Source organism: Dialister succinatiphilus (assembly GCF_928721695.1).
GTDB lineage: Bacteria > Bacillota > Negativicutes > Veillonellales > Dialisteraceae > Dialister > Dialister succinatiphilus.
In genome coordinates, this window is sequence record NZ_OV788641.1 from 120,343 (window position 1) to 177,175 (window position 56,833).

Genomic DNA, 56,833 nt, shown 5'->3' on the forward strand with positions numbered 1-56,833 from the left:
ACCTTTAATCAGATGGCATACTTCTTCCGTAATAGGCATGTCGATATGTTCCCGCAGGGCGATTTCGTGAACCAGACGGGCCGTACGAATTCCTTCTACCACCATGTTGGTGCTTTTGCTGATTTCATCAGCAGTCATTCCTTTGGCCATCATCATGCCAGCCCGGTGATTGCGGCTGTGGATGCTGGTGCAGGTGCATACCAGATCCCCCATGCCGGAGAGGCCGAAGAAAGTGGTCATCTGGGCACCGAAATGAACACCGAACCTGGTCATTTCCACCAGTCCTCTGGTCATAAGGGCAGCCCGGCAGTTGTCGCCAAGGCCGATGCCGTCAAGAACACCGCAGGCCAGCGCCATAATATTCTTCAATGCACCGCCATATTCCACGCCCCGTATATCATCGCTGCGATATACCCGGAAAACAGGGCTCATATACAGGTCCTGCACAATCTGCACCGCTTCCGGCACAGCCGAGGCAGCCACCGTGGCGCAGGGAAGCCCGATTCCCACTTCTTCCGCATGATTGGGTCCGGAAAGGGCCACAATCTTATCGGTAATACCAGCCACTTCCTTCGTAATTCCTTCTGAAAGGCGATGGCCTTCATTGTCTGCCAGTCCCTTGGACGCGCATACCACCACCGCATCTTTCATGAGCCAGGGCTTCAGCCGGGCTGCCATATCCTCTACCACATGAGAAGGAGTGCAGATAATGACACAGCCTGCTCCTTCCACTGCTTCCTCCAGGTCGCTTGTAATGCGGATTTTTTCAGGAATGTGGGCCCCCGGCAGGTATTCTCCATTTTCCCGGGTCTTCCTCATTTCTTCTGCTCTAGCGGGGTTCCTGCAGTACATAATCAGATCATTATTCCGTCCGGCCAGTTCGATCATCATGGCAGTACCCCATCCGCCGGCTCCAATCATTGCAATTTTCAAAGGTATTACCTCTTTTCCCTGGTAATAGGCTTCTCTTCACCTCTCAGAAGCCTTCCAATATTATCTTTATGTTTTCCAATGACAATCACAGCTGCCAGGGCACCGAAAGCCACATATTCCAGTGGTTCTCCTTCTATCAGCATGACAAGGGGCACCACCGGTGCGGCCAGAATAGATCCCAGCGAAACAATATGTTTCCACTTGAAAATAGCAAGCCACACCAGAAAGGCTGCCAGCACGGCAGGAGCGCAGATATAGGTAAAAGCCCCTACGCCGCAGGCCACGCCTTTGCCGCTTTTAAAATGAAGAAATACAGACCAGTCATTGCCGATAATAGCAAATACGGCGCAGAGAAGCACAATCACCGGATCAGGCATCCCCAGATGCACCGCAATGAAACCTTTCATGAAATCACAGATAAAGACGGCCAGTCCTGCCTTCACCCCTAATTCCCTGTAAGCATTGGTGGCACCGATATTTCCGCTCCCCACTTTCTTCAGGTTCACACCGTAAAATACACGGCCAATGATATAGCCGCTGGGGATGGCCCCTATGAAATAAGCCAGCACAATCCACAGGATGGATTCCATCAATCGTCGCCACCGTCCTTTTTGCTCCGTACCACAATGCGAATGGGCGTCCCCTCGAAGCTGAAGGCCTCCCGAAGTTTGTTTTCAATAAAGCGAACATAGGAAAAATGAATCAGGTTAGCATCATTCACGAACATCACAAATGTAGGCGGCCGCACGCCCACCTCTGTCATGTAATAAATCTTCGCTACCCTGCCGGAATGGGCGGGCGGCGGATTGATCATTTTCGCATCTTCCAGAAGGTCATTCAGTACCGAAGTGGATACACGAAGATTCTGCTGCTCTGCTACGTTGTAAATTAGATCCCCAAGACGATGGATTCTCTGTTTGGTCTTAGCCGATCCGAAAAGCATGGGCGCATAGGGAGCAAAAGGAAGACCATTTCTGATTTCCTTTTCAAACTCATTGATTGTATGTTCATCCTTTGCAATGGAATCCCATTTATTGACAAAAAGAATCAGTCCCTTGCCGGCTTCATGGATGTAGCCGATAATTTTCTTGTCCTGCTCCGTCAGCTTGTCTTCCGCATCAATCACAAAAATAGCCACATCGCAGTTATCAATGGCACGAATGGAACGGATGACGCTGTATTTTTCCAGAGGTTCGTCTATTTTGCTCTTCTTCCTCATACCTGCCGTATCCACCAGAATAAAGGTCTTTCCCTTATAGGTCCAGAGAGAGTCCACCGCATCTCTGGTGGTTCCCATTTCATCAGCCACCAGGGATCGTTCATAGCCCAGAAGGGAATTGATAAGGGTGGATTTGCCCACGTTCGGACGGCCTACAATGGCCGTGCGGATAATATCTTCCGATTCCTCTTCCTTCAGGTTGGGGAATCCTTCGGTGATCCGGTCCAGCAGGTCACCGAAATTCAGCCGGTTCACTGCAGAAATACCGATGGGATCCCCAAGCCCCAGCGAATAGAATTCGTACACATCCATTTCCTGGTTATCGCTGTCCACTTTATTCACTGCCAGCACCACAGGCTTGCCGGTCTTTCTGAGAAGTCCCGCAATGGTCTCATCATCGCTGGTCATCCCGGTCCTGGCATCCACCACGAACAGAATAACATCAGCCTCCTCCATGGCCAGCTCCGCCTGCTGACGAATGCCGCTGGAAATCTGGTCCTTCTCATTCCGAAATTCAATGCCGCCGGTATCAATCAGGGTAAATTCCTTATCAAGCCATTTCACATCGCAGTAAATTCTGTCTCGAGTTACACCGGGGATATCCTCCACGATTGATACGCGCCGCTGGGCCAGTCCATTAATCAGCGTGGATTTGCCCACGTTCGGCCTGCCTACAATGGCAACGAGAGGTTTGCTCATAAGTCCCCATCCTTTCTATATGTAAAATCAAATATATTATCATAACCGTCTTGGAGCAACACTTCTCCATTTTTGTTATACTGTATTGAAATTGTATGACGGATGGAGGTTTATGTCAAGGAAAATGGTTTCCTGCCCGCTATGACACATCTGTGATTCATCGCGGCAGGAAACAGTTCCCAAGTAGTTTTCTGTCCGGCCCGGCACCGCTGCTATGCACCACGGCAGAAAACTTTTCACCAATGGTTTCCTGTCCGGACTGGCACCGCTGCTATGCACCGCGGCAGGAAACTTTTCACCAATGGGTTCCTGCCCGGCTTGTCGCTTCTGCTGTTCACCACCACAAGAAACTTTTCGCAAAGGGTTTCTCATCGGACCCATGGTTTCTATCATCCGCCACAGGAGATTTATTCCAGCCAATAAAAAAAGCCGCCCCGAAGGGCAGCTTCTTTATTATTCTTATTCTTCAGCCGGAGCTTCTTTATGGGAAGGAGCTTCTTCCAGTGCGAAGGAGATTCTTCTGCGGCCTTCATCAATGTTGATGATGCGGACTTTGAGTTCGTCTCCTACCTGGCAGATATCGCCCGGTTTCTTGTTGTGGTCATCGGTCATTTCGTTGATGTGGAGAAGACCGGTGAGGCCGTCATCCAGTTCTACAATAACGCCGAATTCAAGAATCTTAACGACCTTGGCATCCACAATATCATCTACTTCATGATCATGGATAGCTGTTTCCCAGGGATTGGGGAGGCAGTCCTTGTGGCTGAAGGAGATTCTCTGTTTTTCACGATCGAAGGATTTGATTTTGACATCAATTTCCTGTTCCGGTTTGAGAACATCTTCGACCTTGGCAATCTTTTTCCAGGAAATATCGGAAATATGGAGAAGGCCTTCTACGCCGTTGATACCAACGAATGCGCCGTAAGGCATAATCTTCTTTACAGTGCCTTTGAGAACGTCGCCGTTTTCATAAGCTTTTTCGATAACATCCATTTCTGCATTTCTTTCATCTTCCAGAACGGCTTTGCGGGAAAGAACCAGTCTGTTCTTAGCGCGGTCCACTTCCAGAATCTTAGCCTGGAAAGTCTTGCCTACCAGGTTCTGCAGGGAATGAACGAAGCGGAGATCGCCCTGGGACAGGGGAATGAATCCGCGGAGAGATTTAATCTGAACAAGCAGACCAACTTTAATGGCTTCAATACCTTCGCATTCAACGGGTTCACCTTTTTCGAATGCTTCTTCGACTACATCCCAGTCAGCGAGACGGTCTACTTTAATCTTAGATACGTAAATTGTGCTATCTTCTTTAACTCCGCTGACGATCTGAACACGGAGAGTGTCACCAATTTTCAGCACATCTTTCAGGGATGCCGGTGCCGGGTAGGAATATTCATGTGCAAGAAGAACAGCTTCTGTCTTATATCCGAAAGAGATATAAGCCTTGTCGTCGGTGAGATCTACAACCTTACCTTCAACGACGCTGCCTTTGTGTACATCCAGGTTCATTTCCTCCTGATCCAGCATTTCCTTCATGTTTTCCATAATACAAACTACCTCCTCTATGATCCAGTCCGGTGTGGATGCACCGGCGGTGATGCCAATCTTGTCCCGACTGTGGAACCAGCTCGGTTTTAGTTCCCCAGCCGTTTCGATATGATACGTCCTGGCTCCCTCTTCCCCGCAGATTTCCGCAAGTCTTGAGGTGTTGGCGCTGTTGCGCCCGCCTATGACAATCATCACATCTACTCTATCCGCCAGCTCACGAGCCGCCTGCTGCCGCTGCATGGTTGCGTCACAAATGGATTTGTTGACGTGAAGGTTTTTCACCTTTTTCCCCAGCGCTTCGACAAGCCGGTCGGCCAAGACAGCTGAAAATGTGGTCTGAGTGACTATATAGGCTTCATCCAGTGGCGGGAGTGCATCTACATCTTCCATGGTTTCTACCTGGTAAGAATGTCCCACCGCCCATTCAGCCACACTCTTCATTTCAGGGTGCCTTTTTTCACCGATGAGTATAACCTGCTTTCCGTCTTCCACCAGTCGATGAGCCATCTCCTGGTTCCTTCTGACGAAAGGACAGGTTGCGTCCATTAGGGCCAGATTTTTGCACTTAAGCATATTATAACACGAAGGCCCCACTCCGTGCGAGCGAATTATTACAGTTTCGTCAGTGAGACCGTCGAAATTGTCCACTGCCGGTATGCCCCGCTGAGCCAGCTTTTCCACTACCTGGGGATTATGAATGATGGGTCCGAAGGTAACGGCTTTGATGCCGGAATCTGCGGCTTTTTCGGCAATTTTCAGCGCTCTTCTCACGCCGTAGCAAAATCCCATCACCTTTGACTTGTAAATTTCCATAGGTTATGTACCTTTTCTTTCGTCTGCTATAATCAGACTTATTGTATTGCTATAAAAAAAATCAATATCTATGAAATTAGCTTTTAAAAGGAATCCTATCCTTTTTTCCTTCCATAGTCCTCTATCATAGCCTGAATCCTCTGCTTCACCAGTTCATCCAAAGCTGCTGTATTTCTATCATCAGGCTTGGCTTTTCTGACCGGTATGGGTTTCCCTATAACTACGGCCAGAGGACCTTTTTTTACAGGCAGAGGCTCGGCACCGATAATGGCTACCGGAAGGATGGGTGTGCCGGTGAGGATGGCCAGAAACGCCATGCCCGGATGAAAGCGGCCCAGTGCCTTTCCATGGACAAAACCGCCTTCCGGAAATATGCAGAGCACCTGTCCCTTCTTCAATTCCGCAAGGCTTCTCCGAATGGCAGTCATGTCAGCACTGTTTCTTTTCACAGGAAAAGCGCCCAGATATCGAATCAGCCGGCCAAAAAGAGGATTTCTGAAGAGCTCCGATTTAGCCATGAAACTGATTCTTCTCTTCTCCATGGCTATTCCCACAAGGGGCGGATCGAAATAGCTCTTGTGATTGGCTGCTGCAATCACCGCCCCCTTGTCCGGTATATTTTCCCTGCCTTCCACATGAAGGCCATACAGGCTGAAGAAGAAATAGAGCAGGGCCCTGATGATCTGATATCCCATAGTACCTCTTGCCGCTGGACTTTCGTGTTCAGGAAACTTTCTTCATATAGTCATCCATAAGTTTCTGGATGCGTCCTTTGATTTCATCATTTATCTCTGCCACCAGCTTATCATCGGGCCGCTGCTTCCTGACAGGCACCGGTTTTCCGATAAGCACGGCCAGAGGCCCTTTCCTGTGAGGCAGAAACCGGGAACCCACCACTGCCACCGGGATGATCGGAGTGCCCGTCATCAGTGCCAGAGAGGCCATGCCCGAGTGGAACCGTCCCAAACCATCCTTTTTAATCCGGGTGCCTTCCGGAAATATGCCCAGCGGATTGCCGGCCTTGATTTCCCGGATGGCCTGCCTTATGGCCGTGCGGTCCACAGTCCCCCTTTTCACGGGGAACGTGCCGAACTGACGAATGAGCCAGCCGAAAAGGGGGTTCTTAAAGAGTTCTTCTTTAGCCATATAATGGATAATTCTTGTATTAAAGGCCACGCCGATGAGAGGCGGATCCCAGTCGCTTTTGTGATTAGGCGCCACAATGACGGCACCGGTAGAGGGCACGTTTTCCCTGCCTTCCACATGAAGGCCGAAGAGACCGAAAAAAATAAAATTAAGAAGAGCCCTTACAATTTTATATCCCATAGGACCTCCTAAGCATCAAAGCCGGGGAATCTGCTGCGGCAGATATGAATAATGGCTTCTGCCGTACCTTCCAGGGTAAGATCGCCATTATCCAGAAGCACCGCATCTTCTGCCTGTTTCAGCGGAGAAATATCCCGATGGCTGTCCAGGTAATCCCGGCGGCTGATTTCCTTTTCCACATCTTCCATGGTCATTTCCGGATGGCCTTCAGTAAGTTCCTTGAACCGGCGCACCGCCCTGGTATGAACAGAGGCGGTGAGGAAAATCTTCACATCTGCCTTTGGCAGAACTGTCGTACCGATATCTCTGCCGTCCAGCACGATGCCGCCTTTTTCCGCCTGTTTCCGCTGGATAGCCACCATGGCTGTCCTCACGCCGCCAATGGCGGATACTTCTGATACATGGCCCGACACTTCCGGCGTGCGGATATAGGGAGTTACGTCCTTTCCATCCACAATGACATGCATCACATCCTTATCGGGCTTGACTTCCATATCCAGTTTTTCCGTCATGGACACGATATCTTCCGGTCTTTCCAGTTTCCTTTCCAGAGCCTCATAGGTTACGGCCCGGTACATGGCACCGGTATCCAGATAGGCATATCCCAGCCTGGCAGCCAGAATTTTGGAAACGCTGCTCTTCCCTGCACCAGCAGGGCCGTCAATAGCAATAGATAATTTTTTCATGATAACTCCTTTACCGCAGACAGAGCGGCCAGATGGCCCGTGGAAAAGGCAGCCTGCAGATTATATCCGCCGGTGAAAGCATGGATATCAAGCACCTCTCCTGCCATATATACATGTTTACAGATTTTGGATTCCATGGTGGATGGATTGATTTCTTTCACTGATACGCCGCCGGCCGTGACAATGGCTTCTGAAAGGGGCCTTGTGCCTGTAATCGTTAAGGGCAGATGCTTCAATACCCCCGCCAGTTTCAGCCGGTCCCCTTTTTTCAGATCGCTTACCGGAAGATCCCGGGGAATGCCGGAAAGTCTGAGTACCACATCAATCATCCTGTGGGGCATGAGGTCTACCAGGGCAGAGGTCATCTGCTTCAAATGATATTTTTCAAAATCCCGGAGAAGCCTTTTATCCAGGACCTCCAGAGACAGTGCCGGTTTCAGGTCGATGGCTCCCTTTACGTCATGGCCCTGGGAAAGCCACAGGGACACTTTGTCTGAAAGGGAGAGCACAATGGGGCCGGAAACGCCGAAATGGGTAAAAAGCATTTCACCGAATTCTTCCGCTTTGCGCCTTCCTCCGCCATCTACGGAAAAAGTCACATTCTTTAAGGAAATCCCCTGCAGCTCCTTCGGCCACGCCTCACTGCATACAAGGGGGATCAGCGCCGGCCGGATAGCAGTCACCTTATGGCCGATTTCCCGGGCCATGGCATAGCCGTCACCGGTAGAGCCGGTGCGGGGGTAGGAAGCGCCGCCGGTGGTTAAAATCACGGCATCCGCCTCATAGGTTCCCTTATCAGTGGAAAGGCCTGTGACCTTTCCTTCTTTCTGCAGGATATGGCGCACCGGTTCCTCCAGATGGAGATCCACCTTTTCCTGATGGAGAAGCTTCATAAATAAATGGCGCACTTCCTGGGCATCATCGCTCTTTGGAAATACACGGCCTCCCCTTTCCACCTTGGTGGCAAGGCCCCATGAATGAAAGAGGGAAAGCAGGTCTTCGTTATTGAATTTTTCATAGGCACTGTAAAGGAATTTGCCATTCCCCGGGGTTTTGGCAATGAAATCCATAATGGGCGCACTATTGGTCAAATTGCAGCGTCCCTTTCCCGTAATGCCCATCTTCAGTCCCACCTTGGGCATTTTTTCAAACAGGGATACCGACGCTCCCTCATGGGCAGCAGTCACCGCCGCCATGAGACCTGCCACCCCGCCGCCGATGACGGCCACTTTTCTACCGGTAGAGCTCATATAATTTTCTGACCTCCTCGCTGGTAAGCCTGCGGCTCATGCCTCTGGAAAGGCCCTCCGGCGTCAGGAAGGCATAGCCCGTCCTCACCAGACCGAAAACAGGGTAATGATAAGCCGCCATCATTTTTCTGATTTCCCGGTTTTTCCCTTCATGAAGCACCATTTTGACCTTTGTCTTATTCTTTTCCTTATCATAGCCCAGCACTTCGATTTCACAGGGAGCCGTAATCCCGGTGTCAATACGTACGCCCCGGGACATTTTATCCGCCAGCTTCGGAGAATACCGGCCCCGTACAGTTACTTCATAGGTTTTTGTCACTTCGTGGCTCGGATGGGTAAGGATATAGTCCAGATCTCCGTCATTGGTCATGATGAGAAGGCCTTCGGAATGATAATCCAGCCGTCCCACCGGGAAAATCCGCTCCCGCACAGTACGGAAATAGTCCATCACCGTCCGCCGTCCCTGGGGATCGGAAACAGAGGTAATCACATTGTCCGGTTTATAAAAGAGGAAATATTTCTTCTTCTCCGGTTTGACCAGGGTGCCCATGGCTTCAATCCGATCTTTGACCGGATCCGCTTCACTGCCCAGTTCCTTCACTACCTGGCCATTCACCTTCACCTGCCCTGCCAGAATCAGCTCTTCCGCTTTCCTTCTTGAACAGACGCCGGCATGGCTCAATATTTTCTGCAAACGTTCTTTCAAAATAATTCTCCTTCATCCGGTTTTCCGGACCATCGAGTTTTCAGCTCACTTACATCATTCAGGCCTGTAGCCTGCAGGAAACGGCGGGTGGTGCCATACAGAATGGGCCGCCCCGGCACATCCAGCCTGCCCCGTTCCTCCACCAGATCCTTCTCCATGAGGAGGGAAATCACCCGGCCTGCCGATACGCCTCGTATTTTTTCTATTTCCACCCGGGTCACAGGCTCCCTTAAAGCGATGACCGCCAGCGTTTCCAGTGCCGCCGCCGAAAGGGGCGTCTGTTTTCCCAGAAGAGAAGAAAGCCATGAATCATATTCTTTCTTTGTGGCCAGCCCGTATCCTGCCCCTGTGTGGTGCAGGGTAATGCCTGAATCTGCCCGGTCATAGCGGGCTTTCAAATATTCCAGCCCCTTTTCCACGCTCACCGTATCTTCTCCCAGGGCCCGGGCCAGCTCCTTCAGCGTTGCCGGTGTGCCCCGGGCAAAGAGAAAGGCTTCTATCAGGGGCGAGAGCGCCGCCGCACCTTTCATAAACTGCCTCCTTTAATCACAAGTCCCTCCGCTGCCTCTTCCACTCTGGCCTTCCCCAGCCGGATAAGCTCAAGAAGGGCCAGAAAGGCCACTGCCAGACGGAGTCTCGTCTTCATTTTCTTCAGATAACCGGTCATCATGACCCATGGTTTCATCTCAAGCGTCCTTTCCCATCCTTCTATTTCCCTGTCCAGGGAAACTTCCTCTGACGGAAGAATCCGTTCCTCCTCTTCCTCCAGAGAATCATAGAGGGAAAGAAATGCCGCCTGCAGCCGTGAAAGGGAAATTTTCCCTTGAAAGACAGAAGTCCTGAATACTTCCGGTTCCCTTCCCCGATAAGGGCTCTCCTCTTCCATGAGCGCCTCGATGCGGGCTTTCACTTCCTTCATCCGCTTAAACTCTTCCAGGGACCGGGAAAGTTCCTGCCGGGGATCCTCGGATTCATCCATTTCCTCCCGCCTTTTTTCGGGAAGGAGCATGCGGGATTTGATAAGAATGAGGGTGGACGCCATGGCAAAGAAGCTGCTTCCCAGATCCAGGTTGAACTGCCGTGCCGATTCCAGATACGCCAGGTACTGATCCGTAATCAGATGGATAGGAATATCGTGGATATCGATCCTGTTCTTTGTCACCAGATGCAGAAGCAGGTCCAGGGGCCCTTCAAAAAGAGGAATATTCACTTGGTAATTGTCTGCTGCAGCTTCTCCCATATCTTTTCCTTCACATAATATTTGATGAAAGGGCACACTCACCCATCATGCTTTATACATAGTACCACAGATGGGGAGGGAGTCAACCACCCACTTAGAAAAGCGAAGCCCTTCATGATATGCCCTGCGGGCATGAAGGTTGACGAGCCTTCGGTCTGAAGGTTCTTAAGGTTCTTAGGTTTGACATCCCTTCGGGCTGAAGGTTGTTGTATCGCCGCCTTTGGCGGCGATGAGTATAAAGCCTTCGTTACGAGATTTACATTTGTATCACCAGTGCTGCATGACAAAGAGCAAACGCCTCCTTCCTCTGGAAGGCAGAAGTCCTGCAGAGGGCTTCTGAGTCGGGCTATTATTCGAGTATAGCCCGCACACTAAGCGATCACCTTGATGCCCGGCCGTCGGTGGCGCCTAAAGGGTGGCAAAGGAACTGGATTCGTAGGGGAGCATAGGGACCCGAGAATCCAGTGACATGCTTTCCCGTGGAGAAACGACTCACTATGATTTGCGCGTCGCTATCGCTCCTTCATCCTCTGCTGTCACTGACTCACTGGATTTTCAGGTCGTTGGCACTCCCCTACAAATCCAGTTCGCTAGTGCAACTCATGTCCGCTGTGCACGCCATTAGGCGACGGAGGAGGAGCGTGGATTGGACGATAGAAATCAGGCTGCTTGCAAAAGAGCTGTGAAGAAATGAATAACATTTCCTCACAGCTCTTTTTATCTATGCAGCTTACCGTTTTTATTCCATGTTCTCCTTCATCTTTTCCACCGCTTCTACAGAAAGTCCGGTTCCCTTTGCCACGTCATCCACAGAAAGGCCCATGGTGAGTAAGCGAATGGCAGTTCTGCTCAAAGCTCTGTTTTCTCCTTCTTTAAGTCCTTCTTCACGGCCTAAAACACGTCCCTCTTCACGTCCCAAAACGCGCCCTTCATTCATTGCCTCTTCTGAAATATTCAAGCTCAGGTTGCACATGGTAGTCATCTCCTTTTCCATGTCTGGTGTCATATCTATACCATACTCCTGCTCCAGGACTTCTTTTTTGGAATCAAAGGACCTTTTCCGTTCATTAAAAAGAACCTGCAGCAGGTGAATCAGTTTATCCTTATCTGCTTTTTACCAAGACTGATAACAACTATATTGGGTAAATCGTAGTTTTCTGCCGCTTCCTTATACCGGTGGAGCAGGTGTTTTTCTTCCAGCTTGTAATAGTTAATATAGCTGTTTCCACTGGGGGAATCCATGCATATCCAGATGGAATAGACTTTCTTAATACTATTATAGTCCTTCTCTTCAAATTCCCGTTCCTTTTGTGAGGAAATCAGGCGGCAGACGTAGAAGACAGCCCGTTTCATCAAATGATAACCTAAAGTGGATTCCACCTGCGTACGCTGAGCCTCCACGTTGATAATCAGTGTGATGGGCTCCCCTGTTCCCGGTGCGCGGGCATGGAAGAGGATGTCGTAGGTAATATATCCTTCCTTTGGCGCCCCATCTTCATTCCGGTCGCCCTTGATTTGAGACGGTACCGCATTAGTCAATCCCGGGTTTACAGGAATATTTCCTACCTGCGGCGCCCCTTCGATGTATTTTTCTGCAATATCCGCCGTACTGACATCGTGAAATTCCGGGACCACCTTTTTCACGATTTCCGCCAGCAGCTTCCGACTGGCCAGGAGCCGCTTGGCGTGCTGGTCATATTGTGCGTTATTGTAGCCGTATAGGGAATCCATCATACTTTCCGTTATGATAAATCGCTGTTCCTTCATGGATTCGCCCCATTTCCCTACCCTCATTTTACGGAAATTTAGAAGGAGAAGCAAGAAATAATTGCGCCATTACAGACCTTTCGAAATGACGATAAGCGGCCCGCCCCCATTGTCATCTCGAGCGGAGATATATGCCGATATGAACCCCTAAGTTTCATGTCGGCAGTGAAACGGAGCCCCGAGATCTCCTGACACAATACACTGGAACACAGGCCCGGCTGCTTTCTATCCACTATCCTCCACGCCACGAAAAAGGGGCTGTGAAAAAATGTTTAATCATTTCTTCACAGCCCCTCTTTTGCTGGCAGTCATGAGTTCAGTGTCTGCATGGTCTACGGCCGCTGCTGCACCTGGGAAGCAATGATTTCCTTGCAGATTCTGATTTCATACGAATTTTCATGTCATACCGCGTCGTAGAATTCCTTAAATAGTTACTATTTTCGTTATTCTACTCCTTGTCTGCCATAAAAATTCTAGAATGAAATCAGAAAGCAATGAAATCACTGCGCCCCTGCACGACGGCGCGCGCCAGGCAGGATGCTCCCGTCATTTCTGCCGTGATAGATGGCTAGGTCCTGGATTTCTCTGTTATTTTTAGATTTACCTTCCCGGCCTGGTCAGGTAGGGAAGAAAAGCGGTACCATTTTCTACTTTCCTTCACTCCATAGAATCATTTCTTATGCGCGCTTGGAAACATATGGAGTGATTTTCTGTAGAACTGCGGGCTTTTCATGTCCCTCTACTATATACACACCGCGAGAATGAAAAATGAGAAGTAGGAAATGGAAAATTTTGATGAGAACTTTCTTTGTCATGCTAAAAGGGGGTTATGAAAAAAATAGCATCATTTCTTTCATAACCCCTTTAGCATGATATGATTATTCAGCTTAATTCCAATTCACCACGCAAAAAGGCAGAAAAGCCTATCAGGGGAGTCTCCAGGTAAGTTCAACCAATGAATCAGGCGTCCGCGCCTTGGCTCTCCCGCTTACGTGGGTGCTGCTCGGAACATGTCGTCAGAGAGAGGAAAGTCCTGCGAGCGCTCTTCCTTATTGCTTTTCTGTCTTCTGTTTTTTGGGTACTGCATTTTCTTCTGTCTATCATCGGCCGATTGTAGAAGAAGGGAGGATTGAAAAGTGGAATTTCCTGATGATTCTTCATTCCCCTGCCCTTCTCCTTACCGCGGATGTGGAGGATGGCCGTTTGGAAATCGGATTCATCGTCTCATGAGGTCTTTTCATCCCTCTATTATTAATATCGCAGAGGGTTCGATTTCTAGACCCCTTGAAAGAAAAAATTTTGAAAATTTATTTCAGTGTTCCTCAGTGCTTCCCTAGAAATGACAGAATCCTGATGGTGCTATCTGCATATCAAAGTAAAATTTTTAAGGAAGGTTGTGAAAAAGGGGTGCTTATGCAATATAAATGTATGGAGAAGGAAATCCGGAAACTCCATGGAAGGATTCTATTCCCCTCTGTCATGTATATCGCGAATATTCCGGCCGGAATGCAGCTTTGACAGAAAGGACGCCATGAATCCCTGTACAGGCTCCTGATTTTCCTCCCCGATTTTCCCGGGAAAATCGGAACGAATTCTGCAGATTCGTAAAAAGCAAGACAATCAAATAAAAACACGGATACCATCCCTTGCAGCATGAGCCCGCATTCCCGGACGACAAGTTCAAGGCGGCTGCAGGACTTTCCTGTATGCTCAGCGTTGACGCCTGATTCTGAGAGGCCTGCAATACTGTCTGGCAGGGATTTGTATCCGTGTTTTTGTGCTGTCATCTTTCCATACGCAAAAAAGGTATGAAGAAATGGTTGATATTTCTTCATGCCTTTTTTCCACTGTAAAAACTCCTGATTCGTCCCATGCTGATGCGCGGTAGGGCTCAGGCGCTCTGTTTCGATGAATCGGCCAGGAGCAGCCGCCGAAGCGGAATATCTGTGTCGTCAGGGAAAAGCAGGTATAGCCATAGTTGCCACCAGGATTTCTAGCAGGTTTTTCCTCAGGAGTTTTTATGAAGTTTTCGGCGCGCCGGAGAGGTGAAATTCATGAAGGCGTCAGGTCCTTCCTCCCTGCTTCCATGGATTGTGCACCGCGGGGATTGGGAGGGCCTTCGCCAGGCCTTTTCGCCTCTCTGGTCATATAGTCCGGCAGAGAAGACATATGTATCAGGTATAAAAAAGGCACAGCTTCGCCGCAGGTTATGGCCGCCTGTCGGCGGCAGGTTGTGTAGAAGGGTTATGAAGGAAAAGGTACAGAGAGTTGTGGTATCGCCGCCTTTGGCGGCGATGAGTATATAGCCTGCGTTACGGGATTTCCTTCCCGCCTCCCACTCGTCATTCTGAGCCTCAGGCGAAGAATCTTGGTACGTGCCGCTTATGAGACAAATGCTATTAAATACCAGTCGGCGGAAAGGCTGCCGATTGACAGTCAGCCCAAAATCTTTCGATGTTCCTCAGCCCTATCGCCCAGCTCCATTCCCGTCGGGCCAGCAAAAGGAAGGTCTTTTATGGGCAGGCTAAGGGAGGGCTTTGCCCGACTTGGCAATCCTATGCAGGATTACCAGCTAGGGAAGCGCTGATTAAATCATTGTTTTCTTTTATTCTTGAATTTTTATGCAATGTGAGGAATGGGCTGACGCGAATAGCGAGCTATTTAAGGAAGCCCATGACGAAATAGTGCATAAAAATTCTTATAAAAGAAAACTCTATGAATTAATCAGTGCTTCCCTAAGGAAGGAGCCTGACAGTTCGACAGGTGCCGTAGTGCCTCCTTCATAAAAACAGACTCCGCGAATAAATCAGTGCTTCCTTAGCAGCCGGCAAAATTGATATAATATTTCCTGATAAGGAGACTTCATATGAAAAAAGATAAGAATAAAATAAAATCTCTTCCCCCCTTTACTGCCGCCCTCCTGGCAGAGGCAGAAAAAAAGCGCTGGGATTTTGACACCCCCGGACACCACAGCGGAAGCTTTTTCAATCTCACCGACGAAGGAAAAATCTTCACCTCTGCCCTTGGTGAAGGCATGTTCAAAGCGGATATTTCCGATTCCTCTTCTGCCATCGGCGATCCCTCATCCCACGAAGGGGTATCGGGAGAAGCGGAGCGCCTCGCCGCTTCAGTATGGGGAAGTGATGACTGCTTTTTCGTGCTGGGCGGCACGTCCACATCCAACCGTATCTGCGCCAATGCCCTCCTCTCACCGGGGGACCTGGTCCTTTTTGACCGGAACAACCATAAATCCACCTGGCAGGGAGCACTGCTTGAAGCAGGGGCGCTGCCGGTATACCTTTCCTCCTGCCGCAATGACTGCGGCGTCATCGGCCCCATCCTTGCCGCCTCTCTGGAAGAAACACACCTTCGGGAAGAAATCCGGAAAATCAGTCCCCGGCTCGCTGAAAAAAAGCGTCCCTTCCGTCTGGCCTCGCTGCAGATATGCACCTATGACGGTCTTTTTTACAACATCCGGAAAATTCTGGAAAAAATCGGCCCTCTCTGTGAATACATTCTTTTCGACGACGCCTGGGGCGGCTACGAAAATTTCATTCCCCTCCTGAAAGACGCCGCCGTCCTCCGCTTTCCCCTTTCTGAAGAATCACCGGGCATCCTCATTACCCAGTCTGTACATAAACAGCTCTCCGGATTCTCCATGACCTCCCAGATTCACAAGAAGGACAGCCATATCAGGGAAAAATCCTATTACCTTCCCCATGATGTGATGCAGGACACCTTTCTCATGCATATTTCCACATCTCCCTACTACCCCCTTCTGGCAGGACTGGAAATGAATGCGTTCATTCATAAAGAAAAGGGCGCCATCCTTTGGAAGAAAGCCTTCCAATCTGCCACCCGCTTCAAAAAAGCTCTTTTAAAGGATACCACCCTCTTCAGGCCCTTTCTCCCTCCTCTGGTGCACGGCAGGAAATGGGAAGAAGAAAAAACACAGACCCTCATGGAAGATGATGCCTTCTTCACCCTTGGTCCTGATGAAACCTGGCATGGCTTTGACGGTTCTGCAGCCGACTTATGCCTTCTGGATCCCTGCAAAATCCTGCTCACCACCGGCACCTTTTCCGAAAGCAGGAAGCACTCCATCCCGGCCCCCCTTCTTTCCGCCTACCTGGAAAGTAAAGGCATCACCCCGGAAAAGTCCGATTTCTATACCCTTCTCTTTCTGGCAGAACCGGGAGATACAAAAAAGAAATACAAGTACCTCATGCACTGGCTCAAGCAGTTTGAAAAAGCCTATTTCCAGAATTGCCCCATGGATCGATTCATGCCCTCTGTCAAAGCCCTGCCCGGCGAAGGGCTTCAGGATTACTGCCGCCGTTTCCATGATTTTCTTCTCTCTCACCATGCAGGAGAGCTGCAGCAGTGTCTCTTCCGGGAAGAGGATTTCCCGCCCCACCCCCTTTCCCCCAAAAGAGCCCACGAGAATTTCATCAGGGGAAACAGGAAAAAAATCCCCCTGAAAGATGCCAAAGGCCATATTTCACTGGAAAATATCCTTCCCTATCCGCCGGGCATCTGCGCCCTTGCCGCCGGTGAAGAGTGGACGGAAAAGGTACTGTCCTACTTCCTTTTCCTGGAAGAATACGGAAAGGAATTTCCCGATTTCTCGCCGGAAATCCCGGGTATCCATCATGATGAAAAGGGCGAGCCCTCTGTCTGGGTTTCTTATCCTGAGTAAAAATATATTCTTCCCCTTGACAAACAGCATCAAAGGATATAATCTTCTAATCAAGAAACCGTTGATGCGGAGATCAAAGCAGGAAATGCGCCCAAAGAGAGTCCTACCTGGTGAGAATGGATGGAAAGGCAGCCTGCCAAATGGACCGCTGAGGGTGCGGCGAAATGACTCACAGAGTATACCGCAACGCAGGGCAGGCGTTAGCATGCCGGAGATATGATAGTATCTTGCAAAGAGCACGACATCGTGAAACAAGGTGGCACCGCGGAATGTATTCCGTCCTTGGCAGAGTTTTTTCTGCCGGGGACGGATTTTTTGTATTCCGGCAGGTACAGGAAGATCCCTTCGAGGGATTCCTGCTTCCATAAGGAGGTCATTATGTATCCAACATTAGAGGAAGTCAAAGCAATCAATGCATCCGGCGATTACCGAAGGATTCCTGTCTGCCGGGAAATCATGGCAGACAGCTTCACCACCATTGAAGTCATGCGGACACTCCGCGCTGCCAGCCATCACTGCTTTATGCTGGAAAGTGCGGAAAATAACCAGCCCTGGAGCCGCTACTCCTTTCTGGGCTATGATCCTACCCTGGAAATCACCTGCCTGAACGGCCATCTCACCATCACTAAAGGAGTAGATGAGGAACAGCCGGAAATCATCAAGAAGGAAGTCACCCATCCCGGTGAGGAAATCCGCCAGATCCTTTCCCGGTATAAAAGCCCAAAACTCCCTGGCCTTCCCCCTTTTACAGGAGGACTGGTAGGCTATTTTTCCTACGACTATATCAAGTACGCTGAGCCCACGCTTCATCTGTCCCATGAAGACAATGCGGATTTCAATGATGCCGACCTCATGCTCTTCGATAAACTCATTATCTTTGATGCTTACAAACAGAAAATCATTCTGGTCACCGGCGTCTCCACAGAGGACATTCCCTCTTCCTACAGGCAGGCAGAAAAAGTACTGGATGATATGGAAAACCTTTTGAAAAGCGGTGCCAGAGCGGCCTCTAAGCCCCTCCATCTGGAAGAGGACCTCACTCCCGCCCATTCCATGGAAGAATACAGCGCCATGGTGGAAAATGCCAAACACCATATTTACGAAGGCGACATTTTTCAGGTAGTCCTTTCCAATCCTTTGACCGCCAGAGCCAGGGGCTCCCTGTTTGATGTATACCGCCTGCTCCGCATGGAAAACCCCTCTCCCTATATGTTCTATTTCACCAGCGACCAGGTGGAAATCGCCGGTTCCTCTCCGGAAACCCTGGGTAAACTGGAAAACGGCATTCTCCACACCTACCCCCTTGCCGGCACAAGACCGAGAGGCAGAACCGAAGCAGAAGACCAGGCCCTGGAGAAAGAACTTCTTGCCAATGAAAAAGAACTGGCCGAGCATAATATGCTGGTAGACCTGGGGCGGAACGACCTGGGGAAAATCAGCCGCATCGGCTCCGTGAAAGTGGAGAAATATCTGAACATCCTCCGCTTCTCCCACGTCATGCACATCGGCTCCACCGTGGAAGGTACCATTGCCCCCGGCAAGGACGCCGTAGACGTCATCGACGCCGTCCTGCCTGCGGGCACCCTCTCCGGCGCCCCCAAACTCCGGGCCTGTGAAATCATTGAGGAAGAAGAATCAAGAAAACGGGGCATCTACGGCGGTGCCATAGGATACCTCGATTTTTCCGGAAATATGGACACCTGTATCGGCATCCGGCTGGCCTATAAGAAAAAAGGCATCCTCTGTGTCCAGTCCGGCGCCGGTATTGTAGCCGACAGCGTACCGGAAAAGGAATATCAGGAATGTCTCAATAAAGTCAAAGCCGTAGTCAACGCCATTCACCTGGCAGAAGGAGGACTGGACAAATGATTATTCTGATTGATAACTATGACAGCTTTTCCTATAACCTCTATCAGCTGGCAGGAAGCCTCTATCCGGACATCAAAGTCATCCGGAACGATGCATTGAGCCTTTCGGAACTTAAGGAAATGAACCCTAAGGCCCTCCTTATCTCCCCCGGTCCCGGCCGCCCGGAAGACGCAGGCATCTGCGTGGATGCCATCCGTTTCTTCGGCCCCCGCATTCCCATTCTGGGCGTATGCCTGGGCCACCAGGCCATCTGCCAGTGCTACGGCGCCACCGTATCCTACGCCAAAGAACTGGTCCATGGAAAAGCCTATGACGTGGAAGTCGATACCGAGAGTCCCCTCTTTAGAGGCATGAAATCGCCTATCAAAGCAGCCCGCTACCACTCCCTGGCCGCCGTGGAATCCACCATGCCTCCCTGCCTGAAAATCACCGCCCGCACCAGTGACGGGGAAATCATGGCCGTGGAACACAGAGCCTATCCCACCTACGGCCTCCAGTTTCATCCTGAATCCATTATGACCCCGGAAGGCGGAAAAATCTTGAAAAACTTCTTCATCATGGCGGAAAGAAGGGGAAAATAGGTTCAGGGTTCAGAGGGTGGTGGATTGCCCTGCGGGCAATGCTTATGAAATCTGCGTTACGGGATTTGGTTTTGTGTCACCAGTGCTGAAGGACGAAGAGCCAGAGCCCCCTTCCCTAGGAAGCGGGTGGCGCCAGCCACCAAAAGGGGGGCATTTCCTCGCGCCGCAGGCGCGGTTATATGGTTTTTCCTCGCCCGTAAGGGCGGTTGTATGGTTTTTACCAGCTCACTAGTCCACTAAAGCTGTTTTATCCATACTGGCGACTTCAATAAATTAAAAGGCGCCCCACTCCCGACCGCGATCCCGACCGCGCCGTAGGCGCCCCCCATTCCCTACTCTCAAAAATATATTGACATCGCTCCATGAATCCCTTATAATATAAAAGCTGTTCATATTCGATCAGCATAATTTTTAGAGAGGTGATTTACACAATGGCAACAAACAGAAATCTCCGTTTTAAGACAAGCAGACGTTTCGGCGTAAATATTTACGGCCATCCGAAAGCGTTAAAACGGCAGGTCGCTGACGCTCGTCAGAAGAAACAGTCTGAATACGGCGTACAGCTGTCCGAAAAACAGAAAGTTAAAGCGATGTACAACCTGCTTGAAAAGCAGTTCTACCGCTATTATGATAAAGCAAGGAGAATGTCCGGCGTCGTAGGCGAAAACCTGCTGTTCCTGCTGGAAACCAGACTGGACAACCTTGTATACCGTGCAGGCTTTGCACGTTCCATCCGTCAGGCTCGTCAGATGGTTACCCACGGACTCATCGTGGTTGACGGCAAGAGAGTAGACATTCCTTCCTACCCCGTTCGTCCGGGACAGGTTATTTCCCTGAAGGAATCCTACAGAACCAATGAAATGTTCAAACAGTCCTTCCAGGAACTGAAGACCTTCGATCTTCCATACATCGAAAAGTCCTTCGACAACTGGACTGCAACCCTCACCCGTTTCCCCCAGAGAGACGAACTCCCCTACAAGGACGAAGTCAACGAAACCAACATCGTCGAACTGTACTCCAAGTAATTCGTTTTTCAGCGGACTATGGACATACAAAAGAGGAAATGCTTTTCGCGAAGCATTTCCTCTTTTTTTCATGCTTTCCTGACCCCTTTGGATGCAGCCCCATGGGTACCTCTTCGCCTGATGACCATAGCCCGGATAAGCATCTGAGAGGGCAGGGTTATCATAGATTCCTCCAGGTACGTGGTTTCCCGTCTTTGAAGAAATTGATCTGCCCGGGCTCCCCGGGGTTTGGAATCTCCACTTGCAGCCCGGCCCCTCATTCATCCGGTTCCCTTCCAGATTTCTTCGGGAGATCCCCCCTCCATAGATTCAGCCTTCTGCAGCCGGCTTATCATGGCAGTACTTGCCTGTTCGCCGGCCATTTGATGGAGTTCATTTTCCGGCTTCCTTTTTCTCCTGTAAATCTTATCGGTACGGTATATACTGTAATTAGTTGAAGACGTCGTCTGATGACTCGCCCCGGGGGTGCTTGAAACATCCTGCCGGAGGGCCTCGTTAGCGGCGTTTCCTGTATGTTCATACTATTTCTCTGTAAATACATTATGATGATAGTACTTTAACCCTCCATTTTCCCTTCCTTTGTCAGACACGGACGCAGAAGAGTCAGCTGACCATCATATTTCTCTTCCTGGAGGAATGAAGAAAGCATGAAAAAAATCCCACCGGATAACCGATGGGATTTTTGAATTACTGTTTGAACTTGTCTATGATTTTATCGAGGAAGGAGCTCTTTCCTTTATACTGGGAGCAGTCTTCTCCCATTTCATTGGCAAAGTGAAGGAGTGCGTTCTTCTGGTCTTCGTTCAGCCGCTTAGGCACCGTCACATGGACTTCCACATAGAGGTTCCCTTTGCGGGAGGACTGCAGATGAGGCATGCCTTCGCCGGAGATGCGGAACCGGGTGCCTGTCTGGGTACCGGCTGGAACCTTGAGTTCCACTTCCTTGTCCAGGGTCTTCACTTTGATGGTGGAGCCAAGGGCTGCTACAGGATAGGAAATATTGACGGTCTTGTAAAGGTCGTCGCCTTCCCTTTCAAAGTCCGGATCGTCTTCCACGTAAATGTAGACATAGAGGTCGCCTTTCGGACCGCCTCTCCTGCCGGGCTCTCCTTCGCCAGCCACTCTCATGCGGACGCCGCTGTCGGCACCGGCAGGGATATTGACTTCAATGGTCTTGGACGCTCTGACAGTACCACTGCCATGGCATTCCTTGCACTTGTTTTTGATAATCTTCCCTGTGCCGCCGCACTGCTGACAGGTGACGATATTCACCATCTGTCCGAAGGGGCCGTTTCTTACGATACGCTGCTGACCTGTGCCGTGGCAGGCAGGGCAGGTATCTACGGAGGAGCCCGGTTCTGCGCCGCTGCCGTGGCAGTGGCTGCAGGTATCGTTCTTGGTGACGGAGAATTTCTTCTTCACACCGGTAAAGGCTTCCCGAAGGGTAATGGTCATATCGTAGCGGAGGTCCGCCCCCTGCTCGGGGCCATTATTCCTTCTGCGGCTGCCGCCGGTGAACATGTCGAAAATGTCACCCATATCGAAGCCGCCGAAGTCGAAGCCCTGGCCGTTGAATCCGCCCTGGCCGAATCCGCCGAAGCCTCCGGCACCGGCGCCGCCGCGGGAGGCCTGCTGGAAGGCATCATGGCCGAGCTGGTCATACTGGGCTCTCTTGTCGGCATCGGAAAGCACATGGTAGGCTTCATTGACCTCCTTGAATTTTTCCTCTGCCGCTTTGGGATTGTCCTTGTTCAGATCCGGATGGTATTTGCGGGCAAGTCTTCTGTATGCTTTTTTGATTTCATCATCGGTGGCGTTTTTACTTACGCCAAGGATGTCATAATAATCCTTGCTGTCTGCCATAAAGAAATCACACTATTCCTTATTTCTTATCGTCGTCATTGACAACTTTATAGTCTGCGTCTACTACATTGTCCTTGTCTTTTTTGGCTCCGGCCTGTGGTCCCTGCTGGGCTCCGGCATTCTGGGCCTGCTGCTGTGCCTGCTGAGCCTGCTGGTACAGTTTTTCAGTCAGTTCATGGAGCGGTTTGGTGAGAGCTTCTGCATCGGCTTTGATCTTTTCGGTGTCGTTGCCTTTCAGGGTCTCTTTCAGTTTAGCAATGGCATCATTGACTTCTTTCACTTTGCCCTGGTCTGCTTTGTCTCCCAGTTCCTTGATGGTCTTTTCAGCCTGGTAAATGAGGGCTTCTGCATTATTCTTAGCAGTAATGGCTTCTTTGCGTTTCTTATCTTCTGCTTCATGGGCTTTGGCATCATCCTGCATTCTCTTGATTTCTTCATCAGAGAGGCCGGAGGAAGAGGTAATATCAATCTTCTGTTCCTTGCCGGTGCCCAGATCCTTAGCGGAAACATGAACAATGCCGTTGGCATCGATATCGAAGGTAACCTGAATCTGAGGAACTCCCCGTGGAGCCGGCGGAATATCGCTCAGTTCGAAGCGGCCCAGTGTCTTGTTATCGGCAGCCATGGGACGTTCACCCTGGAGGACATGGATATCAACGGAAGGCTGGTTATCGACAGCGGTGGAGAATACCTGGGTCTTGGATGTAGGAATGGTGGTATTTCTCTTAATCATAGTGGTGAATACACCGCCCAGGGTTTCAATGCCCAGGGACAGCGGAGTCACATCGAGAAGCAGTACGTCTTTGACTTCGCCTTTGAGAACACCGGCCTGAATAGCAGCACCGACTGCTACGGATTCATCGGGGTTTACACCCTTGGATGGTTCTTTATGGAATTTGTTGCGAATCAGGGTCTGTACGGCCGGAATACGGGAAGAACCGCCTACCAGAAGGATCTTATCGATGTCGTCAATGGTGAGGTTAGCGTCCTTCATGGCTCTTTCCATAGGTTCTACGGTAGCCTGTACCAGATCTTCCGTAATCTGGTCGAATACGGCACGAGTCAGGGTTGCATCGAAGTGAACCGGCTGTCCGTTGGAATCAATGGTAATGAAGGGCAGGTTGATGTCGGTGGACATAACAGAGGACAGTTCGATCTTTGCCTTTTCAGCAGCTTCCTTCAGTCTCTGGTTAGTCATGGGATCCCGTTTCAGTTCAAAGCCGTTCTGGTTCTTGAAGGTATCTGCAATCCAGTCCATCACGCGGGCATCGAAATCATCGCCGCCCAGATGGCCGTTGCCGCTGGAAGCTTCGACTTCAAATACGCCGTCTGCCAGATCAAGGATGGACACATCGAAGGTGCCGCCGCCCAGATCATAGACCAGGAAGCGATGTTCCTTGCCGTCTTTAATCTTATCAAGGCCGTAAGCCAGGGCAGAGGCTGTCGGTTCGTTGATGATACGCAGAACCTTGAGGCCTGCAATGGCGCCGGCATCCTTGGTAGCCTGGCGCTGGCTGTCGGTGAAGTATGCCGGGCAGGTAATAACAGCTTCTGTGACTTTTTCACCCAGATAAGCTTCTGCATCCACCTTCAGCTTCTGCAGAATCATAGCGGAAATTTCCTGGGGTGTATAGGATTTGCCGTCAATGGTGACTTTGTAGTCGCTGCCCATGTGACGTTTAATGGAAACTACGGTGCGGTCCGGGTTGGACACAGCCTGTCTTTTAGCCAGCTGGCCTACCAGGCGTTCCCCGGTCTTGGAGAAACCTACCACAGAAGGAGTCAGACGAGAGCCTTCAGCGTTAGGAATAACGACAGGCTCGCCGCCTTCCATCACTGCAACAACGGAGTTTGTCGTACCTAAATCAATACCAATTACTTTTGACATTTAAAATGTCTCCTTTCATGCGTGTATTTCTAATTGAAAACAGAAAATTCTATGTAACTGCCAATGTCAGCTGTTTTTCACAACCTGTACCTTGGCAGGCCTTAAAACGGTATCTTTATAGAGATAGCCCTTCTGGAAAACCAGGGCAATGGTTTCATCATCCATTTCATCGGATGCAACCATCATGACGGCCTCATGGAAATGGGGATCAAAAGGTTTTCCCTTGGCTTCAATTTCCTTGACGCCAAAGTCATTCATAATTTTGACCATCTGTTTCTGGAGAAGTTCAAATCCCTTCAGATAAGCCTCTCCGGAACCATCTTTTTTCATATGGGAAAGGGCCAGTTCAAAGTTGTCCAGTACCGGAAGGAAGGATTTCAGCGTTTCCGCCTTGTAGGTATCTGCCGCTTTGGCTTCGTTGTCTTTCGTGCGGCGGCGGAAATTGTCGAAATCCGCCTGCAGCCGTACGTACTGGGACAGGGCGGTCTGCAGTTTTACCTCCTCCGATTTGGCTTTATCTTCGGCCTCTTTGACTTTCTTCTGGGCATCTGCCGCCTGTTTGGTCAGGAAAATCACCTGCTGCTGCAGTTCTTTGGCCGTAAGCTTTTTAGCCTTTTCCGCGTCTTTTCTGTCTGCGCTCTTTTCAGATTTTGGTTCTTCCGCATTCACTTTCACTTTGACTTCTTCATTTTTCATACGGGAGCCTCCTTGTCTCATTCTTTATTCTTCAAAAGCTGATCCAGTCTATCCTGCATAAACCGCATCATACCGATAATCTTGCTGTACTGCATCCGGGTAGGTCCCAGCACTGCCACCGATCCGATGACCCTGCCGCCCGAGGAAAACTGGGCTCTCACAATGGACAGGTCCGAAAGGGATTTCATGGGGTTCTCCGTGCCGATATGGACTGCAATGGGCTGATCCGAACTGGAGAGAAGCATGCTTTCCAGCATGTCCCGCTGTTCCAAAAGGTTCAGGATATCCTGCATTTTCTCCACATTCTTGAATTCCGGCTGCTCAATCAGCTGGGATGCACCGCCGGAATAGACTTCCTGCTGCGGGGTCAATACCCGCTGCAGGGTTTTGAACACATTCACATAGGGGCTGAGATTCTTTTCTATATCTTTCTGGAAGGTAAGGATTTCTTTCTCATCCATGCTGTCAATGTCACGGCCATGGAGGAAATGGTTCATCCTGTCTGCCAGCAGCTGCATTTCATCAAAGGTACTTCCCTTTGGGATTTCCACCACTGCATTGGACACATCCCCCCGGTCTGTAACAACCAGCAGAATGGCTCTTTCTCCATCCAGGGGAAGGAATCGGATATAGTTGAATTTCTTCTTGATTCCCGCTGACGTTGCCACAGACAGGTTATGGGTGAGCGATGATACCGCCTTTGCCATATTGCGGAAAATCTCATCCACCTTGGTCACATGATCCAGGAGCATGCTGTCAATCATGGATTTTTCTTCGCTGGAAACGGGAGCCGGCTGCATGAGCCAGTCCACGTAAAAACGATATCCCTTGATGGAAGGGATACGTCCTGCCGAAGTATGGGGCTGTTCCAGATATCCTTCATCCTCCAGGTCCTGCATTTCATTGCGGATGGTGGCGCTGCTGACGCCCAGGTTGTACTTCTTCGCAATGGTCCTGGAGCCTACCGGTTCAGCGGTATCCGCATAATCCTGTACAACGGCCCACAGTACTTTTCTTTTTCTTTCATTCAGTTCATTGGACCCAACGCGGGGTTCATTCTTGTTTGTTCTGCGTGCTGCCATCATTATCACCTTGTTATTAGCACTCATTGGTCTCGAGTGCTAACTTACGTTATTAGAATATCATTCATGCCCCTCCCTGTCAAGACTTTCTCCCCTTCTTTTCCATTTTTCCATGCAAAAAGCACCTCCCGAAGGAAGTGCTTTTTAGTGAGCTGGTGGACTAGTGAACTAGTGAGCTAGTAGACCAGTGGACTAGTGGACTAGTGAACCAGTCGAAGTCAATGTTAGCGGGAACCAAGATTCTTCGCTTCGCTCAGAATGACGATGGGGCGGTAAGGTTAGCACATAACACAGTCTGATGTCTGACCTCTACCATCTATCGTCTCCCTCACCCCACGTAACCCAGCCAGTGCCAATAAGTGGCAGAGAATACAAGAATCATGGCATAAGCCAGCACAGTGAAAGGAATGCCGGTAATGAGGAAATCCTTGGATGTAATGTATCCAGTGCTGTAGGCGATCATATTCTGCGGAGCATTCACCGGCAGGATGTAGCCGAAGCAGATGGTATACTGGAGAATCATGGTCATGCCCAGCACATCAATGCCCGGCGTCTTCACGCTCTGAAGAACCGCAATGACAATCGGAATCATGGCCGATGCCAGCCCTGTGGCACTGGCAAAGCCCAGATGGATAATGGTGAGGAAGAAGGCCAGCACCGCAATGACCACAAGAGGAGACATGGTTTCCATGCCGAAGAGGGCCACGAAATGATTGGCCAGCCAGATGGCCGCCCCCGATTTCAGAAGAGCCGTGCCCAGACTGATGCCTACGCCGAAAAGGGTAACGGTGCCCCAGTTGATATGGGGAACTGCCTGTTTCCAGGTCATAAATCCCACTTTCGGGAGCATCATGAGCATAATGCCGGTAATGGTGACGGTGGTGGTATCAAAGGGATGAAGTTTCTTCTCCGTTACCCAGAAGAAAAGGAGCAGCACTGAAATCAGAAGCAGTTTCTTTTCATCCCGGGAAACAGGCCCCAGATCCTTCAGCATTTTTTCCAATGCTTCCCTGCCGCCGGGCATTTCCTTCACTTCAGGAGGCATGACATGGATGAGAAGGAAATAAAGCACCACCGACATAATGGCTGCATAGGGAGCAGCAGCGATAAACCATTCCAGCCAGCTGATATCCTTGCCCAGTACCTGCTGGATAAATCCGATGGCCACCATGTTCTGAGCAGCTGCGGTCTTGATACCGATATTCCAGAGGGAATCGGCCTGAGCCACTGCCATCATGAGCACAGCAGCAAAGGTGGAGCCCTTCTCTAGCCCAAAGGCCCGGATAATGCCTACCACGATAGGCACCATGCAGGATACGCGGGCCGTAGTAGAGGGAACGAAGAAGGAAAGCAGGAATCCCACGAAAATGACGCCAATCACCAGATGACTGGATTTTACGCCGATATGGGACATGACCACCAGGGCGATACGCTTATCCAGCCCCGTAATCATCATGCCTGCCGACAGGAACATGGCACCTGCCACCAGAGCCCAGGCTGAAGTGGAGAAGCCGGAAAGCCCCATCTGCAGGGCTTTCCCGGTGCCAAGAAGAGTCTCCGGTTTGGCGGGATTAGGCGCCATGCCCAGAGAAAATGCCATAAACACCACAATAACAAACGCACTGACCGGATAGGAAACTCCTTCGGTCATCCAGATAATGACTGCAAACACAAGGATACCGATGAGCCGGTGTCCCTGGGTAGGCAGATCTACAGGAGTCGGGAAGAGGTACACCAGTGCCATGGCAGCCAATGCCAGGAACAGGCCATATTTCTTTCCAAATCCTTCTGACTGATTCATAAGCCACCCCCAAATATAAAAAATGAAGCACCATTCATGCGGAAACAACGGGCATCGTCTCCATTCATGAAAGAGGCACTTTCCCTAAGCAAAAAAGCTCCTGTTATCCCCTGGGGGAAAACAAGAGCTTCGTTGCACTTTATGAATATATTTCAGTATATCCATGAAAGGTTGACTTGTCAATGGGAAACAAAAAAGCCCCCGCCTGAGCGGGGACCTTTGACGGTCATCAGTCAGCGCTGAAAGGAAGCAGAGCGATAGCTCTTGCTCTCTTAATAGCGAGATTGATTTTGCGCTGATGCTTTGCGCATGTTCCGGTTACACGACGGGGCAGAATCTTGCCTCTTTCGGAAACGAAACGACGCAGTGCAGCAACATTCTTATAATCAATGGTGTCTACGTGATCTACGCAGCACTGGCAGACCTTTCTTCTCGGTCTTCTTACTCTATCTCTTCTAATCATGCTTTTCTATATCCTCCAAAATCAATGCATATCAGAACGGAATATCTTCATCTTTGGACGACGTACCGAACTGTCCAAAATTTCCTCCCGGCTGGCCTCCCTGTCCGGCTGGATTGTTGTTATAACCGCCATTTCCGCCGTTATAACCGTTTCCACCGAAACCGCCATTATTTCCACCGAAGCCGCCGCCAAAGGAACCTCCCTGCTGCGGACCGTAGGAAGAATTGCGCGGAGTGCCGATTGGAATGGCAATGGTATTGGCCACAACTTCTGTTACATATCTCTTTGTGCCATCCTGTGCATCATAGGAACGACTGGAAATCCGTCCTTCCACAAATACACGGGTGCCTTTTTTCAGCTGATTTCCAACAGCTTCTGCCAGGGGACCCCAGGCAACAACATTAATCCAGTCTGTAAGCTCCCGCTGTTCGCCCTGGGGGGTTGTATAGGTACGGCTTACTGCTACAGAAAACGATGCTACGGAACGGCCGGTCTTCGTTGCACGAATCACCGGATCCCGTCCAAGATTTCCCAAGATTTGAACTGAATTCATTGTGCTACCTCTTAGTCATCCTGTTTTACAATGATATGACGGATAATTTCTTCATGAATCTTGATAACGCGGTCAAGTTCTTTAATCTGCGCCGGGTCAGCCTGGAAATCAACTACTACGTAGTATCCTTCACTCTGATGCTTGACTTCGTACGCAAGATGACGTTTGCCCCATTCATCAGTATTGTCAATGGTACCACCGATTCTGGTAATGGTGTCCTGTACCAGTTTGACAGCAGCCTTGATAACTTCATCATTAGCTGCATTCACAATGAACATAACTTCATACTTTTTCACGAAATTCGCCTCCTTTTCGGACCTATGTCCCGCACTCGCTGCGGGCCAGGAAGTTACTTGTAAAATAACAAGCTTATTTATTATACAAGAGCGGAAATGAAAAAGCAAATGTTTTTTGAAAGTTTCCTGTCCGGCTTGACGCTTTGGTGTTTCTTACCGACAGGAAACTATTGGCGAAAAGTTTCCTATTCGGCGTGACACCAAGGCTATCCTTACCGACAGGAAACTGCTTGCTAAAAGTTTCCTACCCGACATGGCACTATGGTTTTTCTTACCGATAGGAAACTGTTTGCAAAAGGTTTCCTGTACGACATGGCACTATGGTGTTTCACACCGACAGGAAACTGTTTGCAAAGGGTTTCCCATCCGCCATGACACGTAGGCTATTCATCTCGGCAGAAAACTTATTTCTTCTTGCTTACCATGAATCCCGTAGCCTGCTGGTTGGCCATGATGACCACATCACTGATCTGCACCCGTTTGGGCTGATCTGCTACGAAGGCAATGATATTGGCAATATCTTCTGCCTGCAGCGCATCTACGCCTTCATATACCCGGGCTGCCCTTTCCTTATCGCCATGGAAACGGACTTCGCTGAAAGGAGTCTCCACAATGCCCGGCTGGATGGTGGTCACCTTGATATCACTGTCTATGACATCGATGCGGACACCGTCGCTGAACGTTTTCACCGCTGCCTTGGTAGCACAGTATACCGCGGCACCGGCATAGGCATAGAGGCCGGCGGTGGAGCCCAGGTTGATGATATGGCCCTCATTCTTTTCCAGCATAGCCGGCAGGAAGGCATGGGTCACCAGGAAGAGGCCTTTGATATTGGTATCAATCATCTGAAGAATATCTTCTTCCTTTGTTTCCCCGTAAGGTTCCAGTCCCCTGGCCAGGCCAGCATCATTCAGAAGGATTCCGGGCGCTCCCAGTTCGCTAAGGCAGCGGGAGGATACTTTCCGGATGGCATCGGCATCCCTCACATCCAGCTCAAAGCAGGCAACCGGCACAGCCATGGCCCCCTCGATTTCTTTTTTTACCTCTTCCAGCTTTTCTTTATTTCTGGCAGCCAGAGCCAGTCCATACCCCTTGGCGGCCAGCGCTTTGGCACTGGCGAGGCCGATACCACTGGTGGCCCCTGTAATGAATGCGTAGGAACTCATGATAATCCTCCTTCTTTTTCTGCTATAATAGTAGGAACCGGCAGGAAATTCCCCGGTCTTATACATTCATTATACTGGTTTCATTTCCATTTTCATAATAAATAAAGGAGTATCTATGAAATCCATCATTCTGGCCGCCCTTATGGTGACAGCTGCCCTTTCCGCCGGCGGATGCGGCACGCCAAAGGTTCCCTCCCCCTCTCCGGCTGCTTCTTCTGCTGCTGTTCCTGCGGTCCACCAGATTAACGAAGAATCGCAGCAGATTTACCAGAAAGCAGTTACTGCCTACGGAAAAGGAGATCATCTCCATGCCCTGGAACTTGCCAATCAGGCTCTGGAGAAAGACGGCGAAAATTACAAAGCCCTTTCTCTGAAAGGCATTATCCAGGCCTTTGATATATCACCGGAAGAAGGCATTGGGACCATCCAAAAATCCCTCTCCATCAACCCGGACTACATACAGGCTTATTTCGATATGGCCATGGCCCAGAAACTGGGGAAACACTACGATGAATCCATCCGCTTCTTCCAGAAGGTGCTGGATAAGGATCCCCATAACACCTGGTCCTACTACGGCATTGCCACCAACTACGCTGATAAAAGGGACAAGGCAAAGGCTTTGGAATATCTGAAAAAAGCAGTTGAGCTGGACCCGAAAAACGTAAAGCCCCAGGCTGCCGCCCAGGACCACTTCCAGTGGCTCCATGGCGATGCCGATTTTCAGAAACTTGTAAAATAAAGGAGTTCCCATGAAATACGCTTTTATCCTGTCCATCGTATCCCTGGTCCTCTACCATGACAATGTCCTGTCTGCCGCCGGAGCTGCCGGATACCTTTCAGCCATTTTCTTTCTGGTCACGTACCGGGAAAAGCCTGCCATGCTGGCCATTGCCTGCATAGCGGCTGCCATCATTACCATCATGTACTTTTCCTGGGACTTCTCCCTTGCAGGCTACATGCACATAGGCATTGCCTGGTCCATGACCATTACCGCCTTTACCGCCATCCTCACCCTGGTCAGTCTTGTATATAAAATAAAGAATCGCTGATTCGTGGCAATAAAAAAGCATCATTGATGAGAACATCAACGATGCTTTTTTGTTGCCTGTCAGTCGGCGTTTTTAGTAGATTTAAATTTCAGGAAAAAGCCCATAATGAGGAGCATGCATACCAGACCTGTCAGGTCTCCGAGAATACCGTTTCCTGTAATGCCGTCCACCAGATAGCCGGCCACGCAGCTCACAGCCACCACGAGAACATAGGGAATCTGGGTAGACACATGGTCTATGTGATGGCACTGGGCCCCGGCCGAGGCCAAAATGGTGGTATCGGAAATAGGCGATACATGGTCGCCGCCTACAGAACCGGCCAGCACGGCAGCCACCGTCATAATCATAAGATGGGTATCATTGGACACGATAGCCAGTACGATAGGAATGAGGATACCGAAGGTGCCCCAGGAAGTACCGGTAGCAAAAGCAAGGCCAATGGCCACCAGGAAAAACAGGGCCGGCAGCAGAATGGCAATGGTGGCGTTATCAGCAACCACGCTTCCTACATAGCCGCCGATGTTCAGGTAATCCTTACCTACAATGCCGGACAAGGTCCAGGCCAGGGACAGGATCATAATGGCAGAAGTCATCTGTTTGAAACCTTCTACAAAGCAGCTGCAGAAAGTGCTGAAGTCTAAAACCTTTCTGGGAATGTACAATACAAAGGTAAATACCAGAGCAATGAAAGAACCGATAACGAGACCTCTGGCAGATTCGCAGTTCGCAAAGGCTTCTGCCACGCCCTTTCCTTCCAGAATGCCGCCGGTATAAAGCATGCCGAACACGCAGCCGCCGATAAGGACCACCAGCGGAAGGATGAGATCGATGATTTTCCCATTTCCCACAGGCGCACTGCCTTCATCATCAGCATATTCCGCAGGAATCACCAGGGTGCCGCCGCTCTGCTTTTCATACCTGGCCATACGGGAAAAATCACGGCCTGAAGCGATGAGGACAATCATGAAAATCAAGGTGAGCCAGGCGTAAAGGTTCAAAGGAATGGTTTCCAGGAAAAGAGCAAAACCATCAATGGAACTTCCCTCCGGAAGAGAGGAGGTAACAGCAGCAGCCCAGCTGGAAACCGGAGCAATGATACATACCGGCGCTGCGGTGGCATCAATAATATAGGCCAGTTTCGCACGGGTAATCTTAAACCGGTCTGTCACAGGGCGCATCACGGTACCCACGGTGAGGCAGTTGAAGTAATCATCAATGAAAATCAGGATACCAAGAGCCATGGTTACGAAAAGAGCGCTCTTCTTTCCTTTAATGGTGCGGGCTGCATAATCACCGTAAGCCTGAGATGCACCGGACTTCTGGATGGCCGCCACCATAATCCCCAGAAGGACAAGGAATACAAGGATATACACATTGCTTCCCACCTTGTCCGACATAATGTGGAACATGGTGTCGATAGCACCCAGTATACTGAATCCTGCAAACATGAAGGCACCGATAAAGATACCTATGGCAAGAGACATGTACACTTCCTTGGTGGCCAGTGCCAGAATAATGGTAACTACAGGAGGCACCAGGGACCATACTGTTTGAGACATATAAATCATCCTCTCTCTTTTGACAATTTCCCATATCGTCAAATTGCAATAATTTTTATTATTATACAATACTTTCCCCGTTTGTAAAATGTTCACTGTCATAAATGTTTGATTGTGGGCTTAGGAATGGGGATTGGGGCGGAAATGGGAGGCTGGTAAAGCTTGCCATCAATTTCTTGGGGTTCCCTGGTGTATGGCACCCACTCACCGGGGGAGTCTCTCGCCATGGCGCGCCTCCTTTTCTGCACTCAAAAAGGGCGCCCTCTCGGGTGCCCTCTGTTCATCTGTTATTTAAAAGCCTGGATAGCGGCGAAGAGAATCCCTCCGACGTCTTTTATCTGGGCCCACACCTTTTTCATTTTTTCGTTTTCCTGCAGGTATTCTATGCCTTTTACGGTGATTTGAACATTATAGAGCGATTTCAAAACCGTTTCACTGCCCTTTCCGAGGATATCTACATCGCCGAATAGGGCCCGGAAATGTACCCCTCTTTGGCCAGCTGGATGTAAATAAAATCCTTGTAACTGTCCGGGACAAATGCCGGGTAGGCGGCCAGCTCCAGATACTTCTCGTTCGGCTTCTCGCCGGTCTTTTCGGCTTCTCGCCGGTCTTGAGGCAATGATACAAATAGGAAAGAAGATAATAAACTATTGCATGATAATCATCTTTTGCCATAACAATACCTTCATAGTCTCCTTAACTTTTGAATCATGGATTCGGAATTGGCCGTCAAAATGGTTCCTTTGAATTATCTATTACCTCGGGCGGCGGCATATGATACTTTGAATTTAATTCAAAAAGTTCTTTGATGTGCCGCCTATTCAGAAGGCGCAATTCGTGATTCAATCGTCCGGCTTCATCCGAGCATGGTCTCAATTTCTCAATTTTATCGGAGATGCTATTTCTTTCTTGCTCAGTTCTTTTTATAAATAGGCTCAGCTCTTCTTCATAAGTCATTTCTTGCGCCTCCTAAATTTCAAACCTTGCATTTCTTTAGCTAAGCATTTCATTATATTAAGCTGCTCATATTCGGCAGGTCTTAGATTCTTAAATGCAAAATTTAACGATTTAACCCGTGCCATGCGATATAGTTTATCCGCCTCAATCAAAGAAACAGGATTTTCCTCATACTCTAACGAATACCTTCCCAGCCCGCTTACGACTTCCAACCGCTTCAACTTACATTCGAAAAATGTACAAAAATCATTCATGCTGAAGCAGTCGCCGTAATAATCTTTACTGTCCGGTCGGAATTGACTGTTAAATTGGTTCTTTTGAATTGTCTATTGGTGTAGGCGGCGGGAGATGGTGTTTTTCCCGCAGCTCACAATATTCCTTATACTGCTTTTTCTGCAATTTCTTTAATTTTTGATCTAAGTCAGCAATTTTCTGATAGGAGTTAGTCTTGTTCATTTCAGCATAAATCACATAGCGCTCGTCTTGCGCCCTTTTCATGAAAATAGCCAGTTCTTCTTCATACGTCATTTGGTGACCCTCCAGAACTTTAGACCCTGAACCGTTTCATTTAACTTTTTCATTATTCTCAGCTGCTCGTAATCTATGGGTTTACCGGTTCGTAATGCCTCGGTGAATATTTTTCCCTTTGCGGATTGATATAATTCTTTTGCTTTTTCGGAAGAAATATAACGACCGTCATATTTCATAACAAATCGCCCAAGGCCGCTTATCACTTCCAGCCGTTTCAACCTGTATTCAAAAAACGCATGAAAATCTCCAATACTGAAGCAGTCACCGTAATAATCTTTACTGTCCGGTCGGAATTGACTGTTAAATTGGTTCTTTTGAATTGTCTATCCACTTGGGCGGGGGAAGATGATACCTTTCCCGCAGTTCACAGTATTTTTTATAATGTTCCTTTTTTAGCTTCTTGAGTTTTTGCTCTAATTCCGCCATTTCCTGATATGAGTCGGCCTTGTTCATCTTGGAATAAATTATATGACGCTCGTCTTGTGCCGCTATTATGAAGGCGTCTAATTCTTCATCATACGTCATTTTGAAATCCTCCCGAACCGCAGGCCTCGAACAATTTCGCTCAACTTTTCCATTATTTTCAACTGTTCATACTCTCTAGGCTCACCAGCTTGAAATGCTTTTCTTAATGTTTCATCATCTGCAGATTGATACAATCTTTTGGCTTCTTCATAAGAAATAAATAGCCCATCATACTCCAATGAATACCGCCCCAGCCTGCTTATGACTTCCAGCCGACGTCTTTTATCTGGGCCCACACCTTTTTCATCTTTTCGTTTTCCTGCAGGTATTCTATGCCTGTCACGGTGATTTGAACATTATGGAGCGATTTCAAAACCGTTTCGCTGCCCTTTCCGAGGATATCTACATCACCGAATAGGGCCCCGGAAATGTACCCCTCTTTGGCCAGCTGGATGTAAATAAAATCCTTGTAGCTGTCCGGGATAAATGCCGGGTAGGCGGCCAGCTCTAAATACTTCTCATTCGGCTTTTCGCCTGTCTTGAGGCAATGATATAAATAGGAAAGAAGATAATAAACTATTGCGTGATAATCATCTTTTGCCATAATATTCTTCATAGCCTCCTTAACTTTTGAATCATTGATTCTGAATTGACCGTTAAATTGGCTCTTTTGAATTGTCTATCCACTTGGGCGGGGGAAGATGATACCTTGCCCGCAGTTCACAGTATTTTCTATAATGCCCCTTCTGCAGCTTTTTTAATTTTTGCCCTAATTCTGCCTTCTCCTGATATGATTTAGCCTTGTTTATTTCGGAATAAATCACCTTACGCTCATTTTGTGCCCTTTGCATAAATTGAGACAGTTCTTCTTCATATGTCATTTTCTAATTCTCTTGAACTTGAGATCATAAACAATTTTGTTCAATCTTTTCATTATAGATAACTGTTCATGTTCTCTGGGCTCTACAGTTTGAAATGCTTTATTTAATGTTTCTTCATTCGCTGATTCATATAAGCGTTCTGCCTCTCCAGAAGAAATAGGATCCCCTTCGTATTCCATAGCATACCACCCAAGCCCGCTTATGAATTCCAGCCGCTTCAGACGATATTTAAAAAACGTTGAAAAGTCTTCCATACTGAAGCAGTCACCGTAATAATCTTTACTGTCCGGGTGGTTATGGATGACCTTGGCCCCCTGCAGTTTGTCTCCTATGGCTGTAATATCCACGGAGAAGGGATTTCCTGTGAAATGGTAGGTTTCCCCGTCCTTTGTGATGACCACGGCGCTTTCAACATCCGCGCCCTTGCATTCTTCGCAGAATGTCTTGAACCGGGTTTCTACTGCCTTATCATTATTATACGCTATATCCGGCTCCTGAGCCACGGTCACATGGTCATTACTGTACGCCGTCCTGCCTCCAGCGAGGCCTTTGATGGGCTCTGATTTATTGGAGATGCCGGATTTTATTTATACTTCTGCTGCCAATCCTTGAAGCTCTTATCTCCGTGGTTTTCTCTCAAATGTGAACGGGGATTTCATCCACCGGCAGGTGGTATTGCCTTCTTAGCAGGGAACAAGGTGCACCGTCAGTCTGGATACATGGGAGGCGCCGTAACGCCTGGGGCGGCGTTGATAATACCGCCATGGATCTCCTGCAGGGGCGTGAACTGTCTGGCGGTCCGCTGCATCTCATAGGCGTTATGGACTCGGATGTGCAGGTGTTCCAGATTCCTAAATTCCTAATCCACTAGAACACTAAATCACTATCAAACATATTGCATTTTCCCCATAATGCTGTATAATATAGTACGTGGCTCTGCAGTACTGATTTATGGCAGTCTCCGGGCCCCGTGCAATGAAATCCCATGAACCCGGTCAGGTCCGAGAGGAAGCAGCCGTAAGTGGCCCTTTTCATGTGACACGGTGCATCCTGGAGGCTGTCATAAATGAGGACTGCAAGGCTTTTTTTATGTCTGGTTTTCCCTGCTGTATTGTATAATAGTAATAATAATTAATAAGGTAAGGATTCAGTTCCGGAATCCTTACAAATCCTTTTTCATCTTTCCTGCCGGGAGGTTATTTATGGCTTATTTAGCATTATATCGAAAATGGAGGCCCCGCACGTTTACTGAGGTGGTGGGGCAGAAGCATATTTCCATACCGCTCCAGCGGGCCATCGAGCAGGACCGTCTGGCTCATGCTTATCTTTTTTCCGGTCCCCGGGGTACAGGAAAGACCAGTATGGCCAAAATTCTGGCGAAAGCGGTGAACTGCCTTCATCCAAACGGCGTGAATCCCTGCAATGAATGCCAGAGCTGCCGGGAAATCAATGCAGGCTCCAGTCTGGATGTCTATGAAATCGATGCCGCTTCCAACCGCGGCATTGAGGAAATCCGGGCCCTTCGGGAATCGGTGCGCACCCTGCCGGCAGTGAGCCGGAAGAAGGTATACATTATCGATGAAGTACACATGCTCACCAAGGAAGCCTTCAATGCCCTCCTGAAAACGCTGGAGGAACCGCCGTCCCATGTGCTCTTTATTCTGGCCACCACGGAACCGGAAAAAATTCCTCTCACCATTCTTTCCAGGTGCCAGCGGTATGAATTCCACCGGATTTCCGTGGAGGATATCAAAAACCATCTTCTCTATATTGCCAAAGAAAGTCATCTTCCCCTGACGGAAGAGGCGGCAGACCTCATTGCAGTCCGGGCAGACGGCGGCCTTCGCGATGCCCTGTCCCTGCTGGACCAGTGCTCCTCGGCCTCGGAATCCAAAGTTCTTGACGCGCCGGCGGTGTATGACCTTCTGGGCCTCACAGGAAAGGATATGATTCTGGATCTCTCCCATCATATCTTCAACGGTGACAGCTCTTCCGCCCTGTCCCTCTTTTACCGGATCCTGCAGGGCGGAAAAGAACCGGCCTCCATTCTCCGTGACCTTCTGGAACATTTCAGAAACCTGATGATCTGCAAGGTCAATCCAAAGGCGCCGGAATTTTCCCAGTACGGCAGCCAGGTGGAAACGCTTCGTTCCGATGCATCCCGCCTTCCTGCGCCTTACCTGGACTCCCTCTTTGACTATCTCCACGAAGCCCTCCATGAAACGAAACGGAGTTCTTCACCAAGGCTCAGCGCCGAAATGGGCCTTCTTCATCTCTGCCGCATGAAAGGGTCTAAATCCCTGGATTCCCTGGCCCAGCGGGTAGCCCAGCTGGAAGAAGAGGTGTCGCGCCTGAAGCGCGGCGCCCTGTCCATCCCGCCATCTCCATCACCGGCCCCGGTTCCTGGGCCCGCTCCTTCCTACCCTGCCGCACCTTCTTCTCCTGCCCCGGTTCCCGTATCGCCCATACCTGCCGGGTCGGCTGCTTTTTCTGCTCCGGAGCCCACCGCTCCCTCAGATATGCCCCCAAGGCCGGCAGTGCAGAGAAAGGATAGGCCGCCGGTCAGGGAAACGCCCCGAGTCCCTGCCCCCATGCCGGCAGCCGGACCGGCTGAAAACATGCCAGACCAGTCGGCAGCAGATTCATCGTCCCAACCTGATGCTTCTCTCATAGACCCCAAGACCTACCCTGCCATCTGGCAGAAGGTACTGTCCTATTTCATGTCCATCCGCCGTATCGATGTCTTCACCTGCCTTCGGAAGAGCACCCTCATTTACTGCACCCATACCAGGGCCATCGTGTCTGCGCCCCAGCAGTTTCTGGTGGCTGCAGGAAATAATAAGTCCTACCAGAAGGTAGCCGCCGAAGCCTTTGCTAAAGTCACCGGTTCTCCCATCCAGATGCATACAGTGCTGAAGGGCAGTGAGGAAGAAGCAGCGGCCTTTACTCTGCTCCAGTCTGCCCCAAAGGCAACCCCCTCCTCTCCTTCCACTGAGATGGCAGAAAAGCCGATGCAGGACTACCGCCCTGTTTCCAGAGACCGTATTCCGGAGAAGGACCTGAAGGATCCGTCTTTAAATGAAGCCTTGAAAATCATGGCAGACTGTGATATATATGAAAAGACTGAATCATGAAACAGAAAATTGATTCAATATTACCTTAAGGAGGATTCATTATGTTTGGAAATAAAGCACAGATGCAGAACATGCTGAAAAAAGCGAAGAAAATGCAGGAAGAACTGCAGAAGAAGCAGGAAGAACTGAAGAAACAGACCGTTGACGTATCTGTAGGCGGCGGCGCCGTTTCCCTCACCATGAATGGTGAAAAGCAGATTACCGCACTGAAAATCGCTAAAGATGCCATCGATCCGGAAGATCCGGAAATGCTGGAAGACCTCATCACCACCGCTGTCAACGAAGCCGGCAAGAAAGCCGATGAAATGGTACAGAAGAGCATGAGCCAGGTCACCGGAGGCCTGGGCCTTCCCGGCGGCATGTTCTGATGAATAAAGATCTGGAAGAAGTAGCCCTGCAGTTCAGAAAGCTTCCCGGCATCGGCGTAAAAAGCGCCCGCCGTCTGGCTTACTTCATGCTGGAACGTCCCCAGGAGGAAGTGGATCTATTTCTGGATACCATCCGCCATGCCAGGAGCAGGGTATGCTACTGCTCTACCTGCTGCAATCTGGCCACCTCGGACCCCTGCGACATCTGCAGTGATGACCGCCGTGACCATTCCATCATCTGCGTGGTAGAACAGCCCCAGGATGTGACCGCCATGGAGCAGAGCCAGGAATACCACGGCCTGTACCACGTTCTTCACGGCGTTCTCTCTCCTCTGGACGGCATAGGTCCTGAGCAGCTGAAAATCAAGGAACTCCTGAAACGGCTGGAGAAGAACGATGTGAAAGAAGTCATCATTGCCACGGATCCGGATACGGAAGGTGAAGCCACGGCCTACTATCTTTCCCGGCTCATCAAACCGTCGGGCATCAAAGTCACCCGCATCGGCAGGGGCATTCCTGCCGGCGGCGCCGTAGGCTATACTGACGGCATCACCCTGGCGGGAGCCGTGGAAAACAGAAAGGAAATCTGATACCATGATTGAATCTTTAGGCGCCCTGGGCGGATATGGCATTACCAGTGTCATCGTCATCATTGTGGCGTTCTTCCTCTTTGCCCGGTTTGTGAAAAAAATCATCGGCAATATCATTATGGGCGGTCTTCTCTTCTGGCTGCTGAATACCATCGGAATCACCCATATGACCCTTACCACCATGCATGGCATTGTGGTAGCCCTCTTCGGAGTCCCCGGCACCATTGTGCTGGCCCTTCTGAATCTGGTGGGGTAAAAGGGCAATCAAAAAATCCTGAAAAGCTTCTGCTTTTCAGGATTTTTTTGACTGCCCTTACCCGTGAGCATTCAGGACTCTGTCTTTTCCGCCAGTTCGTCCCACTTCGCGTACAGCTTGTCCAGCTTCTTTTTCGCTTCCTCATACTCATCGGCCAGTTCTGCATAATTTTCAGGATTCATGCTCATCTGCACTGTGTACATTTTCATAGTTGCTTCCAGCCGCCCGATTTCCATTTCCACATGACTTAATTTAGATACATCGGCGGCGGAAACCTCAGTTTTCACCTGGTGCTCATTTTCCCGGGGCTTTTCTTCCTTCTCTTTCTCTTCTTCTTCCTCTTTACCGTTCCTGTCCTTTTCAAAAGCCTCAAGGTCCTGTTTCTTTTCCTTGTAGTAGCTGTAGTTGCCCAAGTATTCTGTGAGCTTTCCGTGATCCAACTCCAGAATCCGGTCTGCCACTTTATCCAGGAAATAGCGGTCATGGGATACCACCAGGCAGGTGCCGCCAAAGGCCTCGATGGCATCTTCCATGATTTCCCTGGTGGGAATATCCAGATGGTTTGTCGGTTCATCGAGAATGAGGAAATTCGGTTTTTCCAGGAAGAGGCAGAGCAGGGACAGGCGGGCCTTTTCGCCGCCGGAAAGCATGCCTACCGTCTTGAATACGTCATCTCCCCGGAAGAGGAACATTCCCAGAATGTTACGGGCTTCTTTTTCACCAAAGTTGAATGTATCCCGCACTTCGTCAAGCACTGTGAGCTTCGGATGGAGTCGTTCCTGTTCCTGGGAATAGTAACCCATTTTCACATTATTGCCCAGCTGGATAAAACCGGTATCAGGCTTCTTCTCTCCCGTAATCATTTTCAGGATGGTGGTCTTGCCTGCGCCGTTGGGGCCGATGAGTCCCACTGTTTCTCCCTTTTTGATATGGATAGTGAGATCCTTGAAAAGAATATGGCTGCCATAGGATCCTTCTACCCGAAGCACATCGAGCACCTTATCTGCGCATTCCTGAGGCGGGTCAAAATGGAAACGAAGGGATGCCTGGTGCACCGGTTTCTCCAGCCTCACCAGCCGGTTCAGCTGGGACTGACGCCCCCTGGCCTGCTTGGCTTTGATGCCTGCTTTGTAGCGGCGGATGTATTCCTCAGTCTCCTTGATATGTTCCTGCTGTTTTTCATAGGCTTTCTCATAGGCCCGGTCCTGGTTTTCCTTCGTTTCCATATACCGGGTATAGCCGCCACGGAAGGAACGGATATGGTGATTCTCCAGATCAATGATTCCTGTAGCTGCACCGTCCAGGAAATAGCGGTCATGGGAAATCATGAGGATACCGCCTTTGTAGGAGCGAAGGTACTCCTCCAGCCATTCCAGCATGCCCATGTCCAGATGGTTCGTCGGTTCATCGAGAAGGAGGAAATCGGGATGACGCACAAAAGCAGCGGCCAGGTTGATTCTGACCTTCTGCCCGCCGGAGAAGGAATGGATATCCCGGTCCCAGTCACCATCGGAAAAGCCCAGGCCTGTCAGAATTTTCCGGGTGGTGGATTCATAGTCATAGCCTCCCAGAAATTCAAAGCGTGCTTCCGCCCGGCCATAGGCTTCCACCAGTTTCTCATCGCTTTTACTGCTTTCCAGCTCCCTGGCCAGGGTCTCCATCCTGTCCTTGTAATAGAGCACATCCTTCCAGGCGTCTTCCATTTCCTCCCGGATGGTATGGCTGGTGTAGTTGAAATCCTGGCGGAGGTAGCCGATAATGGCGCCATCACTGGCTTTCACGGAGCCCTTGTCCGCTTCCTCCGCGCCCATAATGCACTTCAAAAGAGTGGTCTTGCCGGCGCCATTGGCACCTACAAGGCCGATTCGTTCGCCGCTCCTTACTTCAAAGGAAACATTTTCAAAAACTGTTTTGATTCCAAAGGATTTTGATAATCCGCTGATTTTTAAAACTGCCATTTCTTTCTCACTTGTATATAAAAGGATTCATAAGGTTTAAAAGGGTTCAGACCCCGGGCAATCAGAAACTATAGCTCTTCTATTTACTTCACAATATCTGCCTTAATGACGATAACGATTTCCGATTCCTCCGTAGACGTACTGCGGCTCTGGAAAAGCCGGCCCAGTAAGGGAATGTCTCCCAGAATCGGCACCTTTCTCATGGTTCTGGCCTGTTCTTTATCGATAAGTCCGCCAATGGTAAGCATGTCACCTGACTGCAGCCGCACCATGGTGTTGGCGGAGCGGGTAATAATGCGATAGGCCTTCATTTCCGGCACCAGGTAGGGCGTGGCCACTTCCGCATGAACATCGGCAGTGATTTCATCATTTCTGCTGATAATAGGCGTATAGGTCAGTTTAATGCCGGCATCCTTGTATTCGGTCGCCGTGGTTTTGACCCCGTTTTCCATATGTTCCACAATCACCGGGATGCGGCTGCCTATGAGGATTTCCGCTTCCCTGCCGTTCATGGTCACCACGCTGGGCCGGGCCAGTACTTTGGCCTTCCCCCTGGTTACCAGGGCATTCAGTTTGGCTTGAAAGAAAAAGGTATAGGGATGGCCTGCAAGAGACCGGCCATAGGAAATACCGGCATAGCCATCGGGAATGGTCACATCCCAGCCGTTTCTTTCTATATTCCGGACCCTTGGATTGCCGTCGCTGTCAAAGAGAATATGGCCGCTGTCATCGGTGACATAATGCTGTTCGCTCCAGCTGTCCCGGTCATAGGAAGCACTGCCTGTAAGACTTTTGAAATCCCAGTCAATGCCCAGGTCTTTGGCATAGCTTTTATTAACAGCCACCACTTCCGCTTCCACTTTCACCTGTTTTTCCGGCACATCCAGCGCTTTCACCAGACTTTCCGCCTGCATGAGCTCCCGGGGCGTGCCGCTGGCAATGACCGTATTAGCAGAAGGGCTGAAAGTAACCTTTCCCTTGTCCATCACCTTTTCCAGTCCCATGGCCACTTCCTCTGCATTGGCATAGGACAGGCGGAACGCCCGGGTGCCGGACACCGCATTCTTTTCCAGGCGGCTGTTGAATACAATAAGAGTGGACCCTTCAGTTCTGGACGAAAGACCGCAGGAGGCAAGGATGGAAGAAAGCGCTTCTTCCGGAGTCACATGGTCCAGGCTGGCTGTCACTGTTTCCGTCAAATCTCCTGAAAATACCAGGTTCTTTCCTGTCATTTCCGCCAGGGTGCGGATGACTTCCATGGCCGGAGCGCCGGCTACATGGAGGCTGAAATCCCGCCTGGCAGACGGAGTAATTCTGACGGCAGAAGGCGCCTCTTCCCTTGGAGATGGCTGCATGCCGCCGGATAGTTCCTCTCTCACCATGTCATGAACAGGCCTGTCCCAGGCATCTTCCCTGGCCTCCAGCCCCAGAGGAACACAGGCAAAAAGGGCGCAGCATAAAAGAATGCTGCTCCCTCTTAACGTATGGTCAAGGTAAGACTGTTTCCTCCGGAAACAAGGGTCACTTTTCTGTCCTGAATGTCCGATACGTCCCATGGACCTGCCCTCTCTCCTTCCTTTACAACTATGGAAGTTCCGTCTATTTCCAGAAGGGCCCTCCGCTGAGAGCCATAGGCCATGACCCCTTTCAGCACCGGAAGCCCCGAGGCGGAGGATGTCTCTTTTTTCTTCAGCTCCGGCGCCTTTCCGGCAGGGGCCTCTTCCCTTCCTTCTACGACCGGAAGCGGCGGCCTTCCCTTTTCTACAGGCACCAGTGCATCGGCATGAAAAGGATCCTGCAAGGGCTTTCCCCTTCGATGGAGGGCAGCATCATATTTCAGGGAGAGGCCATCCTCTTCCTCCGGCAGAACTTCCACAGGAGAAGAGGCAGCCCTTTTTTCAGGAAGAAGCGTGCCTGCGGTACCGACGCCGTAGAGACCCCAAAGGGTAAGACCTGCTGCCGCCAGGGCGCCTAAAGGAAGAATCCATCTGCGCTGTATGGCCATAGGGATTCCTCCTTTCCCAAAGAGACAGAACCATCTTATAAAGAAGAATCCACCAGCTCACCAGTAACACTATGTTCCTTAGAACTTAAAGTCCTTCGGCATAATCATGAAGCGGGTTTCCTTTTCAATATCATCATACCGGATCCAGGCATAGAAAGAATGCATATCCCTGTAGTAAGTCCAGTACCGATGATCCAGACGCCCGTCCACCGTATCAATGGTCCAGGCCAGGCTGAAGGCATCCATTCGGGTGGCCTGCCAGCGGAATCCCAGGCTCAGCGGTTTTTCACTGCTGTAGCTGTCGTAGTAGTAGGGAGTGTAGCCTTTCAGATCACGGTCCGTATAGTAGATCCAGGATGCCAGCGGACCGTAGCCGCCGGAAAGACCCAGGGAGTAATAGCTGTTGCGGCGGATATTGTTGGAATAACTGTAGTAATCCTTCGCATAGCCTGCCTTCCAGCTGAAATTCATGAATTTCCCCAGTTTCCAGGGGTCGCCGGAAATGTAAAGGTCAAAGCCCTTATAGGCTCCCTTGGGGTGTCTGCCGCCGTGGTCTTCATCCCAGTAACCCCATTCCCCGTGAGCTCCTGTATAGAAACGGGATTTTCCCAGATAGAAATGATTGGTGTCAAATTCCAGGGAAGGCCTCTTCTTTACCCAGATACCGCCGTCATCATTGGTAGAGCTTTCCTCTTCCGCATAGCGCAGGCGGGCGGTGCCCAAAGGGGTGCGGTAGCGTACGCCCATATCCGGTTTATAGCCGGATTTGGTGTACCAGCGGTTCTTCATATAAAAGGCCAGGTCCGGATTATGATCCAGGGGCACCGTGATTTCATTATGGAGTCCCATTCCGTTATCGCTGTCAAAAACAGGGCGTGGAATCAGAGACCACAGACTCACTTCACTGTCATCACGCTTGAGGGAGCCGGTATAGCTGGAAAGAGTAATGAGGGTGGTATTCTTCGCCATGAGCTTCACATTGTGAGCCACATAATGGTCATTGGGGTAAATATCGATGGAATCCGCCTCAATCCGATAATCCGGTACTTTGGCTACGGCATGTTTCGTGGTAAAATACCCTTTTTCCACCACCAGTTTATTGGCGATGCGGTCATACACGCCGCTGGCACCTTTGAAATAATAGGTTCCCGATTCCCAGCCGTCCATTTTTTCAAAACGGCCTATGGATTTAGCCCCGTCATAATCGGCCCTTTCCGCCTTCAGGCGGGTGGTGGGATTGACCCAGTGCACTTCTCCCGGTATCACGTATTTCTGGGCAATGGAATTGCCATATACATATTCTGTCTGGTAGGTGTCAAGCATGTGCCGGATCACTACCCTGCCCATGGCATCCACGTCGCCGGTGGTATCGTTATAGCGCATGCGGTCAGCGGTGACATACATGGGGTTTTCTGCTGAAATCCCGTTGTCTGCTGCCGTTTCTTCAGGACCATCCTTATTTTTATTTTTGTCTTTTTCTTTTGCTTTGGCTGTATCCTGCTTTTCTCTGGGTGCCGCTGCTTCGGGCGCCTCGTAGGAGGTGACCGGCCGGGCTACCCCTTTGGCATCAAAGACCAATGCAGAAGAGGAAGTTTCCGGTTCCGCCGCTTCTTCCCCCAAGCCCTCCGGTTCCTCCGCTCCTGCAGGCATCGCCAGCAGAGAAGAGAAGAGGAGAGGGGCCAGCAGTTTTAAGTATATTTTCCTCATTTAATCATTTCTCACGATCACTACAGAAGGCGTCTCTTCACTGGAACCTGCTGCTTTGGCAGCATCCTTTTCCGTATCTTTTTCCCGTACCGATTCCAATTCCGCCTTCGCCTTTTCATTCATGGCAGAGGCCGATTCCTCAGCCTTCGCTTCTGCCTTTTCCTTCACTTCAGCTCCTGCCTTTTTCTCTGCTCCTGCCGGTAAAGCGGTCTCTTTGACTTCATTGTCCGAAGCGGCAGCCGTCGTTTCTTCAGTGGATGCTGCAGACCGCACCACCCGTTTCCGGATCACCGCATTGGGCGCACCGCTGGTCAGTTCCAGGCCCTTGGTGGTGACGGCTTCCTGGGTTTCAATGTAAAGTGTGCTTCCTGCCGGGAGGCTCACATCCTTGCCCTTCACGAAGAACCCGCCCACCAGACCGATGGGGCCCAGGGCTAGGGCACCGATGGTGGAAGCGCCTACAGCAGCGGCTTCCATTTTCAGCTTTTCCTTAGCTTCCGGTCCCAGCACGGTAGGAATGACTTCATCATCTACAGAGAAAACCTGGTCAAAAGATACGTCCAGCGCACCGCTTCTGCCAAAGCTCTTCGGACGGCTCACCTTTGTCACCACGCCGCTTCCCTGGGAGCCTTTGGGCAGGACCAGCACATTACCCACACTTACATCTTCCTGTACCGTAAAGGTTACCGGATCGCCTACCTGGTTCGTCTTGCTGCTTACATCATCGTTTAAGGAAATCTTGAATACTGTATTGGCCGGCAGCTCCACCGTTTTCATTTCATAATGCTGGTCACCGTAGACCGATTTTTCCAGATTGGCCAGCCGCTGATCCAGAGCACCTTTCTTTTCTGCGCCATATACCTTGGTTTCCAGATCCCCGATTCTGGTTTTCAGGGAATCGGATTTGATTTCATCGGTCAGATAATATTCCATGGCATTGACTCTGGTGGCGATGGAAGGCTGGGCATCGTTATCACTCTTCACCACATCGGTGTACAGATTGGTAATCCGGTTGTCCAGACCGCTGGCTGAAGAATTTCCGGTGCCATAAACCAGATTGTCCGCATTGTCCACCCGGCTCATCAGGGAACCGTCCTGGGCACTGCCGTAAATGACTTCGTCCACCCGGTCAATCCGGTCTGTCAGGGTAGCCGGTTCTTCCGCATAAACCGGTGCCAGGCATAAAAGGGAAATTCCCGCTGCCAGTATTGCTTTCTTTATCATAGTATCACCCTCCGTTATACTCGTACGTCAATCACTGCAGATACGCCCACTCCCTGCACACGGCTGAAGGAAGATGGATTGACACTGTCCATGGGAATCAGGCCTTTGATACGGAAAAGTTTGTCGTTCCAGCTGACTTCCAGCTGGCCCACAGCCTTTACCTTCTCCACCTGGTCCGCATCGCCGATGACCTGGGCGGCACCGATATAGCCGCTGTTGCCGATACTCACAATAGGCACCACCTTGGTGGCGTAGTTTGTGCCGGCTCCTTCCTTCATCATCACCGAGTTGATGGCGCTGTTAATTGATTCTCCATATTTCGAAACAAGGAAGCCTATGCCTCCTACCTTTGCCACACCGCCAAGGACGCTTCCCAGGCTGAATGCATCTACATGTATCATGGCGCCGGTGCCGATCATGCATGCTGCCAGCGCACAGACTGCCAGTCTTTTTAATTTCATCAGTGAATCCTCCTTTGACGAAAATCCATCTTCAGAACCTGTTATCAATTTCTTTTCAGCTCTAAGGAGCTGTCAAATTTTGCCTACACTTAAGAATATTATAAATTAAAAAGGGGCTCTGTGCAAACAGAAACCCCTTTTTCCCGCGCTTTTGGCGGTCCCTTTTCTTTCGTTACTGCAGTTTTTCCTGCGCTTCTCTTTTAGCTTCAAAAGAGCCGGGCTGAGCCATGACCCTTGGCTTTTTCAGCTGATTGTAAGCCTGGATCATCATGGCGCATTCCACGCGCTTCTTCTGGATTTCGCAGGTAATATGATAGGGCTTATGGATGTCGCCGGCAAAAGCCTCATTATTGGCATGACAGCCGCCGGAGCAGAAGAATTTTGCCCAGCAGTCCACACATTCCGGCTTGGTGAATACATGGTTGGTGCGGAAATCGTGCATCATCTTCATGTTCTTCAGTCCTTCGTACACATTGCCCAGCACATAGCCTTCCCGGCCTACAAACTGGTGGCAGGGATAAATGTCGCCGTTCGGCACCACAGCCAGGTATTCATGGCCGGCGCCGCAGCCGCGGAGACGTTTGGGAAGGCAGGGACCCTTCCAGAGATCCATATTGAAATGGAAGAAGAAGAAAGGACGTCCCTCCTCTTCCCGACGGATGAAGAGCTTGGCCAGGCGGTCATACTCTTCCTTCACCCGGGGCAGGTCCTCTTCCTTAATGGAATAGGATTCCGTATCCTCCCCTACCACCGGTTCCATGGATACTGCCGGGAAGCCATGGTCCAGCATATCCTCCACGTCGGTGGTGAAATCCAGATTGTACCTGGTGAAGGTACCGCGCACATAGTATTCTTCCCCGTTGCGGTGAGCCACGCAGTACTGAAGATTCTTCACGATCTGATCATAGGTGCCATTTCCGTTCACATCAGGCCGCATGCGGTCATGCATTTCCTTTCTGCCGTCCAGGGACAGAATCAGGCTGATATGGTTATCGGTGAGATACTTCACCTTCTCCTTATCCAGCAGCATGCCGTTGGTGGTCAGGGACATTTTGATTTTCTTGTGGTGCTTCTTTTCCTGCTTATGTACATAATCAATGGTCTGCTGTACCACATGCCAGTTCATGAGCGGTTCGCCGCCGAAGAAATCCAGTTCGCAGTGTTCCCTGGGACCGCTGTGGGCAATGAGGAAATCCACGCCCCGCCTTGCCACATCAAAAGACATGAGCATGCGCCACTGGCCGTAGCCCCCCTGGCCTGCGAAGCAGTACTTGCAGCGGAGATTGCAGTCATGGGCAATATTCAGGCACAGGGCCTTGATAATGGGTCTGTCCTCAATGGCCATTTTATAATTGGGATCCATGGGAGCAAAAAGGACTTCCTTGCGAATCAGTTCATCCAGGTCATCCATCACTTCATTCAGTTCTTTCACATCATAGGAAGAAGACAGATTGGCCAGGACCATGTCCCGGTTTTTCCCGTTATAAAATTCCAGCACTTTATATGTTACGTCATCCACCACATGAACGATGCCGCTGTTGACATCCATGACAATGTTCATGCCATTCTGACGAAAACGATGAATCATGGGCTTTACATTATAATCCATGAATAATCTCCTTTTCATTGCGGCTTTCGTGAGCCGCCAATTACAATCCTTGTACCTTCCAAAGAAGAAATAGAAAAACCCCCGGCCTTAGGGCCGGGGGCTGGGCCGTAAAATCAGGCTCTCTTTGCTTCCTTGGCTTCTTCCTGAGTCGTGCAGATCAGGTTGCCGATGGTGCAGCTTGTCTTGCAGGCAGACTGGCAGGAAGTCTGACATTCACTGCAGCCTTCAAACTTAATGGAGTCCTGCAGAGAAGACTGATTGATTGTAACGATATGTTTGGACATGATGTCACCTCCCCGAAACAATTTTTCTGAAATAATCATATCATAGAAAAGAGGGTAAATACAAGTAAAAATTATGTTGGACAGAAGCGGCAGGGCTGTTCAGACCGTGAGACTTTCAGACACCAGATACCAGATAACAGACGCCAGCCCACCAGTACACCAGCTCACTATAACAGATGATACAGTCCGTATACCGCTCCCAGAGGGAGGAGGGTCATGGCCACCAGTGCCGCCATGCATCCCGTCTTTTTTCCGTGGACGGAAAACCAGTCATCGGCAATGCTGTTCATTTCCTTATACTCTCTTTCCAGTCCCTGGATGATACGCCACAGCTCCCGACAGTCTTCCTCCGTCAAAGACTCCTCTTCCGTTTCCACTGCCGGCGTTTCCATTTCTTTTTCCTTTTCTTCCGCTTCCTTCCGGGCTTTTTCCTCCGCTTCCTCCATCTGGCCCTTGATGTGGGCCTTCCAGCTGCCCGGTTCTTCTTCGGCGTCAGCCTTCTTTTCTTCTTCCTCTTTTTCGGCCTCGATTTCCTTTCCTTTCTTTTCCTCTGCAAATTCGCCGCTTTCTTCCCCTTCATCCACTGCCTTCAGGAGCTCATCCTTCAGCTTCTGGATATCCTCGGTGTATTTGTGAGTGGCTGCATCCCAGAGAGTGTAATCCAGCTTTTTCTTCATGTCATACATGGTGCCGGAAGTGGCCTGCTGGAAAAGATACTGGGTATTATCCATATCCGCAAAGATTTCACCCACTTTGCCCTTATGCTTGAATTTGGATTTACCCACCTTTACGAAATACATGAACGTACCGATATGAGCCCTTAAATTACCGATGGGGCTCTCTTTTTCATGTCCCTTGTCAAAAAATCCCATGTGCCGTCTCCTTCTTTGCCGGAGAGCTGCTTCGGCAAGGAAGCCCGGTCCCCGGGAAATGTAATCTGTTCGAACAGATAAGGTTTATCTGTTATTATAAATGATTTGCTTCCTGGTGGCAAAAGGAAGACTGTTTTCGGGCAGGAAATCCTACCACAGCGCTTCATATCCCTTTTCCACCATCACCAGAGCGATTCCCATGGCCTTCATCAGTTCGGAAAGGCAGGGCAGGTCCCGAAGGAAACTGTCCGTCTGGGCCTCTCCCCTTTCCAGCAGAATCCGGCTTTCTATATGGGACCCCTCGGGGAGCTTCATGTCCTTCAAAAGCTTCTCCTCATCCAGCACCACCAGATGGGTAAAGGCCCGAAGCACCGTCCCCAGAAGGGTATCGGAAGACTCCGGCGTTTCCAGTACCCGCACCAGGGACACCGCATCTTTCCCTTCGCCGGACATATCATGGACCATCATGGTTGGACGGCCCACCTGCTGGAAACGGCTTCCCAGGAAAACCAGATCATCCGGAAGCACCCGTCCAAAGGGCGGCAGCACCTTCTGCTTCCTCACCTGGTCCCAGAAACCGGATTTCAGAATTTTTTCCGCCCGCGCCCCTTCTACCCGGCGGTACATGCCCCGGGGAAGGGTCATCCAGATATCCCGATGATGCAGAAGCCAGTCCCCCAGGACCTGGCAGTAAGGCTCCTCCGTATCCCAGGTAACGCCCCGACGGTTGATGTATTCCTTCTGGTACAAAGACTCCGGATGGGCACTATCCTTCTCAATAAGCGACAGGAGCTCTGCCTTCGAATACTGGCCATAGAGCGGAAGCCCCGGGTTCACAGGAGCCAGATGGATACCGTGGAACGCATAGAGCTCAGACACCCCCAGCAGCACAGAAAGCCGCTGAAGAGGCATGGAAATGGACTGCCTCTGGGAACTGCCGTACCTTTCATTGGAAGATCCTGTCACAAGCACCGCCGCCTTCAGCACAAAGGGACTCTTTCTTTCCAGGATAGACGCCAGGGTGAGCCGGTTCACCGACTCCTTCCATGACCACACCCGAAGAAGCCGGCGAAGAGGCATTTCCGCCTCTCCCTCCTGTCTCACATCATATACCGTGAGCACCCGGCCCGTCCGGTCCATGGAGGCCAACGGAAACAGGCCCCATTCCCCGGCCTGACTGTCCTTGATATGAATGGACATATCCAGAGCCACGCCCCGGGCAAAATCCTTCTGTCCAAGAATGGATGCAATCAGCCGACCGCCTTCCTCCGACGCTCTTCTCACTGCCGTCCTGTACATGGACCAGTTTTCATCAGTCTTCACCAGACTGTCTCCATGGGCCAGAAGCCATGACAGCACCACCTCCTCATACCGTTTTCCGGTATCGGAAGTAACACCATCCTTTTCTATATAATCCTTCGTAAAAAGCAGATCCGGATGAAGTGCATCCTTCTCCACCATGGCAAGCAGCTCCGCTTCCCTGTAAGCCATCATAACCACCTCGTATTCTCCATCTATCTTACCACATATGGTGTATTAGTGGGCTAGTGTGACAGTGGACTGGGGATTGGGGCTGGCCCCTCCACCAGCCCACCAGCTCACTAACACACTAGGGAAGCACTGATTAATTCATAGAGTTTGCTTTTATAAGAATTTTCATGCACTGCTTCGTCATGAGACTCCTTAAATAGCTCGCTATTCGCGTCGCCTCATTCCTTGCATTGCATAAAAATTCAAGAATAAAAGCAAACAACGATTTAATCAGCGCTTCCCTAGCCCACCGGTCCACTTTTATGTTATATTTTTCATGTACCAATATATAAAGGAAGAAGCGATACCATGGAAAAGCATTTTGATATCAACCGCGGCGGCTTCAGCATTCGGAGCCGCCTTATTGTAAATGACAATGACAAAAGCACAAGGACCTTTGACGATGTAGTCATCGTCACCCATGGCTTTGGCAGCAGCAAAGAAACGGCAGGCACCCTGCATTTCGGAGAACACCTCACATCCAAGTACAAAGGATTTGCGGTGATTGCCTTTGACTGGCCCTGCCACGGCATGGACGCCAGAAAAAAGCTGACCATCGATGAATGCCTCACCTACCTTACCCTGGTCACGGAATACGCCAAAGAAGTGATGAAAGCCAAAAGGGTATATAACTACTCTTCCAGCTTCGGCGGATATCTGACACTCCGTTACCTCATCGAAAAAGGGGACCCCTTTACTAAAATCGCCCTTCGCTGCCCGGCGGTTTGCATGTATCAGTCCATGATGAGCTACCTGTCGGAAGATGACAAGAACAAACTGCGCAAAGGCAAGGAAATATCCGTAGGCTTTGAAAGGAAAATGAAGGTGGATCAGTCCTTCTTCGATTCCCTGAAAAGTTTTGACGTCATGAAACACGAATACTTCGACTTTGCTGACAGCATGCTCATTATCCACGGCACAAAGGATGAAATGATTCCCATTGAAGAATCCCGCCGCTTTGCTGAAAACAACGTGATTGAATTCATTCCCGTGGAAGGCGCCAACCACCCCTTCCAGAATCCGGACCACATGGCCCTGGCTATCCATAAGATTATCGAATTCTTTCATGGATAAGAAAGGCTGCCAGGCACCATCAGGTTCATGGGATTTATAAGGGAAAGCAGGATACTTCGCCCGGATCCATTTCGGTCAGGCATGCAGCATATGTACCCAGATGAGCCTGGGAAAGAAGCCTGCGTTCCGGGCTTACCTTTTATATCTCCACAGAAAAAGGACTTTGTACCCCTTCGGGCCAAAGTCCTTTTTCTGATTTTCACAAGGCTGTATTCATTCGCAGATCCCTGTTATTTGCCTTCCATCACATCGGTGAAGTTCTTGATAATGACGATCGGTGTTTTCTGGTTGTCGTTGCCGAAGGGGTTGTCGATCAAGATTTTGGCAATCTTTTTCGGATCGAGGCCCTTGCTCCTGCCGAGGACAGCGGCCCGTTTCAGATCGTTTACATCGGCAATGACGGCACCGTAGGCGCCGGTGGCTTTTTTAATCTTTTCGCACACATTGTCTGTGTCGGCGGGGCCGTAAACCAGACATTTGTCGAAAGGCGGCATGGTACCGGTTACGTCGTCGATGAGGGAAGCCTGGCGGCAGCGGGCGTAGAATACGCCGTTTTTACCGAAAATCTTAGCCACAGCACCCAGGGCGAAGGAGAAGAGCATATTCCATTTGCCTTCTTCGTCCATGGCTGCCTGCATGCCGTAAATGCTGGCCATGGAGCCGGCGGACGGTACAAAGCGGTTCATCAGTCTTGCCTGCCAGCATACGTTCAGTTCTTCCGGACGGACGTAGCGGTTCTGGGTGATGGCTACCACCGATTCGGCGGAGCATACGATATCATGATCGGTAATCTGGTCTCCTGCATATTCCAGGATGGCATCCACAATGTTGTCATGATGGGTGAGAATTCTGGTATGGATAGGAACAAGTTTCAGTTCTGCCATTATTTTCTCACCTCCGAAGTATATTCATAGAGAGCATTCTGCAGCTCTTCCCTGGTAATTACGACTCTTGTCTTGGCATAGTAGTAGTCGCTTCTTGCTACGACCTGATAAATGATATCCATGCCGAATTCCGGGAAGGTTTCCAGGTCCTGGAGGATGCTCTGGCCTTTGCCGTCGATGTCCAGGGTGATGAGGAATTTCTTTTCCTTTCCGGGATCCAGGATGAAGGCCTGCCAGTAGTCGTCATGCCTTGGCACGTCAAAATCGGTCAGGTGACCCGTAACTCTGGCCTTGTCATACTGTTCAAAGGGAATGTAAATGCGGACGAAGGCATCCATAATGGTGCCCAGCTGTTTTCCCACATTTTTGATGGGGATGGTGAAGGACAGGCGCACATGACGCATATCCATGGACTCCACCTTCAGGGGCGTCCGTTTCGATTTCAGCATGCGAAGGACGCAGTCTCCCTTAATGACAGCCACCGCCCAGTAGGCAATGAAGCCGAGGCAGATGATAAGGACGATCACTGCCGCAATTTTAACAAGCAACAACATTCTTTACTCACTCTCCTACAAGATTTGTTTTTTCCACAGCTGCCGGGCCGAAAAGCCGTTTCACCAGAGGCTCTGCATGGGCAAGGCCGTCGGTGAAATAGAAATCATCCCTGCCTTTCCCTTCTGCCAGCCTGTCCTCTCTCTGAAGGATGGCCATTCCCGCTTCCACCGTAGGCAGGGCCGGGTCAATGAAAGGAACCTTCGGAAAGACTCTGGCAAAGGCAGATGGCGCCAGAGGATAATGGGTGCAGGCCCAGTAGCCGGCATCTATACCTAATGCATGATACTCCTTTGCCGCCTTCTGCACAAGGGCAGAAATGAAATTTTCATCTTTTCCCTGCTCAATGGCAGCCGCCACACCGTCGCAGGGCACCTCCACCCATTCCACTTCAGGGAATTTCTTTTCCACATATTTCCTGTGGGCATGGGTTCTGATGGAGGCAGGCGTCGCAAAAATGCCCGCCTTTTTCGTGCCTTCCGGCAGGGTGATGTCAAGGCTCATCTTCACCACCGGCACCGGCCCTTCCAGAAAGGAAGGATACACGTTGAAAGAAATGGTGTTGCAGGCAATGATGATCATTTTTACGTTCTTTTTGATAAGGAAATCTTTAATTTCCCCGGCAAAGCGGGCGATTTCATCTCTTGTCCTTTCGCCGTAGGGATTGCGGAGGCTGTCTCCCAGAAAGATTATGCTTTCTTTGGGATATTTCTCATGCAGCACCCGGGCCACCGTGAGGCCCCCTACGCCGGAATCCATGATGCCAATCGGTCTGTTGTCCATTATTCTCTATCCCCTTTGGAAAGATCAATGAGAGCTGTCAGTTTTTCCTTCGGCAGCCGCACAATCCGGCCTGTATGCATGTCCGTATAGGTATTCACCGTACGGCCCGTGGTGAGCAGGGCGCCGGACTTTTCGGAAACCACTTCGTATTCGAAAACAAGTCTGGCCCGGTCTACCTTGCGAAGATAGGTCTTAATCAGGAGCACTTCGTCATACCGGGCGCTCTGGTGGTACTTGACGTCCACTTCCACAATGGGAAATACGATGCCCTCGTCCATGAGCTCTGTGAGGTCCAGCTTTCCTTCCCTCAGGTACTCCACCCGGGCTTCTTCAAAATAACGCAGGTAGTTGGCATGGTGCACCACCTGCATACCGTCGGTTTCATAAAATTTAACTCTTCTTTTATATATGAACATAATAAATAACCTCCATCGCTTTGGCATGTCAGAACGGCCTGATGCAAAGGCTGCTTTTCCCGGATGTTTATGTTCTATCGGAAAAGGGACCAGTAAAGCTCTCTTTGAAATCCCGCAGCCCCGGGGCATAAAAGTTCCTGTAAAGCCAGATAAAAGCAGACCCATGAATGAATCAGCGCTTTTTTCATTATACCACAGAAGCATCCCCTTTTATGTCATGAAAAAAGCGGCCCTGCGCCGGCAGTGCCGCTTTTTCCTTATTTTCCCTTATTTTCCGTAGGTGTCCCATTCCATTTCCATGAGCCGCCAGTTCTGGGTGGCGGAATGCTTCTGGAGCTGGAGGATATCCTTCTCCTGTTCCCTGTTTTCAGAAAGGGCCGTTTCCGCTTCCCAGCGGATATTATTCAGCTGGTCATCGTAGGAGGAAGATTCTATGTTCATCATCCGTTCCTGAAGATCCGTAATCAGGAACTGCTGGTACACCACCATGGCCAGAAGGACAGCCATGATGAGGTAGAAGGGGCGATTTCTCTCCCAGTCCAGTTTTTCTTTCCACTGTTTCACGGCAGTTCTTATTTCCTCATCTCATCGTCCAGCTTCTTGTCATCATTCAGCATGGTGAGATGATCTTTGGTAAATTCGATCCACAGGCGGGCTGCTCTGGAGAGGAACCGACCCTTCTTCCAGATGGCATAGAGGTGATGGGTCATTCTGGGTTCTGTCATCACCCTGGTCACCACCCGGCTGTCTTCGCTGTTGGCAGGGCAGAGGCGGGACGGCAGGATGGCTACGCCCAGGCCGCTGGCTACGGTCTGCAGCATCAGTTCCCGCTGGCTTGTTTCAAAGACTACCTTCGGGGTGAAGCCGATCTTCTTGCAGTTGGTCAGAATATCATCGTGAAGGTTGAAATCGTCCCGGTACAGCACCAGAGGATAGTCGGCCAGAAGTTTCATGGGAACCTCCCTGTTTTCTTCCAGAGGATACCCTTTCGGCATAACCACGCACATTTCGTCTTCCGACAGGAAGAAGGATTCGAAATCCTTATTCGGAATGGTGCAGATAATGCCTACATCAATAATGCCTTCCTGCACAGAGGATTCAATGACTTTGGAGCCGTGTTCATAGAGCTTGATGGCAATCTGGGGATAGGTGCGCTTGAATTCACCTAAGAGCTTGGCAAATACATGAGCATCCGTAATGGGAGGCAGACCGATTTCAATGGTATCCTGCTTCAGGTTGAATTCGTTTTCAAAATCCGATTTCAAATGTTCAAAAACGAAGAGGCACCGTTTGGCATAATTGTAGAAAATGGTGCCCGGTGCTGTGATTTCCACAGTCTTGGCATTCCGGATGAAGAGGGTAACCCCCAGCTCTTCTTCCAAAGACTTAATCATACGGCTGATGGCAGACTGAGAAATATGGAGATTTCTGGCAGCCTTGCTGAAACTTTTCTGCTCTGCCACTTCCATGAAATATTTCAGATGACGATAATCCATTCTTCTTTCCTCCTGTCCATTG

General features: G+C 50.1%; 57 protein-coding genes and 1 other RNA gene (1 of these 58 cut by a window edge). 12 read left to right on the top strand and 46 right to left on the bottom strand.

Features of this window, described 5'->3' with window-relative positions; translation table 11 throughout:
• The 13 genes from NW747_RS00570 to NW747_RS00630 form a co-directional block, all read right to left on the bottom strand.
• Positions 1-933 carry the 5' portion of an NAD(P)H-dependent glycerol-3-phosphate dehydrogenase gene (locus NW747_RS00570; RefSeq protein WP_273187497.1) on the bottom strand. The gene continues 72 nt to the left of window position 1, outside the view, so 933 of the gene's 1,005 nt are visible here — the first part of the coding sequence; the start codon lies at positions 931-933; its stop codon lies beyond the left edge, outside the window.
• A gap of 5 nt (positions 934-938) precedes the next feature.
• Complete coding sequence (gene plsY / locus NW747_RS00575) at positions 939-1,523, bottom strand: glycerol-3-phosphate 1-O-acyltransferase PlsY (protein WP_273188262.1); 585 nt, start codon at positions 1,521-1,523, stop codon at positions 939-941.
• Positions 1,523-2,851, bottom strand: coding sequence for a ribosome biogenesis GTPase Der (gene der, locus NW747_RS00580; protein WP_273094793.1), 1,329 nt, complete (start codon positions 2,849-2,851; stop codon positions 1,523-1,525). Before der ends, plsY begins: the two co-directional genes overlap by 1 nt.
• A gap of 459 nt (positions 2,852-3,310) precedes the next feature.
• Positions 3,311-5,209 carry a bifunctional 4-hydroxy-3-methylbut-2-enyl diphosphate reductase/30S ribosomal protein S1 gene (locus tag NW747_RS00585; protein ID WP_273187499.1) on the bottom strand — a complete coding sequence of 633 codons (1,899 nt, stop codon included), beginning with the start codon at positions 5,207-5,209 and terminating at the stop codon, positions 3,311-3,313.
• Positions 5,210-5,304: 95 nt separating this feature from the next.
• Positions 5,305-5,904 (bottom strand): lysophospholipid acyltransferase family protein, encoded by a 600-nt coding sequence (locus NW747_RS00590; RefSeq protein WP_273187502.1) that lies wholly within the window; start codon positions 5,902-5,904, stop codon positions 5,305-5,307.
• Positions 5,905-5,932: 28 nt separating this feature from the next.
• Positions 5,933-6,535, bottom strand: a complete 603-nt coding sequence (locus tag NW747_RS00595) for a lysophospholipid acyltransferase family protein (RefSeq protein WP_273187504.1) — start codon at positions 6,533-6,535, stop codon at positions 5,933-5,935.
• Between the two features lie 8 nt (positions 6,536-6,543).
• A complete protein-coding gene (cmk, locus tag NW747_RS00600; protein WP_008860089.1) occupies positions 6,544-7,221 on the bottom strand; it encodes a (d)CMP kinase in 678 nt (225 codons plus the stop codon).
• Positions 7,218-8,471 carry a BaiN/RdsA family NAD(P)/FAD-dependent oxidoreductase gene (locus tag NW747_RS00605; RefSeq protein ID WP_273187507.1) on the bottom strand — a complete coding sequence of 418 codons (1,254 nt, stop codon included), beginning with the start codon at positions 8,469-8,471 and terminating at the stop codon, positions 7,218-7,220. The genes cmk and NW747_RS00605 overlap by 4 nt, the downstream gene beginning before the upstream one ends.
• Positions 8,455-9,177, bottom strand: coding sequence for a pseudouridine synthase (locus tag NW747_RS00610; protein ID WP_273094771.1), 723 nt, complete (start codon positions 9,175-9,177; stop codon positions 8,455-8,457). The genes NW747_RS00605 and NW747_RS00610 overlap by 17 nt, the downstream gene beginning before the upstream one ends.
• Positions 9,174-9,707 (bottom strand): SMC-Scp complex subunit ScpB, encoded by a 534-nt coding sequence (gene scpB, locus NW747_RS00615; protein WP_008860086.1) that lies wholly within the window; start codon positions 9,705-9,707, stop codon positions 9,174-9,176. Before scpB ends, NW747_RS00610 begins: the two co-directional genes overlap by 4 nt.
• Positions 9,704-10,417: a segregation and condensation protein A gene (locus NW747_RS00620; RefSeq protein WP_273187509.1), complete on the bottom strand. Its 714-nt coding sequence runs from the start codon at positions 10,415-10,417 to the stop codon at positions 9,704-9,706. The genes scpB and NW747_RS00620 overlap by 4 nt, the downstream gene beginning before the upstream one ends.
• Positions 10,418-11,156: 739 nt before the next feature.
• Complete coding sequence (locus tag NW747_RS00625; protein ID WP_273187511.1) at positions 11,157-11,423, bottom strand: RpnC/YadD family protein; 267 nt, start codon at positions 11,421-11,423, stop codon at positions 11,157-11,159.
• A gap of 86 nt (positions 11,424-11,509) precedes the next feature.
• Complete coding sequence (locus NW747_RS00630) at positions 11,510-12,184, bottom strand: hypothetical protein (RefSeq protein WP_273187513.1); 675 nt, start codon at positions 12,182-12,184, stop codon at positions 11,510-11,512.
• A 2,866-nt stretch (positions 12,185-15,050) separates the two neighbouring features.
• Here NW747_RS00630 and NW747_RS00635 point away from each other — a divergent pair.
• The 4 genes from NW747_RS00635 to rpsD all read left to right on the top strand — a co-directional run bounded on the left by NW747_RS00635 (position 15,051) and on the right by rpsD (position 20,358).
• Positions 15,051-16,883: an Orn/Lys/Arg family decarboxylase gene (locus NW747_RS00635; RefSeq protein WP_273187515.1), complete on the top strand. Its 1,833-nt coding sequence runs from the start codon at positions 15,051-15,053 to the stop codon at positions 16,881-16,883.
• Positions 16,884-17,261: 378 nt separating this feature from the next.
• Positions 17,262-18,752 carry an anthranilate synthase component I gene (gene trpE / locus NW747_RS00640; protein WP_419095309.1) on the top strand — a complete coding sequence of 497 codons (1,491 nt, stop codon included), beginning with the start codon at positions 17,262-17,264 and terminating at the stop codon, positions 18,750-18,752.
• Positions 18,749-19,333 carry an anthranilate synthase component II gene (locus NW747_RS00645; protein ID WP_273187517.1) on the top strand — a complete coding sequence of 195 codons (585 nt, stop codon included), beginning with the start codon at positions 18,749-18,751 and terminating at the stop codon, positions 19,331-19,333. Before trpE ends, NW747_RS00645 begins: the two co-directional genes overlap by 4 nt.
• A 431-nt stretch (positions 19,334-19,764) precedes the next feature.
• Positions 19,765-20,358, top strand: coding sequence for a 30S ribosomal protein S4 (gene rpsD, locus NW747_RS00650; protein ID WP_008860079.1), 594 nt, complete (start codon positions 19,765-19,767; stop codon positions 20,356-20,358).
• Positions 20,359-21,045: 687 nt separating this feature from the next.
• On the opposite strand, the gene dnaJ is transcribed toward rpsD, so the two are convergent.
• From dnaJ to NW747_RS00695, 9 genes are all read right to left on the bottom strand, one after another.
• A complete protein-coding gene (gene dnaJ, locus NW747_RS00655) occupies positions 21,046-22,221 on the bottom strand; it encodes a molecular chaperone DnaJ (protein ID WP_008860078.1) in 1,176 nt (391 codons plus the stop codon).
• A 19-nt stretch (positions 22,222-22,240) separates the two neighbouring features.
• A complete protein-coding gene (dnaK, locus tag NW747_RS00660; RefSeq protein WP_273187519.1) occupies positions 22,241-24,109 on the bottom strand; it encodes a molecular chaperone DnaK in 1,869 nt (622 codons plus the stop codon).
• A gap of 66 nt (positions 24,110-24,175) precedes the next feature.
• Positions 24,176-24,805, bottom strand: a complete 630-nt coding sequence (gene grpE, locus NW747_RS00665; protein ID WP_273187521.1) for a nucleotide exchange factor GrpE — start codon at positions 24,803-24,805, stop codon at positions 24,176-24,178.
• A 17-nt stretch (positions 24,806-24,822) separates the two neighbouring features.
• Positions 24,823-25,887 carry a heat-inducible transcriptional repressor HrcA gene (gene hrcA, locus NW747_RS00670; RefSeq protein WP_273187523.1) on the bottom strand — a complete coding sequence of 355 codons (1,065 nt, stop codon included), beginning with the start codon at positions 25,885-25,887 and terminating at the stop codon, positions 24,823-24,825.
• Between the two features lie 328 nt (positions 25,888-26,215).
• Positions 26,216-27,688: an SLC13 family permease gene (locus tag NW747_RS00675; protein ID WP_273095657.1), complete on the bottom strand. Its 1,473-nt coding sequence runs from the start codon at positions 27,686-27,688 to the stop codon at positions 26,216-26,218.
• 229 nt (positions 27,689-27,917) lie between these two features.
• A complete protein-coding gene (gene rpsR, locus NW747_RS00680) occupies positions 27,918-28,148 on the bottom strand; it encodes a 30S ribosomal protein S18 (RefSeq protein ID WP_232217348.1) in 231 nt (76 codons plus the stop codon).
• Between the two features lie 34 nt (positions 28,149-28,182).
• Positions 28,183-28,704: a single-stranded DNA-binding protein gene (locus tag NW747_RS00685; RefSeq protein ID WP_008860072.1), complete on the bottom strand. Its 522-nt coding sequence runs from the start codon at positions 28,702-28,704 to the stop codon at positions 28,183-28,185.
• Positions 28,705-28,715: 11 nt separating this feature from the next.
• A complete protein-coding gene (gene rpsF, locus NW747_RS00690; protein ID WP_008860071.1) occupies positions 28,716-29,000 on the bottom strand; it encodes a 30S ribosomal protein S6 in 285 nt (94 codons plus the stop codon).
• 404 nt (positions 29,001-29,404) lie between these two features.
• Complete coding sequence (locus NW747_RS00695) at positions 29,405-30,166, bottom strand: SDR family NAD(P)-dependent oxidoreductase (RefSeq protein ID WP_273187528.1); 762 nt, start codon at positions 30,164-30,166, stop codon at positions 29,405-29,407.
• Between the two features lie 115 nt (positions 30,167-30,281).
• Here NW747_RS00695 and NW747_RS00700 point away from each other — a divergent pair, with 115 nt between their 5' ends.
• Positions 30,282-30,905, top strand: a complete 624-nt coding sequence (locus NW747_RS00700) for a tetratricopeptide repeat protein (RefSeq protein ID WP_273187530.1) — start codon at positions 30,282-30,284, stop codon at positions 30,903-30,905.
• 10 nt (positions 30,906-30,915) lie between these two features.
• Entirely contained in the window at positions 30,916-31,215 is a 300-nt protein-coding gene (locus NW747_RS00705) for a hypothetical protein (protein ID WP_008860068.1), read from the top strand.
• 59 nt (positions 31,216-31,274) lie between these two features.
• Here NW747_RS00705 and NW747_RS00710 read toward each other — a convergent pair whose 3' ends face one another.
• From NW747_RS00710 to NW747_RS00740, 8 genes are all read right to left on the bottom strand, one after another.
• On the bottom strand, positions 31,275-32,774 hold the full coding sequence (locus tag NW747_RS00710) for a Na+/H+ antiporter NhaC family protein (RefSeq protein ID WP_273187532.1): 1,500 nt from the start codon (positions 32,772-32,774) through the stop codon (positions 31,275-31,277).
• A gap of 287 nt (positions 32,775-33,061) precedes the next feature.
• Positions 33,062-33,199, bottom strand: coding sequence for a YjcQ family protein (locus tag NW747_RS10315; protein ID WP_419095310.1), 138 nt, complete (start codon positions 33,197-33,199; stop codon positions 33,062-33,064).
• Positions 33,200-33,503: 304 nt separating this feature from the next.
• Entirely contained in the window at positions 33,504-33,731 is a 228-nt protein-coding gene (locus tag NW747_RS00715; RefSeq protein ID WP_273187533.1) for a hypothetical protein, read from the bottom strand.
• Between the two features lie 303 nt (positions 33,732-34,034).
• Complete coding sequence (locus NW747_RS00720; RefSeq protein WP_273187535.1) at positions 34,035-34,259, bottom strand: hypothetical protein; 225 nt, start codon at positions 34,257-34,259, stop codon at positions 34,035-34,037.
• 303 nt (positions 34,260-34,562) lie between these two features.
• Complete coding sequence (locus NW747_RS00725) at positions 34,563-34,787, bottom strand: hypothetical protein (RefSeq protein ID WP_273187536.1); 225 nt, start codon at positions 34,785-34,787, stop codon at positions 34,563-34,565.
• A 199-nt stretch (positions 34,788-34,986) separates the two neighbouring features.
• The gene (locus NW747_RS00730; protein WP_273187538.1) at positions 34,987-35,343 is read right to left on the bottom strand and encodes a YjcQ family protein; all 357 of its coding nucleotides are present in this window, start codon (positions 35,341-35,343) and stop codon (positions 34,987-34,989) included.
• 40 nt (positions 35,344-35,383) lie between these two features.
• Positions 35,384-35,608, bottom strand: coding sequence for a hypothetical protein (locus NW747_RS00735; protein ID WP_273187539.1), 225 nt, complete (start codon positions 35,606-35,608; stop codon positions 35,384-35,386).
• On the bottom strand, positions 35,605-36,111 hold the full coding sequence (locus tag NW747_RS00740; RefSeq protein WP_273187540.1) for a hypothetical protein: 507 nt from the start codon (positions 36,109-36,111) through the stop codon (positions 35,605-35,607). The genes NW747_RS00735 and NW747_RS00740 overlap by 4 nt, the downstream gene beginning before the upstream one ends.
• Positions 36,112-36,567: 456 nt before the next feature.
• On the opposite strand from NW747_RS00740, the gene ffs reads away from it, so the two are divergent.
• From ffs to NW747_RS00765, 5 genes are all read left to right on the top strand, one after another.
• An RNA gene (ffs, locus tag NW747_RS00745) (signal recognition particle sRNA small type) lies at positions 36,568-36,667 on the top strand.
• A 143-nt stretch (positions 36,668-36,810) separates the two neighbouring features.
• Complete coding sequence (dnaX, locus tag NW747_RS00750; protein ID WP_273187542.1) at positions 36,811-38,742, top strand: DNA polymerase III subunit gamma/tau; 1,932 nt, start codon at positions 36,811-36,813, stop codon at positions 38,740-38,742.
• Positions 38,743-38,783: 41 nt separating this feature from the next.
• Positions 38,784-39,110, top strand: coding sequence for a YbaB/EbfC family nucleoid-associated protein (locus NW747_RS00755; RefSeq protein ID WP_008860065.1), 327 nt, complete (start codon positions 38,784-38,786; stop codon positions 39,108-39,110).
• Entirely contained in the window at positions 39,110-39,700 is a 591-nt protein-coding gene (gene recR, locus NW747_RS00760) for a recombination mediator RecR (RefSeq protein WP_008860064.1), read from the top strand. The genes NW747_RS00755 and recR overlap by 1 nt, the downstream gene beginning before the upstream one ends.
• Positions 39,701-39,704: 4 nt before the next feature.
• Positions 39,705-39,956, top strand: a complete 252-nt coding sequence (locus NW747_RS00765; RefSeq protein ID WP_008860063.1) for a hypothetical protein — start codon at positions 39,705-39,707, stop codon at positions 39,954-39,956.
• Positions 39,957-40,027: 71 nt separating this feature from the next.
• On the opposite strand, the gene NW747_RS00770 is transcribed toward NW747_RS00765, so the two are convergent.
• The 10 genes from NW747_RS00770 to NW747_RS00815 all read right to left on the bottom strand — a co-directional run bounded on the left by NW747_RS00770 (position 40,028) and on the right by NW747_RS00815 (position 51,570).
• The gene (locus tag NW747_RS00770; protein WP_273187544.1) at positions 40,028-41,914 is read right to left on the bottom strand and encodes an ABC-F family ATP-binding cassette domain-containing protein; all 1,887 of its coding nucleotides are present in this window, start codon (positions 41,912-41,914) and stop codon (positions 40,028-40,030) included.
• Positions 41,915-41,997: 83 nt separating this feature from the next.
• Positions 41,998-43,470 (bottom strand): secretin N-terminal domain-containing protein, encoded by a 1,473-nt coding sequence (locus NW747_RS00775; RefSeq protein ID WP_273187545.1) that lies wholly within the window; start codon positions 43,468-43,470, stop codon positions 41,998-42,000.
• A complete protein-coding gene (locus tag NW747_RS00780) occupies positions 43,392-43,919 on the bottom strand; it encodes a hypothetical protein (protein ID WP_273187547.1) in 528 nt (175 codons plus the stop codon). Before NW747_RS00780 ends, NW747_RS00775 begins: the two co-directional genes overlap by 79 nt.
• Before the next feature lie 78 nt (positions 43,920-43,997).
• Positions 43,998-45,626, bottom strand: coding sequence for an LPS-assembly protein LptD (locus NW747_RS00785; RefSeq protein ID WP_273187549.1), 1,629 nt, complete (start codon positions 45,624-45,626; stop codon positions 43,998-44,000).
• Complete coding sequence (locus tag NW747_RS00790; protein ID WP_273187551.1) at positions 45,627-46,850, bottom strand: hypothetical protein; 1,224 nt, start codon at positions 46,848-46,850, stop codon at positions 45,627-45,629.
• Between the two features lie 14 nt (positions 46,851-46,864).
• Complete coding sequence (locus NW747_RS00795; RefSeq protein ID WP_008860057.1) at positions 46,865-47,311, bottom strand: hypothetical protein; 447 nt, start codon at positions 47,309-47,311, stop codon at positions 46,865-46,867.
• A gap of 172 nt (positions 47,312-47,483) precedes the next feature.
• The gene (gene scfB, locus NW747_RS00800; RefSeq protein ID WP_273187553.1) at positions 47,484-48,920 is read right to left on the bottom strand and encodes a thioether cross-link-forming SCIFF peptide maturase; all 1,437 of its coding nucleotides are present in this window, start codon (positions 48,918-48,920) and stop codon (positions 47,484-47,486) included.
• 113 nt (positions 48,921-49,033) lie between these two features.
• Positions 49,034-49,204 (bottom strand): six-cysteine ranthipeptide SCIFF, encoded by a 171-nt coding sequence (gene scfA, locus NW747_RS00805; protein ID WP_008860055.1) that lies wholly within the window; start codon positions 49,202-49,204, stop codon positions 49,034-49,036.
• 167 nt (positions 49,205-49,371) lie between these two features.
• Positions 49,372-50,076, bottom strand: a complete 705-nt coding sequence (locus tag NW747_RS00810) for a hypothetical protein (protein WP_273187554.1) — start codon at positions 50,074-50,076, stop codon at positions 49,372-49,374.
• Between the two features lie 150 nt (positions 50,077-50,226).
• A complete protein-coding gene (locus NW747_RS00815) occupies positions 50,227-51,570 on the bottom strand; it encodes a hypothetical protein (protein WP_273187555.1) in 1,344 nt (447 codons plus the stop codon).
• Between the two features lie 345 nt (positions 51,571-51,915).
• Between NW747_RS00815 and NW747_RS00820 the strand changes: the two genes are divergently transcribed.
• Positions 51,916-52,680, top strand: coding sequence for an alpha/beta hydrolase (locus NW747_RS00820; protein ID WP_008860052.1), 765 nt, complete (start codon positions 51,916-51,918; stop codon positions 52,678-52,680).
• A gap of 230 nt (positions 52,681-52,910) precedes the next feature.
• Here NW747_RS00820 and NW747_RS00825 read toward each other — a convergent pair whose 3' ends face one another.
• The 6 genes from NW747_RS00825 to NW747_RS00850 all read right to left on the bottom strand — a co-directional run bounded on the left by NW747_RS00825 (position 52,911) and on the right by NW747_RS00850 (position 56,811).
• Positions 52,911-53,564, bottom strand: a complete 654-nt coding sequence (locus NW747_RS00825; protein WP_008860051.1) for a coenzyme F420-0:L-glutamate ligase — start codon at positions 53,562-53,564, stop codon at positions 52,911-52,913.
• Positions 53,564-54,118, bottom strand: coding sequence for a hypothetical protein (locus NW747_RS00830; protein WP_008860050.1), 555 nt, complete (start codon positions 54,116-54,118; stop codon positions 53,564-53,566). The genes NW747_RS00825 and NW747_RS00830 overlap by 1 nt, the downstream gene beginning before the upstream one ends.
• A gap of 7 nt (positions 54,119-54,125) precedes the next feature.
• A complete protein-coding gene (locus NW747_RS00835; RefSeq protein WP_273187557.1) occupies positions 54,126-54,899 on the bottom strand; it encodes a glutamate racemase in 774 nt (257 codons plus the stop codon).
• Entirely contained in the window at positions 54,899-55,315 is a 417-nt protein-coding gene (locus tag NW747_RS00840) for an acyl-CoA thioesterase (RefSeq protein WP_273095752.1), read from the bottom strand. Before NW747_RS00840 ends, NW747_RS00835 begins: the two co-directional genes overlap by 1 nt.
• 267 nt (positions 55,316-55,582) lie before the next feature.
• Positions 55,583-55,879 carry a hypothetical protein gene (locus NW747_RS00845; protein ID WP_273187559.1) on the bottom strand — a complete coding sequence of 99 codons (297 nt, stop codon included), beginning with the start codon at positions 55,877-55,879 and terminating at the stop codon, positions 55,583-55,585.
• An 8-nt stretch (positions 55,880-55,887) separates the two neighbouring features.
• Complete coding sequence (locus NW747_RS00850; RefSeq protein ID WP_008860046.1) at positions 55,888-56,811, bottom strand: LysR family transcriptional regulator; 924 nt, start codon at positions 56,809-56,811, stop codon at positions 55,888-55,890.
• Positions 56,812-56,833 lie beyond the last annotated feature (22 nt).

Excerpts from the sequence above, each read along its gene's own strand:
- NW747_RS00840 (WP_273095752.1), bottom strand. The coding sequence starts at position 55,315 with ATGTTCATATATAAAAGAAGAGTTAAATTTTATGAAACCGACGGTATG.
- rpsD (WP_008860079.1), top strand. The coding sequence starts at position 19,765 with ATGGCAACAAACAGAAATCTCCGTTTTAAGACAAGCAGACGTTTCGGC.
- NW747_RS00795 (WP_008860057.1), bottom strand. The coding sequence starts at position 47,311 with ATGAAATTAAAAAGACTGGCAGTCTGTGCGCTGGCAGCATGCATGATC.
- NW747_RS00725 (WP_273187536.1), bottom strand. The coding sequence starts at position 34,787 with ATGACGTATGATGAAGAATTAGACGCCTTCATAATAGCGGCACAAGAC.
- NW747_RS00770 (WP_273187544.1), bottom strand. The coding sequence starts at position 41,914 with ATGGCAGTTTTAAAAATCAGCGGATTATCAAAATCCTTTGGAATCAAA.
- NW747_RS00825 (WP_008860051.1), bottom strand. The coding sequence starts at position 53,564 with ATGGCAGAACTGAAACTTGTTCCTATCCATACCAGAATTCTCACCCAT.
- NW747_RS00685 (WP_008860072.1), bottom strand. The coding sequence starts at position 28,704 with ATGAATTCAGTTCAAATCTTGGGAAATCTTGGACGGGATCCGGTGATT.
- NW747_RS00810 (WP_273187554.1), bottom strand. The coding sequence starts at position 50,076 with ATGGGATTTTTTGACAAGGGACATGAAAAAGAGAGCCCCATCGGTAAT.
- NW747_RS00755 (WP_008860065.1), top strand. The coding sequence starts at position 38,784 with ATGTTTGGAAATAAAGCACAGATGCAGAACATGCTGAAAAAAGCGAAG.
- der (WP_273094793.1), bottom strand. The coding sequence starts at position 2,851 with ATGAGCAAACCTCTCGTTGCCATTGTAGGCAGGCCGAACGTGGGCAAA.
- NW747_RS00675 (WP_273095657.1), bottom strand. The coding sequence starts at position 27,688 with ATGAATCAGTCAGAAGGATTTGGAAAGAAATATGGCCTGTTCCTGGCA.
- NW747_RS00645 (WP_273187517.1), top strand. The coding sequence starts at position 18,749 with ATGATTATTCTGATTGATAACTATGACAGCTTTTCCTATAACCTCTAT.
- cmk (WP_008860089.1), bottom strand. The coding sequence starts at position 7,221 with ATGAAAAAATTATCTATTGCTATTGACGGCCCTGCTGGTGCAGGGAAG.
- NW747_RS00705 (WP_008860068.1), top strand. The coding sequence starts at position 30,916 with ATGAAATACGCTTTTATCCTGTCCATCGTATCCCTGGTCCTCTACCAT.
- NW747_RS00605 (WP_273187507.1), bottom strand. The coding sequence starts at position 8,471 with ATGAGCTCTACCGGTAGAAAAGTGGCCGTCATCGGCGGCGGGGTGGCA.
- NW747_RS00735 (WP_273187539.1), bottom strand. The coding sequence starts at position 35,608 with ATGACATATGAAGAAGAACTGTCTCAATTTATGCAAAGGGCACAAAAT.
- NW747_RS00790 (WP_273187551.1), bottom strand. The coding sequence starts at position 46,850 with ATGATAAAGAAAGCAATACTGGCAGCGGGAATTTCCCTTTTATGCCTG.
- scfB (WP_273187553.1), bottom strand. The coding sequence starts at position 48,920 with ATGGATTATAATGTAAAGCCCATGATTCATCGTTTTCGTCAGAATGGC.
- NW747_RS00765 (WP_008860063.1), top strand. The coding sequence starts at position 39,705 with ATGATTGAATCTTTAGGCGCCCTGGGCGGATATGGCATTACCAGTGTC.
- recR (WP_008860064.1), top strand. The coding sequence starts at position 39,110 with ATGAATAAAGATCTGGAAGAAGTAGCCCTGCAGTTCAGAAAGCTTCCC.
- NW747_RS00730 (WP_273187538.1), bottom strand. The coding sequence starts at position 35,343 with ATGAAGAATATTATGGCAAAAGATGATTATCACGCAATAGTTTATTAT.
- NW747_RS00850 (WP_008860046.1), bottom strand. The coding sequence starts at position 56,811 with ATGGATTATCGTCATCTGAAATATTTCATGGAAGTGGCAGAGCAGAAA.
- NW747_RS00635 (WP_273187515.1), top strand. The coding sequence starts at position 15,051 with ATGAAAAAAGATAAGAATAAAATAAAATCTCTTCCCCCCTTTACTGCC.
- NW747_RS00820 (WP_008860052.1), top strand. The coding sequence starts at position 51,916 with ATGGAAAAGCATTTTGATATCAACCGCGGCGGCTTCAGCATTCGGAGC.
- plsY (WP_273188262.1), bottom strand. The coding sequence starts at position 1,523 with ATGGAATCCATCCTGTGGATTGTGCTGGCTTATTTCATAGGGGCCATC.
- dnaX (WP_273187542.1), top strand. The coding sequence starts at position 36,811 with ATGGCTTATTTAGCATTATATCGAAAATGGAGGCCCCGCACGTTTACT.
- scfA (WP_008860055.1), bottom strand. The coding sequence starts at position 49,204 with ATGTCCAAACATATCGTTACAATCAATCAGTCTTCTCTGCAGGACTCC.
- grpE (WP_273187521.1), bottom strand. The coding sequence starts at position 24,805 with ATGAAAAATGAAGAAGTCAAAGTGAAAGTGAATGCGGAAGAACCAAAA.
- NW747_RS00695 (WP_273187528.1), bottom strand. The coding sequence starts at position 30,166 with ATGAGTTCCTACGCATTCATTACAGGGGCCACCAGTGGTATCGGCCTC.
- trpE (WP_419095309.1), top strand. The coding sequence starts at position 17,262 with ATGTATCCAACATTAGAGGAAGTCAAAGCAATCAATGCATCCGGCGAT.
- NW747_RS00785 (WP_273187549.1), bottom strand. The coding sequence starts at position 45,626 with ATGAGGAAAATATACTTAAAACTGCTGGCCCCTCTCCTCTTCTCTTCT.
- NW747_RS00775 (WP_273187545.1), bottom strand. The coding sequence starts at position 43,470 with ATGGGACGTATCGGACATTCAGGACAGAAAAGTGACCCTTGTTTCCGG.
- NW747_RS00830 (WP_008860050.1), bottom strand. The coding sequence starts at position 54,118 with ATGTTGTTGCTTGTTAAAATTGCGGCAGTGATCGTCCTTATCATCTGC.
- NW747_RS00625 (WP_273187511.1), bottom strand. The coding sequence starts at position 11,423 with ATGACACCAGACATGGAAAAGGAGATGACTACCATGTGCAACCTGAGC.
- scpB (WP_008860086.1), bottom strand. The coding sequence starts at position 9,707 with ATGAAAGGTGCGGCGGCGCTCTCGCCCCTGATAGAAGCCTTTCTCTTT.
- NW747_RS00595 (WP_273187504.1), bottom strand. The coding sequence starts at position 6,535 with ATGGGATATAAAATTGTAAGGGCTCTTCTTAATTTTATTTTTTTCGGT.
- NW747_RS00720 (WP_273187535.1), bottom strand. The coding sequence starts at position 34,259 with ATGACGTATGAAGAAGAACTGGCTATTTTCATGAAAAGGGCGCAAGAC.
- NW747_RS00780 (WP_273187547.1), bottom strand. The coding sequence starts at position 43,919 with ATGGCCATACAGCGCAGATGGATTCTTCCTTTAGGCGCCCTGGCGGCA.
- NW747_RS00585 (WP_273187499.1), bottom strand. The coding sequence starts at position 5,209 with ATGGAAATTTACAAGTCAAAGGTGATGGGATTTTGCTACGGCGTGAGA.
- NW747_RS00700 (WP_273187530.1), top strand. The coding sequence starts at position 30,282 with ATGAAATCCATCATTCTGGCCGCCCTTATGGTGACAGCTGCCCTTTCC.
- NW747_RS00815 (WP_273187555.1), bottom strand. The coding sequence starts at position 51,570 with ATGATGGCTTACAGGGAAGCGGAGCTGCTTGCCATGGTGGAGAAGGAT.
- NW747_RS00715 (WP_273187533.1), bottom strand. The coding sequence starts at position 33,731 with ATGACTTATGAAGAAGAGCTGAGCCTATTTATAAAAAGAACTGAGCAA.
- dnaJ (WP_008860078.1), bottom strand. The coding sequence starts at position 22,221 with ATGGCAGACAGCAAGGATTATTATGACATCCTTGGCGTAAGTAAAAAC.
- NW747_RS00620 (WP_273187509.1), bottom strand. The coding sequence starts at position 10,417 with ATGGGAGAAGCTGCAGCAGACAATTACCAAGTGAATATTCCTCTTTTT.
- NW747_RS00630 (WP_273187513.1), bottom strand. The coding sequence starts at position 12,184 with ATGAAGGAACAGCGATTTATCATAACGGAAAGTATGATGGATTCCCTA.
- NW747_RS00710 (WP_273187532.1), bottom strand. The coding sequence starts at position 32,774 with ATGTCTCAAACAGTATGGTCCCTGGTGCCTCCTGTAGTTACCATTATT.
- dnaK (WP_273187519.1), bottom strand. The coding sequence starts at position 24,109 with ATGTCAAAAGTAATTGGTATTGATTTAGGTACGACAAACTCCGTTGTT.
- NW747_RS00835 (WP_273187557.1), bottom strand. The coding sequence starts at position 54,899 with ATGGACAACAGACCGATTGGCATCATGGATTCCGGCGTAGGGGGCCTC.
- NW747_RS00590 (WP_273187502.1), bottom strand. The coding sequence starts at position 5,904 with ATGGGATATCAGATCATCAGGGCCCTGCTCTATTTCTTCTTCAGCCTG.
- hrcA (WP_273187523.1), bottom strand. The coding sequence starts at position 25,887 with ATGGCAGCACGCAGAACAAACAAGAATGAACCCCGCGTTGGGTCCAAT.